The organism is Enhygromyxa salina (assembly GCF_002994635.1).
GTDB classification, from domain to species: Bacteria; Myxococcota_A; Polyangia; order Nannocystales; family Nannocystaceae; genus Plesiocystis; species Plesiocystis salina_B.
In genome coordinates this window covers 1-57,671 of record NZ_PVNL01000036.1, presented here as the reverse complement: position 1 = coordinate 57,671, position 57,671 = coordinate 1, and the positions used below count along the sequence as shown (strand labels likewise).

The 57,671-nt window shown below is 67.7% G+C and carries 47 protein-coding genes (1 of these 47 running past the window's edge); 20 read left to right on the top strand and 27 right to left on the bottom strand.

Features of this window, described 5'->3' with window-relative positions:
• Positions 1-128: the 3' end of a hypothetical protein gene (locus ENSA7_RS07880; protein WP_106088598.1), read on the top strand. 736 nt of this gene lie to the left of the window's left edge; the window shows 128 of its 864 coding nt (coding positions 737-864); its start codon lies beyond the left edge, outside the window; its stop codon occupies positions 126-128.
• Between the two features lie 36 nt (positions 129-164).
• Here ENSA7_RS07880 and ENSA7_RS07875 read toward each other — a convergent pair whose 3' ends face one another.
• Genes ENSA7_RS07875 through ENSA7_RS07865 form a run of 3 tightly spaced genes read right to left on the bottom strand, consistent with a single transcriptional unit; the run spans position 165 to position 1,882 of the window.
• Positions 165-1,013 carry an enoyl-CoA hydratase family protein gene (locus ENSA7_RS07875; protein ID WP_106088597.1) on the bottom strand — a complete coding sequence of 283 codons (849 nt, stop codon included), beginning with the start codon at positions 1,011-1,013 and terminating at the stop codon, positions 165-167.
• Complete coding sequence (locus ENSA7_RS07870) at positions 1,010-1,420, bottom strand: RidA family protein (protein WP_106088596.1); 411 nt, start codon at positions 1,418-1,420, stop codon at positions 1,010-1,012. Before ENSA7_RS07870 ends, ENSA7_RS07875 begins: the two co-directional genes overlap by 4 nt.
• A gap of 54 nt (positions 1,421-1,474) precedes the next feature.
• Positions 1,475-1,882: a hypothetical protein gene (locus ENSA7_RS07865; protein WP_106088595.1), complete on the bottom strand. Its 408-nt coding sequence runs from the start codon at positions 1,880-1,882 to the stop codon at positions 1,475-1,477.
• 56 nt (positions 1,883-1,938) lie between these two features.
• Between ENSA7_RS07865 and ENSA7_RS43335 the strand changes: the two genes are divergently transcribed.
• The 3 genes from ENSA7_RS43335 (at position 1,939) to ENSA7_RS07855 (ending at position 5,050) form a co-directional block, all read left to right on the top strand.
• Positions 1,939-2,082, top strand: coding sequence for a hypothetical protein (locus ENSA7_RS43335; RefSeq protein ID WP_181233420.1), 144 nt, complete (start codon positions 1,939-1,941; stop codon positions 2,080-2,082).
• Positions 2,083-2,631: 549 nt separating this feature from the next.
• Entirely contained in the window at positions 2,632-3,087 is a 456-nt protein-coding gene (locus tag ENSA7_RS07860) for a hypothetical protein (RefSeq protein WP_244923745.1), read from the top strand.
• A gap of 724 nt (positions 3,088-3,811) precedes the next feature.
• The gene (locus ENSA7_RS07855; protein ID WP_106088594.1) at positions 3,812-5,050 is read left to right on the top strand and encodes a DUF3800 domain-containing protein; all 1,239 of its coding nucleotides are present in this window, start codon (positions 3,812-3,814) and stop codon (positions 5,048-5,050) included.
• Between the two features lie 410 nt (positions 5,051-5,460).
• Here ENSA7_RS07855 and ENSA7_RS07850 read toward each other — a convergent pair whose 3' ends face one another.
• Genes ENSA7_RS07850 through pseC form a run of 4 tightly spaced genes read right to left on the bottom strand, consistent with a single transcriptional unit; the run spans position 5,461 to position 9,996 of the window.
• On the bottom strand, positions 5,461-5,964 hold the full coding sequence (locus ENSA7_RS07850) for a GNAT family N-acetyltransferase (protein WP_181233418.1): 504 nt from the start codon (positions 5,962-5,964) through the stop codon (positions 5,461-5,463).
• Positions 5,957-7,012 (bottom strand): N-acetylneuraminate synthase family protein, encoded by a 1,056-nt coding sequence (locus tag ENSA7_RS07845; RefSeq protein WP_106088608.1) that lies wholly within the window; start codon positions 7,010-7,012, stop codon positions 5,957-5,959. The genes ENSA7_RS07850 and ENSA7_RS07845 overlap by 8 nt, the downstream gene beginning before the upstream one ends.
• Positions 7,013-7,017: 5 nt before the next feature.
• Complete coding sequence (locus ENSA7_RS07840) at positions 7,018-8,835, bottom strand: cytidylyltransferase domain-containing protein (protein ID WP_106088592.1); 1,818 nt, start codon at positions 8,833-8,835, stop codon at positions 7,018-7,020.
• Positions 8,836-8,838: 3 nt separating this feature from the next.
• Positions 8,839-9,996 (bottom strand): UDP-4-amino-4,6-dideoxy-N-acetyl-beta-L-altrosamine transaminase, encoded by a 1,158-nt coding sequence (pseC, locus tag ENSA7_RS07835; RefSeq protein ID WP_106088591.1) that lies wholly within the window; start codon positions 9,994-9,996, stop codon positions 8,839-8,841.
• A 98-nt stretch (positions 9,997-10,094) separates the two neighbouring features.
• On the opposite strand from pseC, the gene ENSA7_RS07830 reads away from it, so the two are divergent.
• Complete coding sequence (locus tag ENSA7_RS07830; RefSeq protein ID WP_106088590.1) at positions 10,095-11,060, top strand: DsbA family protein; 966 nt, start codon at positions 10,095-10,097, stop codon at positions 11,058-11,060.
• 15 nt (positions 11,061-11,075) lie between these two features.
• Here the strand turns inward: ENSA7_RS07830 and ENSA7_RS07825 are convergent, their stop codons facing one another.
• A complete protein-coding gene (locus ENSA7_RS07825) occupies positions 11,076-12,386 on the bottom strand; it encodes a D-arabinono-1,4-lactone oxidase (protein WP_106088589.1) in 1,311 nt (436 codons plus the stop codon).
• A 280-nt stretch (positions 12,387-12,666) separates the two neighbouring features.
• Here ENSA7_RS07825 and ENSA7_RS07820 point away from each other — a divergent pair, with 280 nt between their 5' ends.
• The 3 genes from ENSA7_RS07820 (at position 12,667) to ENSA7_RS07810 (ending at position 17,571) form a co-directional block, all read left to right on the top strand.
• Positions 12,667-14,988, top strand: coding sequence for a Tex family protein (locus ENSA7_RS07820; protein ID WP_106088588.1), 2,322 nt, complete (start codon positions 12,667-12,669; stop codon positions 14,986-14,988).
• A gap of 76 nt (positions 14,989-15,064) precedes the next feature.
• Positions 15,065-16,219 (top strand): lipoprotein N-acyltransferase Lnb domain-containing protein, encoded by a 1,155-nt coding sequence (locus tag ENSA7_RS07815; RefSeq protein ID WP_106088587.1) that lies wholly within the window; start codon positions 15,065-15,067, stop codon positions 16,217-16,219.
• Between the two features lie 200 nt (positions 16,220-16,419).
• On the top strand, positions 16,420-17,571 hold the full coding sequence (locus tag ENSA7_RS07810; protein WP_106088586.1) for a DUF7802 domain-containing protein: 1,152 nt from the start codon (positions 16,420-16,422) through the stop codon (positions 17,569-17,571).
• A 218-nt stretch (positions 17,572-17,789) separates the two neighbouring features.
• On the opposite strand, the gene ENSA7_RS07805 is transcribed toward ENSA7_RS07810, so the two are convergent.
• The 4 genes from ENSA7_RS07805 to ENSA7_RS07790 form a co-directional block, all read right to left on the bottom strand.
• The gene (locus ENSA7_RS07805; RefSeq protein WP_106088585.1) at positions 17,790-18,368 is read right to left on the bottom strand and encodes a hypothetical protein; all 579 of its coding nucleotides are present in this window, start codon (positions 18,366-18,368) and stop codon (positions 17,790-17,792) included.
• Positions 18,369-18,950: 582 nt separating this feature from the next.
• A complete protein-coding gene (locus ENSA7_RS07800; protein ID WP_106088584.1) occupies positions 18,951-21,230 on the bottom strand; it encodes a tetratricopeptide repeat protein in 2,280 nt (759 codons plus the stop codon).
• The gene (locus ENSA7_RS07795) at positions 21,227-23,131 is read right to left on the bottom strand and encodes an ATP-binding protein (RefSeq protein WP_106088583.1); all 1,905 of its coding nucleotides are present in this window, start codon (positions 23,129-23,131) and stop codon (positions 21,227-21,229) included. The genes ENSA7_RS07800 and ENSA7_RS07795 overlap by 4 nt, the downstream gene beginning before the upstream one ends.
• 19 nt (positions 23,132-23,150) lie before the next feature.
• Positions 23,151-23,987, bottom strand: coding sequence for an ABC transporter ATP-binding protein (locus ENSA7_RS07790; RefSeq protein WP_106088582.1), 837 nt, complete (start codon positions 23,985-23,987; stop codon positions 23,151-23,153).
• Between the two features lie 115 nt (positions 23,988-24,102).
• Between ENSA7_RS07790 and ENSA7_RS07785 the strand changes: the two genes are divergently transcribed.
• Positions 24,103-24,687 carry a hypothetical protein gene (locus tag ENSA7_RS07785; protein WP_106088581.1) on the top strand — a complete coding sequence of 195 codons (585 nt, stop codon included), beginning with the start codon at positions 24,103-24,105 and terminating at the stop codon, positions 24,685-24,687.
• Positions 24,688-24,774: 87 nt separating this feature from the next.
• On the opposite strand, the gene htpG is transcribed toward ENSA7_RS07785, so the two are convergent.
• Positions 24,775-26,739 carry a molecular chaperone HtpG gene (gene htpG / locus ENSA7_RS07780; RefSeq protein ID WP_181233416.1) on the bottom strand — a complete coding sequence of 655 codons (1,965 nt, stop codon included), beginning with the start codon at positions 26,737-26,739 and terminating at the stop codon, positions 24,775-24,777.
• A gap of 287 nt (positions 26,740-27,026) precedes the next feature.
• Positions 27,027-27,911: a hypothetical protein gene (locus ENSA7_RS43330; RefSeq protein WP_181233414.1), complete on the bottom strand. Its 885-nt coding sequence runs from the start codon at positions 27,909-27,911 to the stop codon at positions 27,027-27,029.
• Positions 27,912-28,261: 350 nt separating this feature from the next.
• Between ENSA7_RS43330 and ENSA7_RS07775 the strand changes: the two genes are divergently transcribed.
• Together ENSA7_RS07775 and ENSA7_RS07770 are read left to right on the top strand one after the other, a co-directional pair.
• Entirely contained in the window at positions 28,262-29,665 is a 1,404-nt protein-coding gene (locus tag ENSA7_RS07775; protein WP_181233412.1) for an outer membrane protein assembly factor BamB, read from the top strand.
• A 119-nt stretch (positions 29,666-29,784) separates the two neighbouring features.
• Positions 29,785-31,764, top strand: a complete 1,980-nt coding sequence (locus ENSA7_RS07770; RefSeq protein WP_106088578.1) for a ribonuclease R family protein — start codon at positions 29,785-29,787, stop codon at positions 31,762-31,764.
• A 21-nt stretch (positions 31,765-31,785) separates the two neighbouring features.
• Here ENSA7_RS07770 and ENSA7_RS07765 read toward each other — a convergent pair whose 3' ends face one another.
• The 7 genes from ENSA7_RS07765 to ENSA7_RS07735 form a co-directional block, all read right to left on the bottom strand.
• Positions 31,786-33,105, bottom strand: a complete 1,320-nt coding sequence (locus ENSA7_RS07765; RefSeq protein WP_106088577.1) for a porin — start codon at positions 33,103-33,105, stop codon at positions 31,786-31,788.
• Positions 33,106-33,840: 735 nt separating this feature from the next.
• Entirely contained in the window at positions 33,841-35,106 is a 1,266-nt protein-coding gene (locus tag ENSA7_RS07760; RefSeq protein ID WP_106088576.1) for an FG-GAP repeat domain-containing protein, read from the bottom strand.
• Between the two features lie 12 nt (positions 35,107-35,118).
• Positions 35,119-35,712, bottom strand: coding sequence for an HAD family hydrolase (locus tag ENSA7_RS07755; protein WP_181233410.1), 594 nt, complete (start codon positions 35,710-35,712; stop codon positions 35,119-35,121).
• Positions 35,709-36,131 carry a hypothetical protein gene (locus ENSA7_RS07750; RefSeq protein WP_146157448.1) on the bottom strand — a complete coding sequence of 141 codons (423 nt, stop codon included), beginning with the start codon at positions 36,129-36,131 and terminating at the stop codon, positions 35,709-35,711. The genes ENSA7_RS07755 and ENSA7_RS07750 overlap by 4 nt, the downstream gene beginning before the upstream one ends.
• 184 nt (positions 36,132-36,315) lie before the next feature.
• Entirely contained in the window at positions 36,316-37,428 is a 1,113-nt protein-coding gene (locus ENSA7_RS07745) for an MXAN_2562 family outer membrane beta-barrel protein (protein WP_106088573.1), read from the bottom strand.
• Positions 37,425-38,825, bottom strand: a complete 1,401-nt coding sequence (locus ENSA7_RS07740) for a hypothetical protein (protein ID WP_106088572.1) — start codon at positions 38,823-38,825, stop codon at positions 37,425-37,427. The genes ENSA7_RS07745 and ENSA7_RS07740 overlap by 4 nt, the downstream gene beginning before the upstream one ends.
• 302 nt (positions 38,826-39,127) lie before the next feature.
• Positions 39,128-40,255 carry a phosphatidylethanolamine N-methyltransferase family domain-containing protein gene (locus ENSA7_RS07735; protein WP_181233408.1) on the bottom strand — a complete coding sequence of 376 codons (1,128 nt, stop codon included), beginning with the start codon at positions 40,253-40,255 and terminating at the stop codon, positions 39,128-39,130.
• Positions 40,256-40,414: 159 nt separating this feature from the next.
• Here ENSA7_RS07735 and ENSA7_RS07730 point away from each other — a divergent pair, with 159 nt between their 5' ends.
• Positions 40,415-42,079 carry a hypothetical protein gene (locus ENSA7_RS07730; RefSeq protein WP_181233406.1) on the top strand — a complete coding sequence of 555 codons (1,665 nt, stop codon included), beginning with the start codon at positions 40,415-40,417 and terminating at the stop codon, positions 42,077-42,079.
• A gap of 17 nt (positions 42,080-42,096) precedes the next feature.
• Here ENSA7_RS07730 and ENSA7_RS07725 read toward each other — a convergent pair whose 3' ends face one another.
• A complete protein-coding gene (locus ENSA7_RS07725) occupies positions 42,097-43,194 on the bottom strand; it encodes a VWA domain-containing protein (protein WP_181233405.1) in 1,098 nt (365 codons plus the stop codon).
• A gap of 87 nt (positions 43,195-43,281) precedes the next feature.
• A complete protein-coding gene (locus ENSA7_RS07720) occupies positions 43,282-43,866 on the bottom strand; it encodes a hypothetical protein (protein ID WP_146157446.1) in 585 nt (194 codons plus the stop codon).
• A gap of 98 nt (positions 43,867-43,964) precedes the next feature.
• On the opposite strand from ENSA7_RS07720, the gene ENSA7_RS07715 reads away from it, so the two are divergent.
• From ENSA7_RS07715 to ENSA7_RS07705, 3 genes are all read left to right on the top strand, one after another.
• Positions 43,965-45,062 carry an RluA family pseudouridine synthase gene (locus tag ENSA7_RS07715; protein ID WP_106088567.1) on the top strand — a complete coding sequence of 366 codons (1,098 nt, stop codon included), beginning with the start codon at positions 43,965-43,967 and terminating at the stop codon, positions 45,060-45,062.
• A gap of 299 nt (positions 45,063-45,361) precedes the next feature.
• Positions 45,362-46,579, top strand: coding sequence for an AAA family ATPase (locus tag ENSA7_RS07710; protein ID WP_181233403.1), 1,218 nt, complete (start codon positions 45,362-45,364; stop codon positions 46,577-46,579).
• A gap of 80 nt (positions 46,580-46,659) precedes the next feature.
• Positions 46,660-47,676: a hypothetical protein gene (locus ENSA7_RS07705; RefSeq protein WP_106088565.1), complete on the top strand. Its 1,017-nt coding sequence runs from the start codon at positions 46,660-46,662 to the stop codon at positions 47,674-47,676.
• 27 nt (positions 47,677-47,703) lie between these two features.
• Here ENSA7_RS07705 and greA read toward each other — a convergent pair whose 3' ends face one another.
• Positions 47,704-48,186, bottom strand: coding sequence for a transcription elongation factor GreA (greA, locus tag ENSA7_RS07700; RefSeq protein WP_106088564.1), 483 nt, complete (start codon positions 48,184-48,186; stop codon positions 47,704-47,706).
• A gap of 119 nt (positions 48,187-48,305) precedes the next feature.
• Entirely contained in the window at positions 48,306-50,186 is a 1,881-nt protein-coding gene (gene recN, locus ENSA7_RS07695) for a DNA repair protein RecN (protein WP_106088563.1), read from the bottom strand.
• 521 nt (positions 50,187-50,707) lie between these two features.
• On the opposite strand from recN, the gene ENSA7_RS07690 reads away from it, so the two are divergent.
• From ENSA7_RS07690 to ENSA7_RS07680, 3 genes are all read left to right on the top strand, one after another.
• Positions 50,708-51,454 (top strand): hypothetical protein, encoded by a 747-nt coding sequence (locus ENSA7_RS07690; RefSeq protein WP_146157445.1) that lies wholly within the window; start codon positions 50,708-50,710, stop codon positions 51,452-51,454.
• Between the two features lie 69 nt (positions 51,455-51,523).
• Positions 51,524-53,215: a protein kinase domain-containing protein gene (locus ENSA7_RS07685; RefSeq protein WP_106088561.1), complete on the top strand. Its 1,692-nt coding sequence runs from the start codon at positions 51,524-51,526 to the stop codon at positions 53,213-53,215.
• A gap of 132 nt (positions 53,216-53,347) precedes the next feature.
• On the top strand, positions 53,348-54,232 hold the full coding sequence (locus ENSA7_RS07680) for a PAS domain-containing protein (RefSeq protein ID WP_106088560.1): 885 nt from the start codon (positions 53,348-53,350) through the stop codon (positions 54,230-54,232).
• Positions 54,233-54,339: 107 nt separating this feature from the next.
• On the opposite strand, the gene ENSA7_RS07675 is transcribed toward ENSA7_RS07680, so the two are convergent.
• Together ENSA7_RS07675 and ENSA7_RS07670 are read right to left on the bottom strand one after the other, a co-directional pair.
• Entirely contained in the window at positions 54,340-55,260 is a 921-nt protein-coding gene (locus ENSA7_RS07675) for an NAD(+)/NADH kinase (RefSeq protein ID WP_106088559.1), read from the bottom strand.
• A 91-nt stretch (positions 55,261-55,351) separates the two neighbouring features.
• Entirely contained in the window at positions 55,352-56,353 is a 1,002-nt protein-coding gene (locus tag ENSA7_RS07670; protein ID WP_106088558.1) for a GGDEF domain-containing response regulator, read from the bottom strand.
• A gap of 361 nt (positions 56,354-56,714) precedes the next feature.
• Here ENSA7_RS07670 and rplM point away from each other — a divergent pair, with 361 nt between their 5' ends.
• Positions 56,715-57,143, top strand: coding sequence for a 50S ribosomal protein L13 (gene rplM, locus ENSA7_RS07665; RefSeq protein ID WP_106088557.1), 429 nt, complete (start codon positions 56,715-56,717; stop codon positions 57,141-57,143).
• A 40-nt stretch (positions 57,144-57,183) separates the two neighbouring features.
• Positions 57,184-57,567: a 30S ribosomal protein S9 gene (gene rpsI, locus ENSA7_RS07660; protein ID WP_106088556.1), complete on the top strand. Its 384-nt coding sequence runs from the start codon at positions 57,184-57,186 to the stop codon at positions 57,565-57,567.
• Positions 57,568-57,671 lie beyond the last annotated feature (104 nt).

Genomic DNA, 57,671 nt, shown 5'->3' with positions numbered 1-57,671 from the left:
CCGACTCCGAGGCCCACCCGCTGGGTTGGATGCGCACCGACACGTACCTCGAGACCGCCCACGCGGCGATGCAGAATCACGTGCTGGGGCCGCTGCGAGCCCGGTCGATCCCAGTGCGCTGGCTGTGACCCCGTGCGCTGGCTGTGACGCCCGGTCGTCCGGCGTCACTTCCACTGCGGATCACGCTTGGCCAGCCACGCGTCGTTCGCTTCTTTGAAGTCGGGGTGCTGCATGCAGATCGCCTGGGCCTGGGCCTCGGCCTCGATCGCGTCGGTGAAGCCCATGTCCTGCTCTTGCTGCAGCATGGTCTTGGTCATGCGCGTCGCAAAGTGGGGCTTTTGGGCGATCGCCAAGGCCAGCTCGAACGCGGCCTCGTCGACCTTGCCTGGATCATCGCTGTCGTCGATCACCCGGTTGGCCAGGCCGATCTGGGCGCAGCGCTCCGCGTAGACGCGATCGCCGAGCAGCAGGATCTCGCTGGCGTGGCCCAGCCCGACCACCCGCGGCAACAGCCAGCTCGCGCCCATGTCCGCGCCCGAGAGCCCGACCTGCGGAAACAAGAACGCGAAGAAGCTCTTGCTGCCCATGACCCGCAGATCGCAGGCCAGCGAGATCACGGCGCCCGCACCCGCGGCGACCTTCTTGATCGACGCCACGACCGGGGTCTTGCAGCGGCGGATCGCGTGGATCAGCTCGCCCGTCATCTGGGTGAAGCGCAGCAGCCCCTCCATGTCGCGGTTGAACAGCCGCGTGATGATGTCTTCCACGTCGCCGCCCGAGCAAAACGCCTTGCCCTCGCCGCGGATCACCAGCGCGCGCGCGCCCTCGGGGTCGAGGCTCCGGCGATCGATCACGGTGAACAGATCCGTGAGCTCGCGGTAGACGGCGAAGGTCAGCGCGTTGTAGCGATCGGGTCGATCGAGCGTGATGATGCCGACCCGCTCGCGCTCTTCGTAGCGGAAGCTGCTGGGTTGCGGGAGCGGCAGCGGGCGAAAGTCGGGGTCGTGGGTCATGGCGATTCTTCGGCGCTGGTGAGGACGGCCAGGCCCTGGATCTCGACGCGCGCGCGGTCTTCGAGCAGCTCGCTGACGCCGACCAGGGCCATGCTGGGAAAGTGCTTGCCGAGCAGCTCGCGGTAGATCTTGCCGACCTGGGTAATCTCGCTGACGTACTCGCGCTTGTCGGTCACGTAGATCGTCAAGCTGATGATGTCCGTGACGCGGCCGCCCGCGGCCTCGACGACCGCGACCACGTTGGCGAGGGCCTGGCGGAATTGATCCGAGAACCCGTCGGACTCGATCTGCTCGTTGCTGTTCCAGCCGATCTGGCCCGCGATCGCCAGCAGCTCGCCGCGCGCGGCCATGCCGTTGGCGTAGCCCCTGGGGCGCGGCCAACCTTCAGGGAGTACGGTGCGGGGCATGGGCGGAGTGTCTCAGGCGCGTGGCTGGTGGTCCAGCGGGCGGGGGGGAGAGCGTCACGAGCGAGCGCGCAGGAACGCCTCGATCGTCGCGTCGTCGGCGTAGAGGTCGATCACTTCGTCGGCGTCTTCGAGCGCGAGCGCGATCCGGGCAGCCGCCGCCGCGGGAGAGCCCGCCAGGCACGCCGCGACCGGTTCGATCAGCGTCGTGTGAGCGTGGTGATTCACGACCTCGAGCTCCTCACTGTCGATCAGGTGATTGATCAGCCTGGCCGCCAGCGCGTGATCGCCTTCGAACTGCGAACTGCCGCGGCGTCGCTGCGGGCCCGTGGGCGTCGACGGGCCCGACCGCGCGACCGGCTCGGCGTCGGACTCGACGCTCGCGTACCAGCGCACGTACTCGAACGCGACCTCCTGCATGACGCCGCCGCGGACAAAGCCCTCCTCATGAAGCTCGTCGTCCACCTGCGGCTGAGGTCGCGCTCGGTCGGTCGCCAGCGACGGCCACGGATCCTTCCGCTGTGGGTCTCCTCGAGCTTCGAATCGGCGTCGAGGTCGTTGCGCAGCTCGACCTCCCAGATCCAGGTCTCGAGCCGGGCCGCGAGCGGCTCGACGAAGCGCTCGACGTCGAGCATCGCCCATGCACCGCCAGCGCTGCTCAGTGACGTGAGCCGCGAGATGCCAAGCTCACGGGCCGCGTCGTCGATCGCGTCGTGGCTGGCGACGGGACCGACGAAGAAGCCGTGGTAGGAGCGCTCCATTCATGGATCTCTAGCTCAGGCCACACCACGAGGCGAGCCGCGCGCTACTGCTTGTGGGGGTGCACGAGCTCGCCGGTCTCGACGCGACGCGCGAGGGCGTCGAGGATCTCGTATCCAGCCCGATCAAACGCGCGCTGACTGGCGACTCAGTCACCCGACGCGTAGTAGCGCAGCCGCGCCAGTCTCGGCGTGAACGCGCGGCAAAATGAGCGCGTGGTCCCCAGCTGGACGGGCGTGGTATGCTGCGGACCGTGAAGGACGCGGATGACGCTGCGGCAGCACGTCGGGAGGCTCGGCGCCAAACGTGGACGTCGCAGTTGTTCCGTTCAGGCGATCCGCAACAGATGGAGGACGCTAGCCTGCAGTTCTGGCTACAAATTCCACCCGAGGATCGCCTCGCGGTGGTGTGGGAACTCAGCGTGGAGGTCTTTGGCCTCGGGAGTGACGAGCCGGTTGAACGACGACTTCCTCGATCTGCTTTTCGAGTTGTCCGACGCTGAGGCTCGCTTCTTGATCGTCGGTGGCTATGCCGTGGGCGCGCATGGATACCCGCGCGCGACCAAGGACCTCGACGTTTGGGTTGAAGCATCGCCAGACAATGCGACGCGGGTCATCGCTGCCCTCGAGGCGTTCAACGCTCCGATCGGGGACTTGGGCGCGGCGGATTTGGCCACGCCTGGGGTCGGCTTCATGATGGGCAGGCCACCGAGGCGGATCGACATCTTGACGAAGATCGCCGGGCTAGAGTTCGAGCGAGCGTGGCCGCGCCGCGTGACGATGACGTTTGGCCATGCTGCGTATCCCGTGATCTCGATCAGTGACTTGATCCTCAACAAGCGTGCAGCCGGGCGTGCTCAGGATCTGGCCGATGCCGAGGTGCTGGAGAAGATTCGGGATGGGCTGTCGTAGTTAGCGGGCGGTTCAGCTTCGACGCTCTCGAGAAATGACCCGGGTATGCTCGTCAAGAGTAACCCACCCCTACCCCGTGGAACCGTCGGCCTCAAGGGCAAGCTCGCTCCGCTCGTCGGTACCCGACCCTTGATCCCGACGGCTCCACGGGGTTACTCGCCGGTATGCGCTCGATGCCCGGGCATCGCCGCGTTGGCTCGGGCCAAGTCTCGAATTCCTGGTGGGTCATTTTTAGCGAGCACAAGTGGGTCTCTTTTGGCGAGCGCTGACGGGGGTGGTGGAATGTGGGCGCCGCGCCCGGACGCCAGGTAGTCGCCCGTGGGGTACTCCATCACGCCGCCTCGCTTGGCCTTTCGCCCGGGGCGGAAGTAAGCCTCGGCGACTCCAACCATGTGAGTTCCGCTTCCCCGCCAGACCTCTATACGCACTCTTGGTGAACCCAGTGGGTGGGCTCGTGCAAGTTGGCCGACGCCGGGACCCACGGATCCGACAGGTCCCGGCGCCCTAGGCGATGATCGATTGGCAGGTCAAAAATGGGCCGCTTTTGCTCACAGACTAGGCGAACACGCACGGCTCGGTGTGACCGGGATCAATCGGCGAGGCCACTATTCCCAAGAGAGGGTGGCCCAGCTCCCGATACCTCGCTGGCTCGCGCATGAGAATTAGTGACACGGTCCCCCCACCGCTAGTGTTTTAGGCGTCTCGCCGCCATCATGTACAGCTCATGGCGCACAGAACCAAGCAGGAGCGGCGTGCGGCGAAGCGGCGCCGGCACGTCAACGCGAAGAAGTCCAAGCAGCCGCCCCGAGAGCCGATGCCGAAGGAATTCACCCTTTACTGCGACGAGGCGGGTAACACCGGAATCAACTACCTCGATCCCGCGCAGCCCGTGCACGTGATCGCCGGATGGGTGGTGCCGAAGGAACGCGAACAGCAATGGGCCACGGAAATCGCGTCCCTCCGTGCACAGCAGAGGGCACCCGAACTGCATGGGGTGACACTGTTGAAGAGCAGCAAGGGCAGGAAACTGGCCGCGAAGATCCTCGAAGCCGGACTCCGCAACGGTTGTCTTCCCACATCGCTTGTGGCCTTCAAAGGACATTGCCTCAGTCTCCGCGCGGTTGAGACGTTCTTGGACCCAATGTTGAACCCAGGAGCCGTCTGGCTGCCGTCGGGTGCAAACGAGACGCGGCGCGGAATCGCTACGCTGCTCTGGCAGGAGGTCCCTGACGCCGTGCGCGAGTTTGGAGCCTGCTTCAAGACACCAGATCGAAGCACGTGGACCGCCGCGGTCACTGGCATCGCAAACGCCCTTGATGCCGCCAATGTCACCTCGCGGAATGGCACCCTCGTTTCGAATCTCGTGCGAAGCCTCCGGCAGGCCCTGGTGCCGGAGGTCATGGACGAGATTATCGACAGCGAGCGCAGGACCGTCTGGGGGACGGGGAAGCGCTACGAGGCGATGTCGCTGAACTTCCCCGTCTTCCTGAACTTTATGCGCAACCTTGACATGCTCATGCACGGGGCGGTCCTCGATGTGATCCACGACGAGACGCTCCAGTTCGAGGCCGTGTTTCGTCAGGGCGTCGAACTATTCGGGAAACTAGGCCGTATCGACGTCCGCGTCGAAGATGGGACTGCCTGGCGACTCAGCGCTGGCAGCTACCGGAGCTTCACGACACGCGACTCGAAGGATGTCATCGGCCTGCAAGCGGCCGACATCATGGCCGCCAGCGTCTTCAGGGTGGCGAAACGGGCCCACGACGACGAACCGCTCACCAACGAGGAAGAGCCCTTGGCGGCCCTCGCTCTGGGACACGAAGCCGCGCTCACGGTTACCGGCGACTTCCCCAGGGCACCAGGCATGGGAAGCGGGGCGGAGCTGACCCGGCTGCACCTGCGCGCGTTCCAGGCCGCTCAGCGGTACTACAAGACGGGCGCCCAGACCGGAGGGTCCTCTTGATGACGGCACCGGTGTTGCCAAGCCGTTTGAAGAGGCGATTGATCACGTTCATTGCTGACGATCCCGAGACCGATCAAAGCCCGGATGACCACAGCGACCACCGGCGCACCACCCTCATCAAGGTGTGACCCGCTGCCGCAGCTCGGCATCGTTGACGACTCGCACCGCGGCTGCTGGTCACCCTCGAGCACACGCTCGAGTAGTTCGCGGTAGACCATCGACTGCTTGCGGCGCGCCGCGGCTCGCAGGCGTGTCCGTCCGAGCAAGACGACTGGATACGAGCGCCGGCGCCTGGTCCCATGGTGCCGCCGTTGAGATCACGGGTGGCGCAATGCGTGGAGAATGCAGCGAGGCAGCCCGTTGTGCGTCGAAGCGGGAGGCTCGGCGGCTGCACCAGGCAAGCGAGTTCGTCAGTTGGCGCCCGATCCAGGCGGCCGACCGTCCCCGGTAACCTCCAGATACCGCAGCGCCGCTTCACCGTTGACCACAACCCCGGCCACCTGCTCGTATCCAGCCCGAGCAAACGCGCGCTGACTGGCAAGATTATCAGCCCGAATCAACGCCTCAATCTCCACAAACCCAAGCCCCGCCGCGATCGGCGTCGCGGCCCGGAGCACACCCACACCAAGCCCCCGCCCACGCGCCTCCGGGGCAACATTCACGCTGATCGTGCACACCCCCTCACTCGCCGCGCTCGCGTCCAGCCGCACAAACGCCACGCAATCCCCGTCAACCTCAACCACAAACAAATGCCGATCCCCCCGGCTCAGCTGCGCCGTAAACCACGCAACATGGTCCTCCCACTCAATCACCCGATTCGAGAACGAAGCCGCCCGCGTGACCGGATCATTCGCCCACCGATACACCAACGCCGCGTCGGCCAGCTCCGCGGCCCGAAACCGAACCTCACCCACTCGTGAAATCACCTTCGTGAACCGGTGTCTCAGCCGGCAGATCCCGCGTCGCAACCCCCGCGAGCAGCTCCTCGAGCCGCTTCGGCTCCAGCCCGCCCTCGAGCTTGCCCCGCCGCAGCACATCGACGTTATCGCGAGAAAACCGCTCCCCCTTGCCCACAGCCTTGGTCGTGATCAGCACTCGCCGCGCAAACGCCCGCAGCTCGTCCTCCACCCCATGCACGGTCTTGTCACCCGTGCCCACGACCCGCTCGACCGCCCGCACCCTCGCGACCAGCCGCGACAGCCCCTCGGGCTCGACCGCAAACGCATGATCAGGCCCCGGCAACCATTTGGACAGCGTGTAGTGCTTCTCCAGCAGCGCGGCCCCGAGCGCGGCGGCGGCCATCGGGGCGATCTCGGGATGCTCGGAGTGGTCGCTGAGCCCGCTGGGGATCCCAAAGGTCTCGCGCAGAGTCACGAGCGCGCGCACGTTCACGGCCTCGGGCGGGGTCGGGTACGCGGCCGTGCACTGCATAAGCGCGAGCCGGTTGCACCCGGCCGCCTCGAGCGTGGCCACGGCCTCACGCACCTCGTCCAGGTTGCTGGCGCCGGTCGACATGATCACCGGCTTGTCGCGCTTGGCGACCTCGCGCAGCAGCGGCGCGTGGGTCAGCTCGTAAGACGCGATCTTGAACGCGTCGACGAAGGGATCGAGCAGCGCCACGGCCTCCTCGTGAAACGGCGAGGCGATGAACGCGAGGTCGTGCTGATCAGCGCGGGCGCGCAGCCGCGGGAGCCAGTCCTCGGGCAGCTCCATGGCGGCGATGATGTCGAAGATGCTGCGCTCGTCGCCAAGGTAGTCGCTGCTGCCGGCCGCCTTGGGGTACAGGCGCTTGGCCTTGAACACCTGGAACTTGACGGCGTCGCAGCCGGCCTTGGCGGCGACGTCGATCAGCGCGAGGGCCTGCTCGAAGCTGCCGTTGTGGTTGCTGCCGGCCTCGCCAATGATGAAGCAGGGCCCGGTCAGGGCGAGGGTGCGTCCGCGGATCTCAAAGCTGGGCTGCATGGTGGTCACGACTGGTGCGGCTGGGCTGCGCGTCGATGGATCACGTCGAGCAGCGCGTCGAGGACACGGTACACGCCGCGGCCATCGACGGTCGCGCGGCCTTTGGTGGAGAGCTCGGCGAGCCGTGTGGGGTCGGCGAGCAGAGTCTGGATCGTGCGGGCGGCGGCGGCAAAGTTCAGCTCGCCGTGCCAGCCGAGGCTGATCCCGGCGTCACGGCGCTCGATGCCCGCGATCACGGGGCGCTGGTTGTCGGCCGCGGCCACGCACACGACGGGCACGCCGCTGGCCATCGCCTCCCAGACTGTCGTCCCAGCCGCGCACACGCACGCGCTGGCGCCCGCGAGCATGGTCGCCATCTCGCGGACGTCGACGTGGATCTCGAGCTGTTCGTGGGCGGCGGCGAGCGCCGCGAGCCGGGCCCGGGCCTGCGGATCCTGGCCCTCGCCAACGATCAGCTGCAGGCGCGCCGTCAGCCCTTCGGCGTTTAGCAGCGCGCGGACAAACGGCTCGCTGAGCTGCGCGGGGTCGGTGCCGCCAAAGGTCAGGACGATCCGCGGCGGGCCAGCGCTGATTGGCGCGGCGGCGGAGCGCTCGCGGAATTCTCGGCGCAGCAGCACGTAGGGATGACCGACCAGCAGCCGGGTCCACGCGGCGACCTCGTAGCGGTCGGGATCGAAGTCGAGGATCTGATTGACGACCACGTCGGCGAGCTGCTCGTGCGCGGCGAGGTCGTCGATCGCCAGCAGCGGTCGCTGGGGTTGCCAGCGGGCCTGATGCTCACGGCCGAACGCGTAGCCGTCGACGACCAGGGCGTCCGCCGCAGCCACGCGCGCGTCAAACTCGTCGTCGCCACCATCAATGAGCTCGACGCCACACGCCAGCAGCCGGGCCCGCACGGCTCCGACCACGCCGCGCCCGACCAGGGTCGCGTGGCCACCGAGGTCGACCCAGGCGTCGAGTACGGCGCCAACCCGCGTGACGTGGCCAAACCCGGTGGTCCCGCCCGCGTCGGCCCGCGCGAGCAAGCGCCGACCAAGCACCCGCGCGGCCCGAGCTTGCATGTCGGAGTCGATGCCCTTTTGGCGGACGTCAGCGTTGAGCGCGGCGACCTCGGGGTGCGCGGCCAGCCAGCTGGCGATCGCCTGGGTGCTGGCGTCGTCGCCGAGCGCCCGCACGACCGCGTCGACGAGCTCGAGATCCGCGGGGGTGTCGACGGTCAGGCGCAGGTGACCCAGATCGGGACCCGGCGGATCGCTGACGGCGGTCACAAAGCGGCCCGGCTCCCGATAAAAATACGGGGTCACGTGCTCGCGATCACCCGCCAAGCTGGCCTCGTGGGCGGCCCGCTCGAGCCCGGCGACCTCGAACACCTCGACGTCGAGCCCGCGGGGGATCCGGCGGCGCTCACCGGCCTGGTTGGTCAGGTACTCGACCGCGGCGTCGGTGCCCGCCCGGGTCATGAATTCCTCGACGAGACGATCGAGCTCGGCGGGATCGAGCAGCGGGCAGTCGCCGGTCACGCGCACGACGAGATCGTGCGGCGCGGCGTTCATCGCCTGGATCGCGGCGTGGTAGCGGCCGAGCACGTCATCGACGGAGCCGCGGTGAACCGCACAGCCGAGCGCCGTGGCGGCCGCGACCAGCGGCTCGTCGCCCGCATCGGTCGTGGTCGCAATGACCAGATCCGTGGCCGCGCGCGAGCGCCCGAGCCGATTAAGAAGGTGCTCGAGCAAGCTGCGATCCCCCGCGCGGCGCAGGACCTTGCCGGGCAGCCGCGACGAGCCCATGCGGGCCTGAGCGATCACGATGACCCGCCGCGACACGGATCAGCCCAACACCTGCGCGAGCGCTGCGACCACGCGATCGACGTCCTCGTCGCGCATGGCCGGGAACAGCGGCAGGCTCAAGATGCTCTCGTAGTAGGCCGTCGCGCCGGGGTACGCGAGCGGATCGGCGCCGCGATCGACGTAGTAGGGCTGGGTCGGGACCGGAATGTAGTGGACCTGGGTCAGCACGCCGAGCTCGCGCAGGCCGGCGACCACCTGCGCGCGGGTGCGATCGCTCGCCTGAAAGTCGACGTGGACGGCGTACAGGTGATAGGCGCTGAGCGTGTCTGCGGTGCCGATCGCGGCCGGCTCGACGCCCGCGAGCGTGGCCAGCAATTGGTCGTAGCGGGCCGCCAGCGCGCGCCGTCGGGCGAGAAAGCGATCGAGCTTGGTGAGCTGGCTGAGCCCCAGCGCGCACTGCAGATCCGTGAGCCGATAGTTGTACCCGAGCGTGTGTTGTTCGTAGTACCAGGGGCCCGGCGACGCGCCTCGCAATTGCTCGGGGTCGCGGACCATGCCGTGGCTGCGAAACACCTCGAGCGCGGCGGCGAGCTTGGGCTTGGCCGTGGTGATCGCCCCGCCCTCACCGGTGGTCACGTGCTTGACCGGGTGAAACGAGAAGATCGCCATGTCCGAGTAGCGGCAATCACCGATCCGCGTGTCGCCAGCGCGGGCCCCGAGCGCGTGGGCGGCGTCCTCGATCACGATCAGGTCGTGTTGATCCGCGAGGGCTCGGACCGCGGGCAGATCGACCGGCCGACCGTTGAGGTGAACCGGAATGATCGCGCGGGTCTGGGGGCCGACCATGCGCGCGGCGTGCTCGACGTCGATCAAGCCCGAGCGCGGGTCGACGTCCACGAACACCGGCTCGGCCCCGACGTAGCGCGCGCAGTTGGCCGTGGCCAGGAAGGTGAGGGCGGGGACCAGGACCTCGTCACCAGGCCCGAGCCCGGCGACGGCACACGCAGCGTGGAGCGCCGCGGTGCCGTTGCAGACCGCCACCGCATGATCGGCACCCAGCGCGTCGCACAGGGCGGCCTCGAAGCGCGCGACCGTCGGCCCGGTCGTGAGGTAGTCGCTGCGCAGGGCGGCGACGACGGCCGCGATGTCGTCCTCGTCGATCCACTGGCGTCCATAGGGCAGGATGTCGTTGGCCATGGCGGTAGGTCGAGAGCCTGGCGCAGACCCTTGCAATCGGGCTTGGGGCTGTCAAGCGGGCGTGTTGCGGCTGCGCCGGGGCTAAGTTAGCGTCCCCCGTGCTTCGTGCCGCCCGTGAGCTGCTGACCACCTGCGCTGTCCTCGTCGCCTGTGCCACGCTCGGCGCGTCCGGCTGTGACGCGAAGTCGGCCAAGGACGACCCCGCGAGCAAGACGGCGAGCAAGACCCCGGGCAAGGCTGGGGATCCGGTCGCCGCGGATCCAGGCAAGACCCCCGCGCCGCCAACGGCGGACATGATCCTCGAGGCGCCGGGCGTGGACCTGTCGAAGCTCAGCCCGCCCCAGCGCGAGAGCTTCTTTCAGGTCATCAACACGGAGTCCAGCGCCTGCGGTCAGGCCCACTCGCTGGCCATGTCCGTGCGCGACGACGGCGAGTGTCGTGACTCGATCCACGTCGCCCAGTTCATCGCCGATCGCCTGGCCAGCGGCGCGGCGGCGGGCGACATCAAGCTCGACATCGACACGGTGGTCAAGGCTCTGGCCCCGCGCGAGGTCCCGATCGAGGGCCGGCCCGTGTGGGGCAACGAGCGCGCGCCCGTGACCGTTGTCGTGTTCGCCGACTTTCAGTGTCCCATGTGCAAGCACGAGGCGCCGCAGCTGCGAGCAGCCGTCGAGGGCCAGCGCGGGCGGGCCAAGCTGGTGTTCAAGCACTTCCCGCTGACCGAGCACCACCCGCGCGCCGAGGCAGCGGGCGCCGCAGCCGAGGCCGCGCACCTGCAGGGCAAGTTCTGGGAGATGCACGATCTGCTGTTCGCCAACCAAGACGCGCTCGAGGACCCGGACCTGCTGGCCTACGCCAAGCAGATCCCTGGCCTCGATGTCGCGAAGTGGCAGGCCGATGTCGCGTCGGAGCCCGTCAAGCTGAAGGTCGCGGAGGATCGTGCCCACGGCGAGAAGCTGGACCTGCCCGGCACCCCCACGGTCTACGTCGACGGCCGCGAGCTGGTGCCGATGCTGTGGGGCGGCGAAGTCGACGCCTGGATCGAAGACGCCCTTCGCCGCTAGCGCTAGCGAGTGCCGCTAGTCCGGCGTCCGCGGGAACACGCGCGTCAGCAACCGGCCGTGAAAGACGCCGTCGGGGTCGAGTTCGCGCAGCTTGGCCGCGAACGCCTCGGCCTTTGGGTACATGCGCACGATGTCCTCGGGCGTCGCGCGAAACTCCTTACCCCAGTGCGGCCGGCCATCGAGCGCTCGCATGGCCGCCTCGAACGCCTCGAAGTAGCCGGCGAGCCCCGGGGCGGCCGCCATGTACGCGCCGAGCTGGCAGCTGTCGCGCCCGCTCGCCGGGCTCATCCACGCGTCGTCGCCCTTCACGAAGCGCAGCTCGGTGATGAAGTTGACGCGCACGCCCGAGCGCTCGATCAGCGCGCGGGTCTGGCGGAGCGCCTCGGCGGCGTGCTCGAGCGGCACGGCGTACTCGGTCTCGCGGTGACGAGGCGGCATCGCCAGGCTCAAGATCCGATCGGCCCGACCGACCCGGGGCGCGCGGTCGAGGTAGGTGCGCGCGACCAACCGATTACTCGGCGGGATCAGGCGTGGGATCACGCGCCCGAGCCCCAGCACCAACGGGAACACCAGCTTATTGATGATGATGCGATCGATCCACGCGAGCAGCTTCGACGGCTCGCCGGCCGCCTCGGTTCGCTCGCAGCGAAACACCATCACGGTGTCGGTGTGCGGCAGCCACCATAGCTTCACGTACTCGGCCGAGCGCGCGAGCGCCTGCATGTTCGCGAGCGCGGCCGCGAAGCTCACTGTCTGCGTGGTCTCGCGCAGCTGAAACCTCGGCTCGACCCGCACGCTGACCTGCGTGATGATCCCGAGCCCGCCCAGGCCAACCCGCGCAGCCGGGAGCAGCGGGTCGTGCTCTGCAATGTCGAGCACCTCACCAGTGCCCGTGATCACCCGCAGGCCCACGACGAAGCTGGGGATGTTGCCATGCACGAGGCTCGAGCCGTGGGTGCCCGTGCTCACCACCCCGGCGAGGCTCTGCTCGACCACGGAGCCGACGATCGACAGGGCCAAGCCACGCGTTGCCAGCTCGTCATTGAGTCGATGCAGCCGGATCCCCGCCTGGGCGCGCACGCGGCCGCGGGCGGGATCGACCTCGAGCAGCGCCTGCATGTTGTCGAGGCTGACGAGCACGCAGTCGGCAACGCACGGCATCGCAATGTCCGACCACGAGTGTCGGGCTCCGATCACCTTGATTTGCTTGTTGGCGCGGCGTGCCTCGCGAATAATCGCAACGAGCTCTTCTTCGCTGGAGGGCCGCTGGAAGCTCGCAGGCGTGCAGTGCTCGGTCCTGGCCCAATTGTAGAAGCGGCGCGTCATCTCATTTGGTCGACAGGGCGTCGGCCCCTACGATAACATTCGTTCGCGGTCGGAAGCTGCGATCTCATAATCAATCGAACTCGCCCGCGCGCTTGTATCAGCCACTTGCGCACGGACGCCGAATACCAATTGCAAGCTGCTGATCGCCGGCGATTGCAGGTCCGAGATCGGCGAGCCTCGTGACATGCAAGGGCAGGTCCCGCCGGGATCTGCCGCGGCGGCCACGCGTGCGGTTGTGCTTGCAATCTCGGGATCCAGGCCGTAGACACACCGCCCCGAGATGCCGTCGCCCAAACCGGAACCGACCTTCGATCCTGTCCCCGTGCTCGCGCTCGAGCTCGGCCTCGCGCACGCGGGGGTGCTCGCCGTCGTGAACCTGCTCGGCGAGGGCGCGACGGTCCCGTTCATCGCTCGCTACCGCAAGGAGGCCACCGGTGGTCTCGACGAGGTGCAGATCCGGGCGATCGAAGAGCGCCGCACCTACCTCGCCGAGCTCGAGAGTCGGCGTGAGGCGATCCTCGCCTCGGTCCGCGAGCAGGCCAAGCTGACGCCCGCGCTCGAGGCCAAGCTGCGCGAGGCCACGACCAAGCAGGCGCTCGAGGATCTCTACCTTCCGTTCAAGCCCAAGCGCCGCAGCAAGGCCCTGATCGCGCGCGAGCGTGGGCTGGGGCCGCTCGCCGATCGGATCCTCGCGCAGGTCCGCGACGGCTCGCCGGAGCAAGAGGCCGCGGCGCTGGTCAACCCCGCGCTCGAGGTGCCGGACGTCGCCGCCGTCCTGGCCGGGGCCCGCGAGATCGTGATCGAGGCCGTGGTCGAGCAACCGGAGATCCGGTCGAGCGTGCGCCAGCACTACGCCGAGCGCGGCGTGCTCGAGACCCGCGCGATGCCGGGCGTCGATCCCAACGTGCCCAGCAAGTTCGGCGACTGGTTCGACTGGTCGGAGCCAACCGCCAAGATCCCCTCGCACCGCTACCTGGCGATCCGTCGCGGCGAGAAAGAGGGCGTGCTGCGCTCGAAGATCAGCGTGGACCCTGCGTTCTTGCAGCCGCAGCTCGAGGCCACCATGCAGGTCGACGACGCCTCACCGTTCGCGCCCGAGCTGCGCACCGCGATCGACAAGGCCCTGCGCGGGCGCCTGGGCGTGGGCGTGGAGATGGACGTCCGCGTCGAGCTCAAGCATCGCGCGGATCGTGAGGCCGTCGAGGTGTTCGCCGACAACCTCGGCAACCTGCTGCTCGCGGCCCCGCTCGGGGGGGTCCCGGTGATCGGCATCGATCCGGGCCTGCGCACGGGCTGCAAGTGCGCGGCGGTCGACGCGACCGGGCAGTACCTCGAGACCGTGACGATCTACCCGGTCAAGGGCGAGGACAAGGCCGCCCGCGAGCTCGCCAAGTTCGTGCAAAAGCACAAGCCACGGGCGATCGCGGTCGGCAACGGCACGGGCGGGCGCGAGACCGAGGCGCTCGCCCGGCAGGTCGTCGCGCAGCTGGATCTCCCCACTGAGTCCCGGCCTGTGGTCGTCAGCGTCAGCGAAGCGGGCGCCAGCGTGTACTCGGCCTCCGAGGTCGCCCGCGAAGAGTTCCCGGATCTCGATCTCACGATCCGCGGGGCGATCTCGATCGCGCGTCGCTTGCAAGATCCGCTGGCCGAGCTCGTGAAGATCGATCCCAAGTCGATCGGCGTCGGGCAGTATCAGCACGACGTGCAGCAGACCTTGCTGCGCCGCAAGCTGCACGAGGTGATCGAGAGCTGCGTCAACCGGGTCGGCGTCGAGCTCAACACCGCCAGCGCGCCGCTGCTCAGCTACGTCGCCGGGATCGGCGAGGGCCTGGCCAAGCAGATCGTCGCGCACCGCGATCGCAACGGCGCGTTCGACAGCCGCGCCAGCTTGCTGGGCGTGAGCGGCCTCGGGCCCAAGACCTTCGAGCAGGCCGCGGGGTTCCTGCGTCTGCGCGAGAGCAAGGAGCCGCTCGATCGCTCGGCCGTGCACCCCGAGCGCTACGCCCTGGTCGAGCGCATGGCCGCGGATCTCGGGGTCTCGAGCCGGCAGCTGGTCGGCGACGCGCAGCTGGTCTCGCGCATCGAGATCTCGCGCTATGTGGACGGCGAGGTCGGTGAGCCGACCCTGCGCGACATCGTGACCGAGCTCGCCAAGCCCGGCCGAGATCCTCGCGCCCAGTTTGAGGCCCCGCAGTTTCGTGACGACGTGCACGCGGTCAGCGATCTGCAGATCGGCATGCAGCTCGAGGGCGTGGTCACCAACGTCACGAACTTCGGCGCGTTCGTGGATGTCGGCGTGCACCAGGACGGCCTCGTGCACGTCAGCGAGCTGAGCGACAAGTGGGTCGACGATCCGCGCAAGGTCGTCAAGGTCGGCGATCGCTTGAAGGTGCGGGTGCTGACCGTGGATCTCGAGCGCCAGCGGATCGCGCTGTCGGCCAAGCGCGAGCCAGGCAAGCAGGCCTCGGGCAGCACCGAGCGCGGTGCTCAGCGCAGCACCGAGCGCGGCGCCGCGGGGCCTGCCAAGCAACCGCAAGCCAGGCCCAAAGCTGAGCGCGACGCCGGCTTCGCCAACAACCCGTTCGCCAAGCTGCGTCGCTGAGCACGGCAACCCGCGGCGGGTCAGTTGGCGAGCACGCGGCCGGTTCGCCCGTCGACGTGCGCGCTCCCCGGGACCCATGCCCGGCGTCCACGGGCTATTGTGTGACGTGATGTTCATGTTCGCGGTCACTGCGGCTGCGGTCCTCGCCGCCCAGCCAGCTCCGACGATCGACGTCTACACAATGGGCAGCGGCGACGCGCTGTTTCACCGGTTCGGTCACGCCGCGATCTGCACGATCTACCCGGACAACTCGAGTCAGTCCAAGTGCTTCAACTACGGCACGACCGACTTCGGCTCGCCCCCCACCGAGCTCGGCTGGAGCTTCATCCGCGGGCGCTCGCCGTTTTGGGTCTCGGTCTGGCCGGTAGCGCGCATGATCGACGTGTACGTCGACGACGACCGCTCGGTGTGGCGGCAACGCATCGCGTTGGCACCCGAGCAAGCGCGGGCGGTCGCGACCAAGCTCGAGGCCGACGCGGCGCGCTTTGATGGTCGCGGCCCCGAAGGTTCCTACGCCTATCACCACTTCGCGGACAATTGCACGACCCGGATCCGCGACATCCTGGACGACGCCAGCGGTGGCGTGCTGAGCACGGAATCCGACGAGTCGCTCGGCGTCAGCTTCCGCGAGCTCGGTCAGCAGGGGCTCGCGGACATCACGGCGGTCTCCGTGCTCGCCCACGTGTTCGTGGGCCGGGCCGCCGATCGCGAGGTGAGCGAGTGGGACGCGATGTTCCTTCCGCGGGCGCTGCGGGGGTCGATCGAGGCTCGCTTTGCCGCGAGCCCGGAGCTCATCCACGAGCGCCTGGGGCCTCCGCCCGTGACCGGCGGAACCTCCGGCGTGGGCTGGCTATGGCTGTTCGCGCTGGCCACGCTCGCGCCGACGGCTCTCGCGTTCGCGTGGCGGCGTGGGCTGCGAGTTGCCCTCGTCGTCACCGGTGTGATGCTGTCGATCATCGGCGCGATGGTCTGGTCGTTGAGCATCGTCAGCGAGATGCCGGAGCTCCGCTACAACGAGGCGCTGCTGGTGTTCTGGCCGACAGACTGGCTGATCGCGCTCGCAAACCCGACGCGGCGCAGGACCTACGCACGCGTTCGCGTTGGGGTGCTGCTCGCGGTCGCTGTGGGCCTGGCCGTGGGGGTCGTTCACCAGCCTCTCGCCGTGGTCTTGCTGATCCCGCTGGCGCCGATGCTGCTGATCGCCTGGCGGCCTGAGGGGCGCCGAGGGTGACTTCGCGTGGGCGGCCGAGGCCCGCGCGCCCGACGGGGTCGAAGCCGAGATCGAGCGCCTCGGCGTGGGACCATACGATCGTCGGCGAGGTCGGACCCAAGCCCCTGACCCAAGCTCCTGACCCAAGCTCCTGACCTGGTTCGAGACCCACTCGCAGCGATGACTACGAGCGAGGCCCGAGCTGGCATACTGTGTCGCGCATGATCGGCTCGCTCCCGCTCGCCATGGCCCCCGAGCTCCCCTGGCACCACTTCACCAGTCCGCTCGAGAAGTGGGCGGTGCAGCCCTCGTTCGTGCTTGGCGAGTACCTGTTCATGATCTGCGCGGTGGTGGCCCTGGTCCACGCGTGGCGCGAGGGTCGGGATCACATCCTGGTGTGGGTCGCCGCGTTGATCGCCGGCACCGCCAATGATCTGATCTTCATGGCCCTGCCGCTGGTCGACAATTTTTGGCAGGCCCAGGCGCAGATCATGATCACCATGCGGCTGCCGCTGTACATCCCCTGCGTGTACGTGTGCTTCATGTACTACCCCACGGTCGCCGTCCGGCGCCTGGGGCTGCAGCCAGTCGCCCAGGCCGCGCTCACGGGCATCCTGGCGTGCGTGTTCTATGCCCCCTACGACATTGTTGGGGCCAAGTTCTCATGGTGGACCTGGCACGACACCGACGCGCCGATCGGCGTTCGGCTGCTGGGTGCGCCGGTTGGCAGCAGCCTGTGGGTGCTGACCTTCGTCGCCTGTTTCTCGTGGCTGCTCGACCGCGCGCTGGCCCGCAGCGAAGCGGTCACAGCCAAGACCTTCGCGCTGGGCCTGGGCCTGGTCGCGGGGTGCACGTCGATCATGATGGTGCTGCAGATGACGGTGCTGCAGCAGCTCGACGGCGGGACGCCCGGGTACGTCGCGTTCGCCGTCTGCCTGATCGCCTACGCGACCCTCGTGGGCGTGTGGCGCAAGACCGCCAAGCCCGAGCCGCCGCGAGCGGGCGATCGGCTGCTGCTCGGTGCCGCGATCTTCTACTTTGTGTCCCTGATCGGGATCATGGCGGCCTTCGATCCGGCGACCCACGTCAACACGGGCGTGCACCAGACCGTGGGCGAGTGCTACGTCGAGGCCACCGACATCACCGGGGCCACGCGCTACGAATTCTTGTGCACCAGCGACTTCGACGAGGACTTCTCGTTCGAGTGCGTGGACGAGCCGCCCGCAGAGGGCTCGCAGTGGTACACGGTGTGCGGCCGGCCGCACTCGAACTTCGCCGCGTGGATGACGGGCGTGTCCGTACTCGGCGCGATCGGCTGCGGGATGTTCTTGTTCCTGCTGGGCGACGGGCGCCAGCGCTTGCGCCAGAACTAGCTAATTTTTTCCGCACGTCGTGCGCCCATGGACACGGGAAAATGTCTTCAGAGCCAGACGCGCCAGCGGCTGCAGTCGGCGAAGTCCAAGGTCCATGTGGGCGTCATATCGAGCCCCCTTCAGGGGGCCACACATGCGGTCGCAAACAGCCAGCCCGATCGGAGCGGGCGAAGCGAGTGACCGCGAGGTGCGAAGCCACCTGTGGGGGTCATGAACCGCTAGGACATGCTCGCCGTTGCCGACTGCTCGTCGATGCGCAGCGCGCCCGCGAGCCCCGGACCGTTGACGATCGAGCGGGCCGCCGCGTAGGGCTGCTGAACGCTGTCGCTCGCGGGGGTGTGCCACTGCACCTCGCGCTCGAGGAACAGCTCGCGCTGGGTGGCCCAGGCTTCGTCGTTGCTGCCGTAGACATACAGACGCACGAAACCAGGCACCCGCAGCCAGCCGTCGCCCGGGCTCGCACCCGATGGCACCCACCGGAGCACGCGCTTGCTGTCGACCATTTGACCCTGCCACGCGCGCCACGGGTTGGGCATGCGCTCGCGGAACCGCCGACGGTGGTCGAACTCGGCCCAGTGCAGCTCGAACTCTTCCGAGGTGATCTCTTCGGCGTCGGGGTGCTTGGCCATGTAGCTGACGCTGACCGGGCGACGCAGCAGAATGTCTTCGGGAGAGAAGCGAACGCCGTCTGCGTGGACCTGAAGCTGGCGGTGAACCCATCCGTCCGCGTCGATCTCGTAGAGGGTGACGCCAGGAGCGCCGTCTTCACTGCCCTTGTACATCCTGATGTAGCGCATGGGGGATATCCGGTATATCCAATCGGAAGCACGCAAGTGTGTCGATAGGACTAGGCCAACTGATCCACACGAATGTGAGTGCCAACATTGTGCCGAGGCCGAGGGCAACTCACCGCTTGTGCCTCTACATGTTTACACGGGACTGGGGCATTTTTCAACACTGCAAATAGAAAAGTTCAGCTGGGCTGAATTCTTGGGATGCAGTGCCAGCGGACGAGCGATAACGAGCATGTCGTCCGCGCGCTGTGCCCCCGCGGCTGGACCGCATACCTACTGCTGTCTATTCTGGCCATAATCTGCGGTTGTAAGACCTGGTGGCAGAATTCGCGAGATGTGTGGCCGAGCAAGCACGGCCGTCTGGCCGGTCCGCTGTGAAGCGCGATATCGCCCTGATGCGGATCTCGATTCCAACCTGGCTGAAATAGCGTGGTGTGCGCTAATGGTGTCAAATCGCGCCTCGACGCTCGCATCGGGCAGCTAAATCGACACCCTATACAGCCAACACTGGGGCCAAATGACCACACTCCATAGACTGGTTCACCGTGGGTAGCGGGCTGGTTTCAGCTCGGGTGCGAAGCATGTTCACGGTCGCCATCGTTGCAGCATCGCCGTCGCTCGCTCCGACGCTTCCATTGCGCCCGCGGCCTCGTCGAGCGCGGGTGCGAGCAATGGTAGCTCCCACCCGGCCGTGGTCACCCGCAGGAGCTCGCGGAGCTCGGCTGGGTCGGTGGCATTGGGGATCGCTATCAGCACCGCGACGGTCGGGAGCTGGGGCGGCTCTGGATCCGCGTTGGCATCCACGCGCGGGTCAGCGGCGGTTCGGCCTGCGCTGGTGATCCGCTCAAACCCGTAGTCGCGGTCACGCAGCTGCTCGCGGAGCTGCTCGAACGCCGCCGGGCCGGGGTCGTGGCCGCGGAGCAAGAACGCACGCGTGTCACCAGGTTCGGTGATCGCCACGACCTCGAAACATGGGCAATGGTCGTCTTGCGCTTGTTCGCGCAGGTGCGCGTCGAGATCGCTGGGCTCGAACACGACCTGGTCACGAAAGTGCTGGGGATCCGTGGGCAGCGAGATCTCGATGACCCGCGCGCCACAGGGTGACGTGCGAACGGCCCAGCAGCGCTGACGCTCGCCGTCTGGCTCGATGAACTCGCAACGAATGGCACCAAGGCGCGCAGTGATCGGCGCGTCGGGTTCGCCGCCGGGGATCTCGAGCCCGAGCCGGGCCATCGCCGCGCGGACGCTGGCCCAGCGACCGAGCACCGTGGCGGCGGTGATGCGATCCCAGTCGACGGTGCCGGGCGGCACCGAGGGCGCGGCCAGCTCGAGCGCATCGAGGGCGGTCGCCCAGTCGCCGTGGGCTCGGGCGGCCTCCGCGAGCCGCAGGCGGATCGGGTAGGCCTCGGGCACGCGCGCGAGCGTGGCCCGGTCCAGGTCGATCGCGCGCTCGAGCAGTCCACGCTCGCGCAGGCTCTGGCCCAGCACCCACCGCAGTGACAGCCAATGTAGGTCGTCGTCGTGGGCCTCGTCGACGAACAGCTGGTCGAGCGCGGCGTGGTCGTGCGCGGCGAGCAGGGTCCGGGCGAGCTCGAGCCGAACCTCACCGTGAGCAGCACTGGTGGCCTCGAGCAGGGTTCGAGCCAGGTCCGCGCGGCCGATCTCGCGCAGCGCGGCGGCGCGGGCGAGCAGGTGATCGGCCGGGTCTGGGTCTTGGGTATCGGCGTGCGCGAGGCGGTCGAGCTCGCGCTCGGGATCATCGCTGGGCTCAATCGAGATCGGGTCGCGCTCGAGCGTCGCCAAGCTGGCCTCGACCTCGCGTCGGCCGGCCGCCAGCAGCTCGGGTCGGCGCAGCTGACCCCGCGCCGCGTCGACCTCGTCGAGCAGCAAGCGCGTGACCACCCGAGCGCCGCGGGCCGCAGCCAGACGCGCGCCGGTCAACGCGGTGCGGGCCGTGTCCCAGTACGCGCTGCTGGCGAAGAACTGGCGCTGAATCACGAGCAGATCGCGGCCGAGCTGCGCCGTGTTGGCGACCGCCCCCACATCGATCAGCCCCGCGACATTGTCGACCCAGTCGCGCAGGTGGCCGCCGGTGTCGATGATCGCCGACAGCGGCGGGTGCAGGGCCAGGGCCTCGTCGACCCGACCGAGCTTCAACAAGATCGCCACGCGGCACTGACGGTGGGCCATCTGTCGGCTGCGGCCGTAGTGGGCGGGATCGCGGATGCCGTCGACGATCTCGAGCGCCTGCGCGGCCTGGTCGAGCAGGGTCAGCGCCCGGGCCCGGTTGAGCCGGCTGTTGAAGCCCGGCTCGAGCTCACCATGCTCGGCCGCGATCTTGGCTTGCCGATCAATGAACGCCAGCGCCTGCTCCGGCTTGTCGTCGTCGAGCAAGGCCGACACGTACTCGGCGCTGATGCAGTCGAAGCAGCCCCAGCTTGGATCGATCCGTGTGAGCGTCTCCTGGGCGACCGCCAGGCGCTCGGGCACGTACCCCGGGCCATCGCGGATCGCGTAGCAGACCGCGAGGTCCTGCACGGCGCACACGCTCTGCGGGCAGGCTTGGGTCTGGGTGCCGCTGGCGAAGTCGAGCAGCGACACGGCCTCGCGCAATTCATCGCCGGCGCTGCGTCGGTGCAGCACGCGGCTCTGCAGGTTCCAGTGGCGGACGAACAGCTGGACCCACGGCTCGTCGAGCTCGCGGGCGAGCGCGAGCGCCTCGGGGACCATGCTGTCGACCCGCTCGTGGGCCTCGTTGACCGCGGCCGTGGGCAGCTCGTCGATCAGCTGCGCGAGCCGCTGGGCGTTGGGCTCGCCGCGTCGCAGCCTCGCGTTGGTCTCGCGGACCCAGGCCCAGATGTTCATGGGGCGCTCGCCACCAGTCGCTCGGCGAGCTCGCAGATCTGGGTGAGCGCGGCCTCGCTGCTCATGTAGCGCTGCTGTTCGTCAGTCTGGGAGAGCAGGGCGACCAGCGGCCGGAGCAGGCCCAGCGCACCTGCAGCTGCGGTCGCGCGCTCGGGGGTGCCGAGCCGCTCGCCGAGCTGCGCGATCACCCGACAGTCCAGGTTCAGGTGCAGGCGCACGGGCGGCCCGGCGGCGATCGTCTGGGTGAACAGGCGAGCCAAACCCAGCGCCGCCGTGCTGATCCGGCGGTCGGCGTCGTCGGCCTCGATCCGCTGCTTGAGCTCGACCTCGCGATCGGGGACCAGCACGAAGGGCAGGTGCGCAGGCGCGAATCGACTGAGCACGACCTCGACCTCGCCGCCATCTTCGGCCGCGAACGCCCGGCGCAGGCCCTCGGCCGCGCCAGACTCGAGCTCGTGATCCTCGACCCTGCGAAACAGCGCCTGCTCGCCCCGCTCGGTCCCCAGCATGACCAGCGGCACGCCGCGCTGCTCCGCCCAGCGCCGGGTGATCGCGAGCGCGCCATAGCGGCGAGCTTGAACCACCGGGACCGAAAGCGCGCGAAACAATAATTCTTCGAACCCGCCCCGCTGGGCCTGGCTCACGTAGATCTTGCCCTGTGAGCGCTCGAGCACCCGGGTCAGGTTGAGGTCACCCTGCGAGGTGGGGATCGTGGCCTGCTCGGCGATCAACGCGAACAGCCGCGCGTCGCAGATCGCCGCGCCGAGCAGGGCCTCGTTGTGTCGGTACAAGATCCGCCGCCAGGTCGCCGGCTGCTCGCTGGCGATCTGCCCGAGCCCCTCGACCAGCGCGTCGAGCAGCTGGGCGGCGGCGCGATCGTAGGCGCCGTCGCGCTGCAGATCCTCGCGGCTGGCCGTGGGCGTGAGGCCCAGGCCCTCGATCGCCGCGCCGACGAACCCGGCCCAGCGCGGGAGCAGCTCGCGCGCGTCGTCGGTGATCATCATGCCGCGCACAAACACCCAGACCCGGCGGTTGTCGGAGCTACCGTAGGTGGTGGCGTCCTGGATCCACAGCAGGCCGCGGACCTCGGGCTGGTCACTCGCATCGCCGATCGGGATCGTGCACAGCGGCTCGAAGTCGGACTCGAACCGGCCCGCGAACTCGAGCGCGAGCTTGCGACGGCGCAGCGGCGCCAGCTCGCGATCGTCGCGCCACGGCGGCGGCTCGGCGTTGACGGCGTCGCCCTCGGCCAGCCCCAGCCCCGACGCCACCATGCTGACATCGAGCGGGCAGAAGATCGGGTGGCGCAGCAGGCAGGCGTAGCGGATCAGCAGCCGCCGCACCGCCAGCGGGTTGGCCAGCGCCCGGTGAGCCTCGCGCAGGTGCAAGGTCACGCGGGTGCCGACCGGACGAGGGCTGCCGGTCTCCAGCGTGTAGGTCTGGCCATCGCGCGAGACAAACCGCCACGCCAGCTCCGGTTGCTGGTACGAGCAGGTCCACACCTCGGTCCGCTCGGCGACCACGAACGCCGACAAGAAGCCCAGTCCGAAGTAGCCGATCAGACTGTTGGAGCCGACCTCGGGCTCGGCCTCGCGCTGCCGAAGCGTGCGCGTGTAGCCGGCCCCGACCGTGGCGAGGTAGCGACGGATCTCGTCGTCGGTCAGGCCCGCGCCCGTGTCTTCGATCGTCAGGGTGTGGGCGCTGGGATCGGCCAGCACGATGATCCGGGGCTCGAACCCGGCGCCAGACTCGATCCGGCGGCGCTCGCACGAGTCGTGGGCGTTCTGCACCAGCTCGCGCACGGCGACCATTGGCGTCGAGTAAAGATGATCGCCGAGCACCTTCATGAGGCCCTCGAGGTCGACGCGGGTCTTGTGCAGGGTCGTCGAGTGTTCAGCCATGAGCGTCTCTCTGGCCCCGCTAGTAACGAACCGCGCGGCCCTCGGGGTCCCGCACGAACTCGATCACTTCGGGCGCGTCGCACTCGCGGAAATAGTCGGGTGTGCCGAGGTGCGCGATGTGGCCCCTGTGCAGCAGGGCGACTCGGTCGGCCACGCGGAACACGATCTTCATGTCGCCGCTGACCATCACCGAGGTCAGGTGCAGCTCGGCCTGCAGGTGCTCGATCATGTCGCCGATCCGCGTGACGCTGATCGGATCCAGACCGCCGGTCGGGTCGTCGTACAAGATCGTGTTGGGCTCGGTCGCGACCGCGCGGGCCAGACCCACCCGCTTTTGCATGCCACCCGACAGCTGGGCGGGCATCCGCATCAGCACCTCTTCGCCGAGCCCGACCCAGGCCAAGCACTCGGTCACGCGAGCGCGGATCTGCGCGTCGCTCATCTTGGTGTGCTCCAGCAGGCCATAGCCCACGTTCTCCAGCACGTTGATCGAGTCGAACAGCGCGTTGCTCTGGAACACGTGCGACATCGACTTGCGCATCTCGACCAGGGCTTGGTCGTCCATCTCGCTGAGGTCACGCCCGCGGTAGAACACCTCCCCCTGGTCTGGCTCGAGCAGCCCGCTGAGCAGCTTGAGCAGCACGCTCTTGCCCGAGCCCGAGAACCCGATGATCACGAGCACCTCGCCCTCGTAGACCTTCAGGTTGAGGCCCTTGAAGATCTGCTTGGGGCCAAACGCCATGTCGAGGTCGCGCGCTTCGAGCACGACCTCGCGACCGGCCGCGAGGTCGATGGCGTCGCCCCGGGTTGGAAGCCGGGGTAGCTGCTCACGTTTGCGGACGGCGGCATCGGCCACGGGGGTACGGTATCAGAGCTATCGCTATCGGCGCGATGCCGTGCAGCTGCGCGAGTGAGACATGGACCTAGCGCCGTTGTCCCCGGAGCGCTTGGGGCGTGATAGCTTCCCGCGCATGTCAGCGCTCGATCGTATCCGCCACCTCATTCCTTCGCTCGTGCTCGTGCTCGGCCTGGCCATGGGCGCCATGGCCTGCGTCCCCTGGACCGTGATCACCAGCTCTGGACCGCCGTCGGCGTTGGTTGGGGTCACCGCGATGTCGATCCAGTACGACTATTCGAACATCCGGATCAGCGACAAGGGCCTGAGCGAAGAAGAGTGGCTCGCCTCGCGCGAGAAGGACGAGCACCGCGCGACCTACCTGGAGACCAAGGACTCGGCCAACATCGGCATCATCGAGGGCTTGACCAAGAACCTGCCCAACGTGCAGATCGTCCCCGGCCAGGCCCAACCTGGCGCTATCCAGATCACCGTCAGCTACACGGCCTGGGAAGAGGGCATGTACGCGGGCGTGGTCGCGTGGCCCTCGAAGATCACCGCGCGCATCATCTTCAGCCGCGATGGCCAGACCCTCGACGAGATCAGCGTCAACACGGCCGAGGACGCGAGCCTGTTCACGCCCGCGCCGCAGCAGCGGCTCCACACCTGCGGCCAGCGGCTCGGTCAGTTCGCCGCCCAGTACGTCAAGAAGGCGAGCTAGGACGAGCTCAGACTCTCACAGATCCCAGACGCAATTCGGGGTCACTCGCGTACGCGAGTGACCCCGAATTGCGTCTGGGGGATCTGACTACCCAGCGACGAGGTTGTTGAGCACCTTGGTGAAGCGCTTGGCCGCGCCCGCGGGGTCGGGAACGGTGCCCTCGGCCAGGGCTGCGATGTCGTGGAGGATCTCGACCCACTCGGCCAGCCGCGGGTCGTCCTTGTTGGTCTCGCTGATCTTGCTGGCCGCGGTGACGAAGGGGTGATCCGGGTTGAGCTCGAGGATCCGCGGGCTGGCGCCCAGCTTGGTGCCGGGCTGGGCCATGCGAAGGATCCGCTCCATGTTGCGGCTGAGCCCGCCCGCGGCGTCGACCAGACACGAGGGTGACTCGGTCAGGCGCTTGCTGGCACGGACGTCGCGGACCCGGTCACCGAGCACGACCTTGGCGAGGTTGAGCAGCGGGTCGATCGGCGACGGCTCACGCTTGTCCTTGGCCTTGGCCTCGTCGTCCTTGTCGTCGCTGTCGTCGTCCTTGTCGTCGATGTCCTCGTCCTCGGCGGGCTCGTCGAGCTCACCTTGGGTGACGCTGCGGAACGACTTGCCCTCGTACTCGGACAGGCTCTGCAGCACCCACTCGTCGACGGGGTCGCTCATCAGCAGCACGTCCTCACCCTTGGCGCGGACCGCCTCGAGGTGCGGGCTGTTGCGGAGCGCGGCCTCGTTGGGGCCGGCCACGTACCAGATGTACTTCTGGTCCTCGCCCATGCCCGCGACGTAGTCCTTGAGCGAGACCAGGCCGTCGTCGGTGTCCGCGACGTGGCGGTAGCGCAGCAGCTCGGTCAGCTCGGCGCGCTGACCACCGTCGGTGTGCAGGCCCTCCTTGATGACGGAGCCGAACTCGTTCCACATCTTCGCGTACTTGTCGGCGCTCTCCTCCGCGAGCTCGGCGAGCAGCTTGAGGGTCTTGCGGGTCAGCTGACGGCGGATCGCGGCGAGCGACTTGTGCTCTTGCAGCATCTCGCGCGAGACGTTGAGCGGCAGGTCCTGCGAGTCGACCACGCCACGGACGAAGCGGAGGTACTGGGGCAGCAGCGTGTCGCAGTTCTCCACCACCAGCACGCGGCGGGCGTAGAGCTGCAGCGCCTTGCGATCTTCTTGAAACAGATCAGCGGGCGCCCGGCCCGGCACGAACAACAGGGCGTGAAACTGGATCGGGGCGTCGGCCGTGAAGTGCAGCCGGGCGAATGGCTCGTCGCCGGGCATCACGAACCCGCCCATGACGTGCTTGTAGAACTCGGTGTAGTCGCTGTCCTCGAGCTCGCTGGAGCTGCGCGCCCAGATCGCCGAGGCGGCGTTGATCTGGCGGGGCTCGGGATCTTTGTCCTCGCCCTGCTCGTCGATGACCCGCAGGCGGATCGGGTGCATGACGTAGTTGCTGTAGCGCTTGACCAGGGCCTCGATCCGCCAGCGATCCAGGAACTCCTTGGCCTCGGTCTTGAGCGTCAGCACGATCGTGGTGCCGCGCTGCGAGCGGCTGCCCGGCTCGACCTGATAGCTGCCGTCGCCGCGACTGCGCCACACGACCGCCTCGCTGCCGGGCTTGCCGGACAAGGTGGTGACCACGACCTCGTCGGCGACCATGAACGCGCTGTAGAAGCCGACGCCGAATTGCCCGATCAGGTTGGGCTCGACCGCGCCGCTCGACTCGCCAGCGGCGCGCGCCCGCTGCATCTCCTCGAGGTAGCGGAGCGTGCCCGAGTGGGCGATCGTGCCCAGGTTCTGCGCGGTCTCCTCGCGCGTCATGCCGATCCCGGTGTCCTCGATCGTGAGGGTGCCGGCCTGCTTGTCGACGGTGATCAGGATCTGCGACTCGAGCTCCTGGCCGTCGAGCGAGGTGTCGACCAGAGCCTGAAAGCGGGCCTTGTCGAGCGCGTCGGCGGCGTTGGAGATCAGCTCGCGGAGGAAGATCTCGCTGTTGGTATAGAGCGAGTTGGTGACCAAATTGAGGAGGGCGGCCACCTCCGCCTTGAATTCATGGGTTTCGCTGCTCACGTTGGGGATCCTTGGGCTAGATGTGATCGAAAAAGGCTCGACCCGCGCAGGGGGCCGCAACCTAAACCGGTGAGACTCGTGGTCAACCACCAACCACCCGTGAGTTGCCCAACGAACGCACGAAGGCCCACGCTCAGAAGAACGTGGGCCGCGAAGTGCCAAACCTGCGTGGGGGATCGAGCAGCCTCTTCTGGGGGGCCACACATGCCCCCGCGGACAGCCAGCCCGTTGGGAGCGAGCGAAGCGAGTGACCGCGAAGGGGCCAAATCCCCCGTGGGGGTCAAAGATTATATGAAGCTGGCGAGCTTGGGCGACGAGCCGGGGATCAGCCGTCGGTGCCACAGCTGGGTGCCGACGAAGCCGTCCTCGCGGACCAGGTGATCCGTGAGGCGTGCGTTGACCTTGAACGCCAGGTTTGCGTAGATCTGCTGGGTTGGCCCCCAGTCGACCGCGGTCAGCGAGAACACGCTGGCGGTCTCGCGGCGCTGAAGCTCGTCGAGCAGGGCCTGCAACAGGAACTCGAGGATCGCGGGGTCGGCCTCTTTGTTGGGCCGCGGCGGGGTCAAGATGTCGATCTTGGCGTGGCCGAAGGACGAGTCGGTCTCGGCGCCGATCCAATAGTCGCGCTTGCCGACCTTGCCGTGGACGGCGATGTCGGGGTGGAACACCGCGCGACGGAAGGGCGCGTAGAGGGCCGCCTCGCCCAGATCCTCCGCGACCCGCGCGAGCTTGGGGGTCTCGGACACGAACTCGACGCTGAGCCCGCGCGGCTTGGTGACGTTTGGATCTTTGGCCGCGATGTTGGGCGCGGTCAGCTTGGGGGCGCCGCCCTGGATCGGGTCGCCGTCGTCGGTGTAGACCCGGCTCATCACGTAGGCGTCGGCGGTCCGGAAGTAGCCCGGAATCGCGCCCTCGCGCGAGAACCCAACGCTGCGCCAGGACTTGGAGTCCTGCTTCTCGACCACGGTGAAGACCTTCTTGAGGCCCTCGGAGCGCGCGATGCGATCAAAAAAGTCGCGCTTTTGTTGGTAGTTACCGACGCGGTAGTCAAACACGCGCAGGTTGAGGTGAGTGCGGTTCAGGAGGAAGCAGAAGTCGATGTCGCCACGACGGTAGTAGTGCTCCTCGACCGGACCTGTAGGCTCTGATGCCTGAATGGCCTGATTTGCCATGGTTGCTCCGTTGCTTTGGGCGCGGGCCCGCGTGGGATCCACGCCAGTAGTGTTCTTCTCGACCAAATTATCGCCTTGTTGTCAAGCGCAACTTGCAGAACCAAATGGCTTGGATGCGACGTCAAAACGGCGCAATCGCGCGTCGAATTGGGCCGCTGGGGTCCTGGAATTTTGCAATTGAGTCAAGAATTTCGGGGATTTGCGGCGATTGGCCGCCCGAGAACTTAGCACTACCATTGGGGATTTACGAACACAAGGCATGTGTGGGAACTTTGGCCGCCCCGCCACCCGGGGAGGGCGCGAACTCCGATCCCCCCAGCTGGGTAGTGCGCACGAGACCCGGAACAGCGATGCAGGAGCACGACACGACAACCGATGTGAGGATTGCGGAGGTTCGTCGCCCCTGGGGGCCCGCGTGTCTGGTCCTGATGCTGAGCGGATGTCCGGCTAGCCATCCACCCAGTGAAGCCGGCTGTGGCAAAGACAGCGACTGCAAGACCGATCGCATCTGCGTCGAAGCGGTCTGCGTCGCGCCGACTTCGGCGGACCCTGCCGCGGGCGAAGCCGCGAGTCCAGCGGTCGTGGCCAAGCCGAGCGCGGGCCAGGGCGAGCGCTGGTTTCGAGATGGTCCAGGTCACGCTGGAGCCACCACCGCGGTCGGTCCAACAACGGAGCCACAGCCGCGCTGGGTCGTCGAGCTCGGGGCCGTGGTGTTCGCAACGCCGACGCTGGCGGTCGGTCCGCACGGCCTCACGGCCTACGTTGGAACCCACGCGGGCCGGTTCGTCGGCGTCGTGGTCGAGGGCGAGCGGTCCGGCAGCGTGGCGCTCGACATTGATCTCGGCGGGCGGATCTGGGCGACGGCGGCGGCGAGCGGCGAAGGTGACAGCCTGCGCCTGTACGTCGGCAACGACGACGACACCCTGTTCGCAATCGCGCCAGCGGCCAAGGGCGACGCACGGATCGCGTGGCGCAAGCGACTCGGCAATTGCGAAGACACCCGCTCGCCTGGGCCCGAGGGCGCCCGCTGCGATGTCGACGGGGGCCCGACCATTGGGCCCGATGGTGACCTGTACGTCGGTGCGGACGGCGTCTATCGGCTGTCGCCCGAGGGCGAGATCCGCTGGCACTGGCCCAGCGCCGAGCAAGAGGAGCGACCCAAGCACGTGTTCAGCACGCCCGTGCTCGCCGAGGGTCGCGTCTATGTCGGCGGGCAAGACGGGTTCGTGACCGCGCTCGCCGCCGAGACTGGTGAGCAACAATGGCAATACACGGTCCGCGCCGACGTCGACGGGTCGGGCGTGATCGGGGCCGACGGCGCGCTGTTCATTGGCGCCGACGATGGTCGAATTTACTCGATCCGATCCGACGGCAGCCTGCGGTGGAGCTTCGTCGCGCAGCGGGACATCCGCTCGAGCTTGGGCATCGCCCCCGACGGCACGGTCTACGCGACCAGCTTCGACGCCAACCTGTACTCGCTCGCGCCCAGCGGCGAGGTCAATTGGGTGCTCCCGACCGGCGGGGTCGTCCACGGCTCGCCCGTCGTCGACCCCAGCGGCACCGTGTTCTTTGGCTCGCAGGACGACCACCTCTACGCCGTCTCGGCCAAGGGCAAGGTCCTGTGGGCGATCGATCTGGGCGCCGACGTCGACAGCTCGGTTGCGATCACGCCGTCGGGCACGCTGATCGTCGGCTGCGATGACGGCACCCTGCGTGCATTTGGGGCCGCACCGGAGCCCGCGCCGCCGGGCTGAGGCCGGGCCCCTTGCCCGGGGGCCGCAGGCGTGCCACGGTCCGCGCCGCCACGGGACTCGCTCGGAGGCCGGCCAAGCGGCTGAGCGCGAGTGAGCCCCGAAGGTGTGAAGAAAGTCTCATGGCCCAGCGCTCTCAAACCCGAGCCGTCCTCCACGTCAACCCCGGCGGCTACGGCTTCGCCCAACCATTGTCGGCCGAGGAGACCCGCGGCGTGTTCATCCCGCCGGGCTACCTGCGTGGGGCCCTCGACGGCGACGAGCTCGAGGTCGTGTACTGGGAGAGCGAAAAGGGCCTCGAGGGCCGGATCGAGCAGATCATCAAGCGCAAGCGCAAGCGCGTGGTCGGGCTGCTGACTCGCGCGGGCAACAAGGCGTGGGTGCTCGAGGTCGAAGACCCGCGGCTGATCTGGCCGGTGAAGTGCGTCGGCGGACCTGGCGACGGTCAGCCCGGCATGATCGTCGTGGGCTTGATCGTCGAGTACCCCGACGGGCCCAACCCCGAGCTGACCGTGCGGGTCGAGCGGACCGTCGGAAAGCCCGGCGCGCTCGAGACCGAGATCCAGAAGATCCTGATCGAGCAGCAGATCGACGACGTGTTCACCGACGCGGCCCACAATGAGGCCAAGAGCGTCCCGACCACCGTGCTCGACCACGAGCTCGAGCAGCGCGCGGACCTGCGTGGGCTCCCGTTCATGACGATCGACCCGCCAGACGCCCGCGATTTTGACGACGCGGTCTGCGTCGAGCTGCTCGGCGAGAACACCCAGGTCGCCGACTACCGGCTGCACGTCGCGATCGCCGACGTCTCGCACTACGTCCGCGAGGGCACCGGGATCGACGCCGAGGCCCGCGAGCGCTGCTTCTCCGCGTACTTGCCCGATCGTGCGATCCCGATGCTGCCGCACCAGCTCAGCTCGCACATGTGCTCGCTGGTGCCCAAGCAAGATCGGCTGGCGATGGTGGTGAGCATGCGGGTGAGCGCGGCGGGGGAGACGAGCGAGTGGGTCGTCCGCGCGTCGATCATTCACTCGCGCCGACGCATGACCTACGCCGAGGTTGCGACCGCGCTCGACGGCGCAGACAACCTGGGCAAGAAGGCGCGCAGCCGCGTGTTTGCGCTGCGAGAGTGCGCCGACCGGCTGCGTCGGGCCCGGCTGCGCCGCGGCGCGATCGAGCTCGACCTGCCCGAGGCCAAGGTCGTGCTCGAAGAGGACGACCGCACCCGGATCCTCGACGTGGTCAAGAGCCGCTCGACCAAGTCGATGACGCGGGCCTACAACCTGGTCGAAGAGCTGATGATCGCGGCCAACGAGGGCGTGGGTGAGCTCGCGGTCGAGCATAATTTGCCTGTCGTGTTTCGGGTCCACGACAAGCCGAATGTCGAGAAGCTCGAGAACCTGACCGCGGCCGCGTTTGCGCTGGGGACCAAGGCCGATCCCGAGAAGCTGCAGAAGCCTCGGGGCGCCCAAAAGTTTCTCTCGCAGCTCGAGGGCCAGTCGTTCGCGCCCGCGCTCAACATGCTGATGTTGCGGGCGATGTCGCAGGCGCAGTACGCGATCGGCAACGTCGGTCACTTCGCGCTGGCCTCGAAGGCGTACGTGCACTTCACCAGCCCGATTCGGCGCTACCCGGACTTGATCTCGCACCGCGTGATGAAGGCCTGGGTCGCCAAGCAAGGTGGGGACTGCGGGCCAGACCCAGTCCCACGCATGCCCAAGCCGAGCGAGAGCGAGGACCTGGCCGTGCGCTGCAGCGATCGTGAGCGGGAGATCGTCGCGGCCGAGCGCGCCACGCAGAGCTTGTTCGCCGCCGTGTTCATGCTCGATCGCATCGGTGATCGGTTTGAGGGCGCGATCACGGGGCTGTCACAAAATGGCGTGTTCGTGCAGATCGACGCGCCCTTCGTCGATGGCATGATCAAGGTCTCGGATCTCGAGAAAGAGCGGGGCGAGCCCTACTACCGGGATGAGACCGGGGTCCGACTGGTCGGCGAGCGGAGCGGGAAGACCTTGACGATCGGGGATCGGGTGACCGTCGAGGTCGTCGACGCCTCGGTGCCGCGGCGGCAGATCGACCTGGTGTTGATCTCGCCGATGTGAACGGTGCGGGGGTAGGGGCTCCTAAAACCCGGCCGAGATCTGCACGCGTATCTCGTGGCCGCCGGCCCGAAAGTCGCGGTCGTTCCAGATCCAAAAGTAGTCGGCCTGTAGCTTGAGGTCATGGCCGAACAGGTACCAGCTCGGGCCCCCGCCCAGCTCGTCTTGCTCTGTGATTGAACTCGTCGCAGTGGTCCGGCGCAGCTGGCTGTAGCGGCCCGCGACGCCGACGGGGACCCGAGGCACGATGTAGCCAGCCTGCACGAACCAGCCCAGTCCGTCGCGCGGCGACTCGCGCGGGGCCAGGACTTCGTTGCCCATGTCGTCGGTGATCGTTGCGGTGCCGAAGTCCCGCTGACCGCGACGCCAGGCGAACTCGCCCATCAGCGACGCGCCGCGAAACTGCAGGACCGCGTCGGCCGTGAGCACGTGAAAGTCGGTGGTCCCGCCATCGCTCGGGGGCGAGCCCATGACGCCCTGATCGTTCACCGCCCGATCTTGGTAGGCGTAGGCGCCGCCAAGTGAGAGCCGGGGTACGTGGACGCGGTCGTGGTCGCCCTCTTCGTAGTCCCAGCGCGAGTCGGCGTCGCCCAGCGGCAGGACCTCGACGCGAGCGACGTAGAGCAGGCCGCCGTCGTGGCCCGTGAACGCGTCGCGACCCTCACCCATGAACACGCCCGCCAGATACCGGAGTCGGCCCAGCCCGGCGACGTCGTTGGAGCCGACCTGGATGCCGATGTCACGATCGAGCTGGAACTCGGCCTGGGCGATCGAGCGATCGACCAGCTCGAAGTCGCCCGAGGACACGATCCGCTGGCGGCTGAACGGGACCATGAACTGGCCCAGCGACACCGTGAAGTCGCGCAGATAGTCGAACGAGATGATCGCGTCGAGCACTGGCGATCGCTCGGCCCCCGTTGGGCCAAAGTTCATGTCACGCGGCGAGAGGGCGAGCTGGAGCTTGTATTTGTTGTGCTCCCCAAACAGGTGCCCGGCGACCTGAAAGCGGGCCCGCCGGACCATGAACACATGCTCGAACGGCGGGGCTGCCCCGGGCTCGTGGGTGGCCTCGTAGCGTAGCTGTATGCGCGAACGGAGGGCGATCGAGAACTTGCCGTCGCGGCTGTCGGCGATCAGGCCGGTGCCTGGCTCGAAGCGGACTCGGTTGACGCTGAGGTCGTCGGCGGGGGCTGCTGGGGTCGCGTCTGGCCCGGGCTCGATCGGTGCTGGCGCGGGGACCGGAGTCGGCGCGGGCTGTGACGTGGCTGGCGCTGGCGGCTCCTCTGGCGGCGTCTCCGCGATGATCTGTAGGGCGTCGTCCTCGCTGGTCGCAGCTGGCGACATCGCCTCATCCCGGCCGTCGGGGGCGGGTTCTGGAGACGGCGGGGCGAGGAAAGCAATGACGAGCGGGAATGACAACACCGGCTGCATCTGCGGGAGGCTCGTAGCAGGGTTCGTGGGGGGAGGATGTTACAAGCATGTGCCGGCTGCGTTCGTCCAGGAACATCGTGGCACGCGCTGATCTGCTCGTGGGGCGCCGCCAGTTGGGATTTAGGAGCAACCTTGCTGTACCGCTGGCGTCGAGTTCGGCGCTGGTGGGCGACCGAGGGAGCTTGCGCACGAGACCGAAGCGCGCTGTTCTGGCACTCCGATGTGACAGCTTTGAAACATGGCCTCCGATGCCCGCTGTTGGCGCAGTGTGATGAATCGTCGGTGAAGAAGTGGAGGGACGGACTGAGCGAGAACCGGGATCGGCTCAACTAGTGCGCTACCGACCCTGTGTCCGAAGCGGAGACGACTTTGGCCAAACGTGGAGCGCACAAAAGGCCGGATGAGGTCCCAGCCCGAACGTTCTGGCGCGGCGGAAAGCCACAGCGGAGTACAAGCCGTCCCGAAGTCATCGCTGATCCCCAAGGAGTAGGCCGACGATCTTCAGCCAATCTTCTGGCTGGGACCTCATCCAGCCCGTGCGCGCTGCACCGTCGCAGACGCGGGCCCACGCGAACGAACTCGAAGCCGTGCTGTACCTCCGGCTTTCAATGCAACATCAGGGGTCACGCCCAATCTCAGCCCGCCGCCTCACAAGTCATCGGTAAATCGCACTTCAATCGAGGGGCTGCCAGCCGCGTAGGGCTGCGGCGGCGGACCAGCGTTGAGCAACACGAGGTCGTGGCGGCCTTCATTCCGAGCGACGTCAGCAGCGAACATCGCGGTGACATAGTCGCCAGCGCCAAGGCTCGATTTACTCGAATTCGGATACCCACTGAGGATGTGGACCTGGCCCTGGATATAGCTACAGGTCGCCAAATCAGGCGCGAGCGTGCCCGTGAGGTCGGCGATCAGAAGCGGGCCATCGCTGGCAACGGACAGCAGCTGAGTCTCGCGGACGCCCAGGGGATCTTCGACGATCGTGATCCCAGCAGATCCGGTCGCCACCACCTCGAGCTCACCGTCGCCATCGAGATCGGCGATCTCGACTCGGCTGATCGCGGCGACCGAGATTCCCTCGGGCTTGGCGAAGCCGCCACCATCGCCGCGGTACAGCCACAGCGACGCACCAGCGGTGTCGTAGTTATCCGCGCTGACCGGAAACCCTGCGCCCGTGGCCGTGACGAGGTCGAGATCACCGTCGGCATCCAAGTCCGCGAGCGCAACGTCAAACGGGTCGCGGGCGCTGGACAGCCGCCGGCCAGCGGTAAAGTTGCGGTTGCCGTCACCCTCGAGAATACGCAGCGAGTCCCACAGCGGGACGACGGCGTCGAGATCACCGTCGGCGTCGAGATCCGCGATCGCAGCGTGGCGCAGCTCGCCGCCGTCGCGACCCGGAATCACGTGGGCAGAGCCGAGCTCGAACCTGCCAGAACCAAGATTGTTAGCGACCCGATACGCCGGCTTCCCGCCAGCGTCGAGGATCAGCGCGTCGAGATCGCCATCGCTGTCGAAGTCAGCCAGCCCCACGCCGCTGCCACCAAACTCACCCTCGAGCTCGAGCGGTGTCCCCTCGCTAAAGCTCCCATCGCCGGCACCGGTCAGGACCACGAGCCCGGTCGCGTTGCCAACCAGATACGCGATCACGACCACGTCGGCCTGGCCGTCGCCGGTCACGTCGCCGATCGCCCCGGTCAGCGGCTTGTACTTCAACGAGGTGGTGCGGCCGAGATCCGTCCAGGCTTCTGGAACCTCGGGCTCGGTCGGCAGCGAGGGGGAGATCAGCGAGGGGTCGAGCTCACGCGCCGGATCGGGGGCGGCGACAGCAGCTCGAGGAGCATCCCGCTCGTGATGGCTCGTGCACCCGATCAGCAAGAGCGAGGAGAACCAGACACCACTGACGACAAACCGTGACATCGACCGCTGCCCTTACGATACATCCAGATCAAAGTCCTCGTCCTCAAACTGCTCCCGCCAGCGCCGCTTGTCCGCCTGACGCACATCGTCGAGGGGACCGAGCTGCTCGAGGTAGCGGCGCAGCATCGGGAGCTCGAGATCTTCGGGGTCGCCCTCGAACGGACGCACGGGGATCAGGTTGGCGTGGCTGCACTCGAGCCCCTTGGGCTTGTCGTCCACGACCAAGATGCTGCCGGGACCAAACCCAAACCCGTGCAGCTCGGCGATGTCCTTGCGCCAGTAGGTCTGTTCACGCTCCGCGTCCCACACCTGCGTGCAGCGATCGCGGGCAAAAATGAAGCGGAGCCGGCGACGATCGACGAGCCGGTCGAGCATCGCGGTCGCGTACTCGGTCGACGCCGAGGTCCAGATGCCGACCCCCACGAACCGCTGCAGCGCGCTCGACATGAACTCGCGCACGCCCGGGCGCAGGTGCACGTGATACCGGGCGACCTGGCGCTGGGCGGGCCATGGCAGCGGCGGTTCGTCGCGGTCGCGGGCGTGGATCAGCGTCTCGTCGAGATCGAGCACGAGCAGCTTGGCGAACGGGCGCTCGGCCGCGCTCACTGGCCCCACGCGGCGGCGGTGGCTGGCCCATCGAATGGGACTGGACGGATCGGCGCGGGCGCGGGCGCGGGCTCGCTCGTCGGCGGGGGTTGGAGCTGGGCGTCGACTTCGGCGTCAGCTTCGAGGGTCTCGAGCCCGTCGAGGTCGAGCACGCAGCAGCGACCACCGTCGCACTCGCGCGGATCCGCCACGCCGCACATGATCGGGCCACGCACCCAGACTTCCTCGTTGGCCCGGCAGTGGTTGCTGACGCGGCAGCCCGAGAAGCTCACGTTGTCGGGGCTGGCGGCGCGGCAGCACAGCTCGCGATGTCCCTCGACAGGCACGGTCGGATCTCCGACGCGGCAGCCCACACCCAGCAGCATCCACACCAGCATCACGCCGCGCGCGACGAGCCAGGGCCTTGGGCGGGGTGCCATCGCCACGATGTTAACCCACCACGCGGCCCAGAAAACCCGCAGAGTGCGCAGGTGCACCGGATGCAACAAACGAAGCGGCGCTGGTCTCTGGCGGCTCCAGCGATCGGGTTCGCGCTCGCGTCGTTGGTCGCGACCGAGGCCGACGCGCGCGGGCTCATGCTCGCCAACACCGGCGAAGCGCGGCTCAGAACTCGAAGGCGAGGCCGAGCAAGAAGGTGTCGTCGCCGATCGCCATGGCGGTGTCGCTGCCGAACCCGTCGAGGTGGGAGAACTGCCACTCGCCAAAGATGTACGTGTGGTTGATGCCGGTCAGGCGATCGAGATCGATGGCCGTGCCCCGCTCGATGAAGTCGAGGCGCAGCATCAGACCAAGGTTGGCCTGCCAGCCCCAGCTGCCGCCGCGAGCCTTCTGACCGGCGGCATTGACCGCGAGCTGGCTGCCCTTGCGCTCCCACCAGAACCCGTACGCGACGCCGCCGCGGGCGTAGGGCACCAGCGGCACGCGGAACCGATCCGCGAGGAGCTCGAACCGGTAGCCCAGCAGCAGGGTCACGGGGACCACGCTGAACCGGGTCTTGTCGGCTTGCGAGCGCAGGCTCTCGCCGTCGGCGACGGGCTCGGCGATCAGGGCGTCGGCGCGGTCTCGAAACAAGCCCACCGTGGTCCCGACCGAGAACGGGCCGCCAAAGTGGACGAACTGCCACTCGAAGCTGACGACCGAGAACAGGCCCTTGGCGGGCTGCCTGGTCGTCATCCCGAGGTCGTCGGTGCGGCCGTAGATGTTCGCGTAGGGCCCGAAGCCCTCCCCGGTGTAGCGGCGATCCACGTCGGGCAGGTAGGGCCCAAACTTGATCTCGACAGCAAAGCGTTGCGGCGACTCGACGCGACCCTGGAACTGCGCCTTGCCGAGATCGTTTTGCTGGTCGGACTCGCGCGCGAGCGCCGAGTCGGCGGGCGAGGGGCGCTGGCGAGTCTGATCGTACTCGATCTCGGGATCGGGCGGCGTCTGGTCGGCGTACTCGAGCTCGGGCGGCGGGGGAGTCTCGTCGGCGTACTCGAACTCGGGCTGATCCTCGGCGTCGCCGTAGGGCAGGATCGGGTCGTAGCGCTCGTCGAGCGGGACGTCGGGTGCGGGTGTGGGTGCGGGTGCGGGTGCGGGTGCGGGCTCGGCTTCGGGCGCCGGCTCGGGTGGCAGCTCGTCTTCGGCTGGGTCCGCGACGTCGTCGTCACCGCTGGGTGGCGGTGGCGGCGGGGCAGCGAAGGCAAAGACCAGGCTCGCTAACAACACGGCGCTCACGCGCGCCTCCGTTGGTGGCGGCGTCGGCGTGTCAGCCCTGCGCCGAGCCCCGCGAACCCGAGCAGGCCGAGCAGGCCGAGCCCGCCCGCGAGGCGCCCGCGCGGCTGATCGGTGACGCTGCAGCTCCAGCCCTCACCGCAGATGTTGCCCTGCAGCTCGCACTGCTCCCACAGCCCGCTGGTGTCGACGGGACTGGCGGTGATCGACTCGGTGCTGGCCACGTAGTTGCCGGCGTAGTCGTAGGCCACGACCACGAACTGGTAGTTCTTGCCGTTCTCGAGCCCGGTGATGCGCGCCTCGTTGGTGTTGAGCGGCAGGTGGTCGCTGCACACGTAGGACCAGTCGAGCGTGTTGATGCCGGTCGCGGGGGCCACACAGTAGTTGTTGGTGCACTCGTTGGGCGCGTCGCACAGGCCCTCGGCCGTGCACACGCAGCCAACCTCGCCGGGCGTGCAGCCGATCGACTCGCAGATGCCGTCTGGGTTGCACGACAGCGAGCCTTCGCACTCGTCGTCGGGCAAGCAGGTGCATCCGTCCGTACCCTCGACGCACTCGCCGTCACCGTCACCATCGCCGTCGCCGTCGCCGTCGCCGTCCCCATCACCGTCCCCACCGTAGTCCGGGCCGAACTCGCCGTTGGGGCACAGGTTGTCCTTGGTGTAGTAGATCGTGCCGTTGATCAACGAGGTCGGGGTGGGCGGCGTGAACGAGATGCCGTTGTCGATCGGGGCGCCGTTCTCGTCCGCGCACAGGACCCTGTAGCCAGACTGCGGCACCGCGGTGACCTTCCAGCTGATCAACACCGAGGAGTCCCCCGCGCTGACCTGGAAGTCTGATGGGGGATTGAGCGGTGGTTGGTAGTCGTAGCTGATGCCCGAGCCCGGCACGTTGTTGTTGGTCGAGCCCTCCATGAAGAACTCGCCCATTTGACAGCTGCTGGCGCTCGAGCACATCCACACGCCGCCCTGGCCCTCGAGTCCGCTGCAGGTCCCGTCGGGCACGGCGTTGGCGATGCCCTGATCATCCTGGACCCCGTAGGCCAAGAACAGCGGCGAGAAGCCGTACTCGAACCCGGTCTGCAGCGCCTGTGGGGTGCCCGAGGCGAGCAGGGCACACGGCGCGAACTGACCGATGCCGCCGTTTTTTTGGGCCGTCGCGCAGTTCTGCCCCACGTAGGTGTTGAGCTGATCCTGATCGACGTTGCTGCCCTGAAACGTGATCCGCGAGATGATGTTCTGTCGGCACTCGCAGCGGGCCTGGTTGACGAAGCCGGTCATGTCGAGCGCGGACATCCTTCGGTCGCGATCGCCGTTCTCGTCGGTGATGTAGTAGAAGATCTGAAAGTCCTCGGCCGTCGGCGGGGCCGCGAGCGCGGGGCGGGAGCCCGACAGCGCCACGGCTACGAGCGCGGTCGCGCTTGCCAGCGCGAGGCTGCGAACTCGGTGCGTACGAGGAGCCGATCGCTGCATCGTCGGGCCAGTATGCAACGTCAGTGCCACGGCGCCTAGACCAGCGAGGTGCGCGGTGCGATCCGACACTGCACCAACCCATGGGCGCGCAGCGCTAGTTGGAGCGATGGGAGCCGCTCGTGCGCCGCGTTCAGCGGCGAGCGCGGGGGCGGGCGGTTGACAATCTGGCAAGCCAAGCTCGACGCGGTGACGGGCCGTCCGGCGATGTCCGGCGATGTCCGGGGAGATCGTCAGTACAAGAACGGGATCATCCGAAATTTGGCGATCTGCGTGTACTCGACCCAGACCTCGCCGTACTTGGCCGCGCAGCGCTGCTCGTCGCGCCAGGCCCGGTGCGGGAGCAGCACGCACAGCCACAGCGGCAGCAAGTAGGGGATGATCGAGCTGAACCCGGTGCACAGCGCGAACGAGGTGTAGACCATGATCTCGCCGGTGTAGTTGATCTTGCGGCCGATCCCCCACCACCCCGAGACCAGCAGCCGTCCGCCCACGGTGCGGGCCGGCTTGCCCCAGATCTTGGCGCTGGGATCGAGCTTGAAGCGATTTTTCTGCGAGTTCGACTCGCGGAAGATCCACAGCCCCGTGACGTGCAGGGCGACGATCGCCAGCACCCGCCACAGCGGCATCGGCTCGGGGTCGTTGACCAGCCACCAGCCGCCGATGCAGTAGAAGAACGGCACCAGCACCAGGTCGCCCCACAGCAACATCAAGCCGAAGCGCTCGGCGATCACGTCCCACATCGACAGCACGTTGTCTTCGATCCAGTAGTGGGAGAACAGGTAGGCCCACCAAAACAGCTGGTAGGCCAGCATCTGCGGGGTCAGGTGGCCGAGCTGTTCGTACTGCGCCCACGCGAACGCGACGTTGAGCACGCCAAGCCCGATCAGCGAGGGCTGGTAGGCGAAGGTCTTGAGGTCGACGCCGAGGAACACGGGGTTGAGCTCGATGCCGTACCACAGCCGCCCGATCAGGCTGTGCTTGGGGTCGTCCGTGGTCGCCTCGCCGCGCTCTTCGGCCTTGCGCAGGCGGGCCCGACTGCCCCGGTTCATGAGCACCAGCCACACGATCGTGATGATGTTGGCGGCGACCAGCAGCGACCAAAAATTATCGAGCAGCGGCGTCAACGACAGGTCCAAGAACCATGCCCCGACGAAGATCAGCATGTGGACCGCGACGAACAGGGCCATGCCGTTGACCTTGTAGGTCAGCCGCTTGCCGCTCCCGGGCAGCGGCTGGCCGAGGACCATCTGCCCGGGCAGCAGCTTGGTCAGCGCGAACAGGACGACGATGAACAGGCCGTAGGTCGCAAGACCGAACAGCACGCCCTCGAGGGAGACGACTTGGCGGAGCCCTTCCACGGCCCAGATGATGCTCCTAGAGCCGAGGCGACCCAAGTGACGTGGCCCCGAGACTGGTCTCACGTCCAGCCGGGGCCGGAGCGGCCGCGGGTTTGGTGGTGCGGAAGCGGCCGCTGTCGGCGTGGTCGAGGATATCTGTCGGGGTCTATACTCGCCCACGTGCGCTTTCACAGCTTGAACTCGATTGGTCTGGTGGCGGTGTTCGCTGCCGGGTGTGGGCCCGACCGACCACCGGGCCTCGAGGGGTTTGGCGACATCGGCGAGACCGACGGCGATCCGACCGGCGACGGAGATCCGACCGGCGACGGCGATCCGACCGGCGACGGTGACGGCGACGACGACTGCATCGACATCGACCTGGGCAAGGAGCCCGAGGTCTACTGGGGGGCGGTCGTCGAGCCTGCGCTCGGGAGCGACCACGATGGCGAGTGTGGTCCGAGCCCGGGTCCAGACTTCTCGGCGTCCTGGATCGCACCGCTCACCGCAAACTATCAGGCCACCATCTGGACCGAGGTGCCGATGTACCTGTCCGTCCTGCGTGGCGGCTGCGGTGGGGCGCTCGAGGGCTGCGCGGCGTTCGACTTTCCGAACACGGTCAACTTCAGCGCGCTCGCGGGCCAGCGCTACACCTTCGTGTGGGACACAGAAGTCGACTTTGGGCCCGCCTACGTGGAATTTTCGTTGCTCCCGCTCGGCGACACCCCGAGCGACTGCCCCGTGGGCCTGCTGTCCGGGACCCAAGATGGCGTGTTCGGTTCGACCTTCGACACCTCAGACGACTTCGGCTCGCAGTGCGGGGGTGAGGGCGCTCCGGATCATGGCTACCTGTTCGTGCCGCCCGTGACGGGGGTCTACGAGATCGACACATTCAACTCGGACTACGACACGGTCCTGCACGTGGTTCAGGGCGAGTGTGGCGGGCCGGTCGTGACCTGTAACGACGACGCCTTCGATGGGATGACCATCGAGTCCCTGGTCGCCGTCGAGCTGTTCGCGGGCCAGCCCTACACGATCGTGGCCGATGGCTTCGGCGACTCCGCTGGCAACTACGAGATCCACGTCAGGCTGATCGACGGCCAGCCTGATCTGTGCGACGGCGCCGAGGTGCTGCAGCCGATCGTCCCGGTTGCGACCGAGTGGCCGGTCGAGCTCGACGCGGACAACCTGTACTTCGGCTGCAGCTTCGCCAGCTTCGAGCGGCGCTTCGTGTGGACCGCCCCGGCGACCGGCCTGTACCGCGCGAGCCAGGATGGCTCACCGAACTTCTCGGCGCTCTCGGTCCTGCTCGACGGGTGCGCCGACGAAGAGGGGCTGTGCGCCAGCTCGATCCCGGGGGAAGAGCCGACGCTGCTGTTCGAGGCCGACGCCGGACAACAGATCGTGTTCGTCAGCGAGTGGGAGCCCGAGGCGCCGGGGCTGATGAGCTTGATGATCGCGGCGGAGGGCGGTGGGTCCGGCTGCGGCGAGGATCTGGGCAGCGAGCTGCCAGCGTTGGCGATGGGCAGCACGCTCGGCGCTGGCGATGACCACGACGGCACCTGCAGCTTCGACGGCGCGCCCGAGGCCGAGCTGTCGTGGACCGCCCCCGCCACCGGGACCTACCTGTTCTCGCTCGAGGGCTCGAACTACGACACCTTGATGTACATCCGCGACGGCGGCTGCGACGGCCCCGAGCTGGGCTGCAACGACGACACGATCACCGATCAGATGGTCGACCTGTGGTCGTCGATCCCGCTCAACCTGACGGCGGGTCAGACGATCTCGATCTTCATCGACGGCTACAACAGCCCGGGCAGCTACCAGCTCTCGATCACCGAGGTGTAGCCGAACCTCACAGGCGACTACTTGGCAGACGCCGAGGCAGACGCCTTGGCCTTGCCCTTGCCGCCGCCGCCGCTGTCGTCGGCGGCCATGTCACCCTTGGTGATGTCGAACTTGGGCTTGGTGTTGGGGTCGCAGCCCTTGTCGAAGCCCTCGGCGTCGAACTCGGTCTCGAGCTTGCCGGTGGTCTCGTTCTTCTTGCCCTCGGGCGTGTGCTTGCCCTTGATCGTCACCGTGTGCTCGCCGGCCCGGGCGGGCGAGCAGTAGCTGAGCAGGTAGTAGCTCTGGGTCAGCTGCTCGATGCGCTTGCCGATCGTCTCGAACGCGGTCTGGATCTCGGAGCTGTCCTTGGCCAGCGCGGTCCCGCTCTTGCCGATCTGCTGCAGGTCCTTCTCGCTGAGCTCGGCGCCCAGGCCGATCGCGAACACCTCGTAGGGCGTGCCGTTGACCGCGTCGAGCATCTCGCTCTCGGGCACGCGCGAGGCCCGATCGGTGCCGTCGGTGAACACGACCAGGGTCCCGATCCGCAGCGGGTTGTCAGCCTTCTCGAGCCCCTCGTCGAGGACCTCGAGCCCCTGCACGATCGCGCCGTTGAGGTTGGTGCTCGGGTCTTGCGGTTTGAACCCGCTGAGCGAGTTGGCGCGGGCCTGGGCACCGCCGGCCGAGCCGGTGAAGTCGGTGATCTTGTGGATCTCGGCCGAGCCGTCGAACGCGTAGATCGCGACCTGGTTGTTCTTCTCGACCTGGCTGGTGAACAGCGTCGCGGCCTCGCTGATCTTGGGGAAGTCCTCCGAGTCCGCGACCGAGCCGCTCATGTCGACGAGCAGCAGCGTGTAGTGCGAGGCGGCGACCTCGGGGTTGAGGATGGTCTGCTTGCTCTCGTAGACCGAGACCAGCTCGTTGTCCTCGTAGATCTCGAACTGCTCGGCCGTCATCCCGCCGACCGGCTCGCCCTTGCCGTCCTCGACCTTGAAGTAGACCGCGACGTTGCTGGGCTTGTCGGCCGCGGTCTGGATCCGCGTGATCGTCAGCCCGCAACCGCTCACGGTCAGGAGCACCGCGATCAGCGGAAGCAGCAGGCTGGTAAAGACACGAGAGCGGAGGCGCTTGGCCGACATCGGGCCCAGCATAGCCAAAGCCTGCGACCAAGGAAGCTCCGGGACACGCGCGCGATGTCAGCGTTGCCTATCCCACGAAAAAACCGGCTAACGAAGTGCTTCGAGCTTGAGCTGGACCTCTTCGACGCGAGCTTGGGCGCGCTCGAGGTTGTCGGCGACCACGATCTTGCGCTGCTGGAACTCGGCGAGATCCCCTGGAGTGCCGTTCTCGCGGATCTTCTCTTCTTGCTTGGGGACGTGCTCGGTGGCGCGCTCGCGGATCTCGAGCATCCGGTTGGCCTCGCGCAGCTGATCTTCCCAGTAGACGATCTCTTCCTCGCGCGAGCCCCAGCTGGTCGGCTCGGGCTTCTTGTTGGGGACCGGGGCCATGCCCTCGGTCACGATCGCGTTGGCGATGCGGGGGTTGAGCCGCGGCGTGGGCCGCCCGCTCTTGGTGGCTGCGTCGGCTTGTCGGGCCGCGACGCCGCCCTTGGCGTTGCTGCCGGCCTGGTTGCTGGCCGAGTGAGCAGCCTGGCCGTCCTTGTTCTGCGTCGCGTCGGAGGTCTTGTCGTCGTCGCCACCGAAGATGAACAGGGCGGCGACGGCGAGGATACCGGCACCCGCGAGCAGAGCCGGCAGCATCCCGCCGCCAGCCGGCTCGGGGGTCTGTGCCTTGGGGTCGGGAGAAGTCATGCGCCGACTATAGCACCCGTCGTGAAAATGCCAGCAATGTTAGCTTGTGGAATCTCCGCGCCGTGCGATCTGGACGGCACGGCTATGATCCGGGCCGCATGAGCCAGCCACGCGAGGGCCAGGCCGAGTCTGGCGTCGACCCCGTGGTGCTCGCGGACAGCGCGGCGCCCGAAGAAGGAGACGACGCCGAGGTCTACGACGACATCGTCTACGACGAGCACGGCCAGCCGTACATCGAGTTCGAGCTCGCGGTCGGGCCCGGCAGTGAGGGCCAGCGCCTCGATCGGTTCTTGTCGCAGCGATTCACTCGGCTGTCTCGCAACCGCGTGCACAAGATGCTCGCGGGTGGCGGCGTACGCTGTCGCAGCAGCGGCGAGTCGATGCGCAAGAACTCGCTGCGGGTTCGGGCCGGGCAGGTGTTGATCATTCGGCGCCCCGCACCGACCGAGCCGCCGGTCGTGCTGGACTACGCGATCTTGCATCGAGATCGGCACCTGCTGGTCCTCGACAAGCCCGCCAACTTGCCGGTCCACCCCTCGGCTCGCTACCACCGCCACACCCTGACCGCGCTCATGCGACGCCGACTCGGCCCCGGACACGGCTGGGAGATGGCGCATCGGCTCGATCGTGAGACCTCGGGCGTGATGGTGTTTGGTCGGCGCCACGGCTCGGGGCCAGTGCTCAAGGGCAGCTTCTTTCGGCGCGAGGTCGACAAGCAGTACCTCGCGCTGGTCACTGGCCACTTCGAGGGCACCCAGACGATCGACGTCCCGCTGGGCTCGGCCAAGGGCTCGCGGATCCTGATCAAGATCGGCCGGCGAGAGCTCGACGACGGCGGCCAGCTCGCGCGGACCGACGTCGAGTCGCTGCGTCACGGCCAGCACCGCGGCCAGCCGATCACGCTGGTGAGGTGCTGGCCGCGGACCGGGCGGACCCACCAGATCCGCGTGCACCTGGCCTCGATCGGACACCCGCTGATCGGCGACAAGCTGTACACGGCGAGCGAGCAAGAGTTTCTCGACGTGGTCGAGGGCGGCCGCCCAGTCGCCGAGCTCGAGGCTCGGCTGGGGCTGTGGCGCCACGCCCTGCACGCGAGCTCGCTGAGCTTGCCGCACCCGCACACGGGCGAGCGGGTCGAGTTCACGGCGGCGTGGCCACCCGAGCTCGCGCAGCTGCTCGCGTGGCCGGGGTCGTGACAAAGGTCCCGCTGTGTCCGAGGTCGAGCCGCGAGCACGCGGAGACCGGATCGATAGGCGCTGGTCCTCGACACTGAAGCCGACCGTGACCGCTCGGCGAAACCTGCGCCAACGTGTATGGTTGCGTGTTCTGGGTGACTTGGCGCAGAGTCGAGCGGAACTCGGCCATGTACGTTCGGGAATTGCACGTCAAGAACCTCAAGCTCATGCGAGATTTTCGCCTGAGCTTCTGCGATTCAACGGGAGAGCCCCGTCGCTGGACGGTCCTGGTTGGGCGGAACGCACGGGGAAAGACCACCATGCTGCAGGCCATCGCGCTGGCCGCTGCTGGGCCGACGCTCGCCAACAGCCTCGCGCGCTCGACCCTGGCCTCGTTCTTTGATCGCAGGCCGGCGTCCCCGAGGAAAGTGAAGATCGCCGCCGAATTTTCGCTGCCGCCACTGAGCGCGGTTGGAAAGCGACCCCATCCAACTCGTCAGCTGCCCGTAGCCGGTCGTCGTCGCCCCACTCGCGTGAGCTCCGAGCTCACGCTTGGGCCGGGCCAGCTGGTCATCCGCGGGCGATCTTGGTACGGCGACCTCGATTCGAAGCCCGCGGGGCCTACCGATGATCCGCTCGAGCACGTGCGAGCATCGAACTGCCCGTGGTGGTTCGTGGCTGGCTACGGCGTGGATCGCCGGCTGACTCTCGAGTCTGGGAAGGTTGCTCGTCCGGCCGAGGAACGGCTGCGTTCGCTGTTTGAGCCGACGCCCCCGACCGGGCTCGGGTTTTCCGATCAACAGAGCTACGGCAAGGTCTTCGCAAGCGCGTTCAACAAGCTACTGAGGAAGGTGCTCGTCGCGCAGGCCCACACGGTGCCGCAGATCACCGACCTCGAGCTACGCGGTGCTGGCGGAGTCTCGCTCCGAGATCTCGCTGAGAAGGACAAATTTCAGTTCGAGATCGCGGGTAAGCCCTACAAGATGCCCGCGACCTATCTCTCGCATGGCTATCAGTCCACGCTGTCATGGATCGCCGATCTCGTCGGGCAGTTCCTGCTCGACTTCGAGGGTGTGGGCGTCACCGATCCGCGCAACCTCAGTGGCCTCGTGTTGGTTGATGAACTCGACCTCTTCTTGCATCCAGACTGGCAGGCAGACTTCATTGATGCGCTCTCGCAGACGTTCCCCAACCTTCAGTTTGTCGCCACGACCCACTCGCCGCTGTTGATCTCTCGGTTGCGACCGGAGCAAGTGGTGTTGCTCGACTGGGATGAAGAGGGCGACATCATCGCGCAACAATTCGAGGATGACCCTCGGTTGATGACGGCGACCGATCTCTACCGGCGGTTGTTCGGGATCGAGAATCCTCCACCGACCGATCTCGCACGGGTCCTGAGTCGCTATAAATTCCTCGCCGCAGATCCTGAGCGCGACAATCGTGAGGACAAAGAACTGGGTGAACTCCGCAGTCAGCTGGACACGGCAGGGATACACGCGCCAGCTCCAACGCGACGATCACGAAAGCCGCGGTCGTGATCCGCATTCATCGAGGTGCAGAGCCACCGGCGCTGACCGAAGAACGCAGTCGCCGTTTGGCACGATTGGCGCTCGAGTGGATGAGCGCAGATCTCGACCCGGGGGATCCACAGCAGGTGGTCAGCTTCATCGGCAGCCGTGAGAAACAAATTGACGCGGGCTATGACGTGGTCCGCGAGCCGCTGCGAGCGGCGTGTCATCGGAAGTGTGCGTACTGCGAGCGGGAGGTTGAGCGCAGCGCCCATATCGATCACTTTCGCCCTCGTCGTCCACACAAGGGCAGCGCGCGGAGCGACGCGCACCCTGGCTACTGGTGGCTGACCTGGAGCTGGAGCAACCTGCTGTCCGCGTGTCTGGAGTGTAGCCTGAGGAAGGGCGGAGTCTTTGACGTCGAAGGCCGCAGGATGTGTCCGTGGAGCACGGCCGTCGCTGGTGAGCAACCCAGGCTCCTCGATCCATCGGTCGTCGATCCTCAGGCACACCTCGAGTGTGCGGTCGACGATGGTGGGACATCCGAGCGGTGGACCGTGCAAGGTCGTACGCCGGAGGGAATGTCGACGGCCAGGGCTCTCGCGCTCGACACGCCGAGCGATCGCTACGACACGCACCTCGGGCTGTTGAGGGATGTCGTCGAGGATCTCCGGCTCGAAGCGAGTCGAGGACCCTCGGCCGTTCGGGAGAAGTGGCGGCGGAAGATCCGGATCTTGGTCGGGCGAGAATCAGCGCCCTATCGAACGCTCTCGCGCGCGTATCTGGCCCACCACTTGGGAGCGATGATGCGGGAGTACGATCTAGCGCTTCCTCCGTTGCACGACAGCAGCCCGCCGGCGCCGCCTGAGCCGATGTTTGCCGATGACGAGCGATTTGCCGAGTTGGACGAGAACCTCGAGCTGCGGGTGCGCGCGCTGGGTAAACGGCCAGCTAGCCACGAGACTCGGGACCTGATCCTGACTCTCGTGAAGCTCCACCCACGAACGGTCGACGAGCTCGCGGGTCTGCTCCCGCAGACCCGCCAGGCGCTGAGGCGGCACCTGCAGGAGCTCAAATCCAACGGGCAGCTGCGGTTTGACGGAACCCGCGCGACGGCGATGTCGTGATCTTCAGACCGCCTCGGTCGATCGGATCTACAGGGGCTTGTACTCGATCTTGACGACCTCGTACTCGCGGTCGCCCTTGGGCAGCTGCACGGTGACGTCGTCGCCCTCGCGCTTGCCGAGCATCGCGCGGGCGATCGGTGCGGCGATCGAGATTCGACCAGCTTTGACGTCGCTCTCCGTCTCGCCGACGAGCACGTAGACGACCTCTTCGTCGGTGTCCATGTCGGTCAGCGTCACGGTCGCGCCGAAGCCAATGGAGTCGGACTCGATGCTGGCGGGATCGATGACCTGGGCGTGGCCGATCCGGCCTTCGAGGTAGGCCATGCGCGCGGCCAGCTCGGCCTGGCGATCTTTGGCGGCGTGATACTCGGCGTTCTCACGCAGGTCGCCGTGGCCGAGCGCGGTCTCGATGTCCTTGACGTTCTGCGGCCGATCGACCTCTTTGATTTGCTTGAGCTCGCTGCGGAGCTGCTGGAGACCGGCCGGGGTCATGGGGAAGCGTTGGGCCATGTTGATGCACCTCTGAACCTTTGAACCCCTGAGGGTTCGCGCCGTTGGCGAGAGCTGATGTTACTCCCGGAACCACATTACGTCGAGCCGAGCACTTGCCCCGCGACGCGAGGACTTGCTCAGCCAGCGCTCGCGCGACGCGGCTTGGACTTTGTGCCGGACTTGCCGGCCTTGCCGGCCTTGCCAGACTTTGCCGATCGCGGCTTGGCGGCGGACGGCGTGGGCACGAGGGCTTGGTCGAGCAGCGCGCGCGCGTGCTCGCGTGCGCTCTGGGTCACTCGCTTGCCGCCGAGCATGCGCGCGAGCTCCTCGACCCGCTCGTCGGCGTCGAGGCGCTCGACCCGTGTCACGGTGCGACCATCGACGACGAGCTTGCGAACGCGAAAGTGTGCCTGGGCGTAGGCCGCGATCTGCGGGAGATGGGTGATGCACAAGATCTGATGGTTGCTCGCGGCCTTGCGCAGGCGCAGGCCGATCGCCTCGGCCACGGCCCCGCCGACGCCCGCGTCAACCTCGTCGAACACGTAGGTTGCGACCCGCGCTCGAGTCGACAGCACGCTCTTGACCGCGAGCAGCACGCGCGAGAGCTCGCCGCCAGACGCGACCTTGTTGAGGGGCGCGAGCGGCTCGCCGGGGTTGGCGGAGAACCGCAGCTCGGCGCGGTCACGGCCGCGAGGTCCGATCGCGTCGCGGACGATCGGCTCGGCCGTGTCGTCGTCGTCTGCTTCTTCTTCAGATCCAGATCCAGATCCCGAGGACGAGCTGGGCTCGAGCGGACGCAGCTCGACGCTCAGCTTCGCGTTGGGAATGTGGAGGGCGTCGAGCTCGGCTTCGATCGCGCGGGCGAGGCCGCTGGCGGCGGCGACTCGCGCGGCGTGCAAGCTGTCCGCGTGGCGCTCGACCTGCGCCCACTGCTTGGCCTCGAGCTGCTCGAGCTGCGCGAGTTCGTCTTCGGCGGAGTCGAGCGCGAGCAGCTCTTCGTGCATCGACTGGGCACGCTCGATCAGCTCGTCGACCTCGCAGCCGTGCTTGCGACGCAGCCGCTCGAGCTCGTGGAGCCGCTCTTGCGTGCGCTCGAGCTCGTTGGGCCCGACTTCGATCTCGTCGGCGAGCCGCGCGGCCGCGGCCGCGGCCTCTTCACAGGCGATCTGGGCGGCCTCGAGTTGCTCGGTGATCTCGGCGAGGGCGGCGAGGCCCTCGGGCAGGCGGCGCGCTCGCTCGAGCAGGACCGCGAGCAGCGAGGCCACCGCGTCGTCGTCTTCGTAGAGCTGCGACTGGGCCTGGTTGGCGAAGCTGGCCAGCTCATGCGAGCTGCGCAGCACGCCGAGCCGCGCGCGCAGCTGCTCGTGCTCGCCGGGCTCGAGCTCGACCCGCTCGAGCTCGTCGATCTGAAACCGCAGGTAGTCTGCCCGCGACAGCCGCTCGGCCTCCTGCTCGCGGATCTCGGCGATGCGCTCGCTCAGGGTCCGCCAGCTCCGGTAGTGGGCAGCGTAGTCGGCGAGGGGACCGTCGGGGCCGTCGAGCTTCGCGTAGGCGTCGAGCAGCTCGAGGTGGTGGGCCACGTGGGTCAGCGAGTGATGCTCGTGCTGACTGCAGATCTCGATCAGCTCGCTGCCGATCTCGGTGATCGCCGCGAGCGTCGAGAGGTTCGACTGGATCGCCACGCGCCCGCGCCCGGACCGGCGGATCCGCCGCTCGAGGACCAGGGCCTCGTCCTCGAGCGCGAGCCCGAACTGGTCGAGGAGCTCGCCGAGCCCCAAGCTCACGCCACCCGCGTCGACCCGCCCGCGGACCGCGAACTGGGCCTCGACCCGGGCGGTCTCGTCGCCCTCGCGGACCAGCTCGGCGCGGCCGCGACCCCCCCGCAAGAGCGTGAGCGCGTCGACGATGATCGACTTGCCGGCGCCGGTCTCGCCGGTCAGCACGTTCATGCCCGGCTCGAATTCCAGGGCCACGTCATCGAGCAGAGCCAGGCCCCGGATGCGCAGGTAGTCCAGCACGGGACGCTCCTAGCACAGCCGCCTGCCGCGAGGGAGTGGTCGTCCCACACATGGTCCAGACGGGATCACATGTACCCATTTTGAGGCGTGAGTGGGGCCATTGGGATCCGATTGATTGGGAACACAAATTGGTGGGGTTGCGTCTCTCACGCGCAGGTCGGCGCGTGTCGCACGAGTTTACTGTAGGTGAATTTTCTGAAGCGATCACCGCACCAAATACCGACGCCAGTACACATGTAGGTAACCCGTCGATCCCCATCTAGCGCCAAATTTGGCCACTTATGACCGTTTGGACAGCAGTCGTCGGGCTACAACTCTACTGGATTTTTCTGATATTGTTGTTGCATTCGAACCCAGTGATCGGTACAAAGCTTAGGAACCGGCGCGCCGAATCGCCCCGCAGCGCCGACCGAACTGGTAGGAATCCAGTTCAAAACACCCCACTCGAGGTCTGGCCCCTCCCAGGCTGTCTAGACGCTGTGCGCGCCCAGTTGGGCAGCCACTCGGGGGCGCTGTGTGCCATGTCTTCGCCGCTCGACACCTACCAAGACCGCCTCTCGGGCGCCCGCCAGGGTCTAAAAGATCGGCAGGAGCTGCGGATCTTAATGGCGGCCGAGGTCAGCCCGGCGCTGCTGCATGCATTCTTGATTCAGTGGGCCGCGCTCACCATGCAGCTGCAGGAGCCGGCCGAGCGGTTCCTGGTCGAGGCCAGTCGTCGCTGCGCCGAGGTGGGTGAGCACAAGCTGTCGCTCTCGCTCCTGCAGATCGCGGGCGAGGCGATCGAGCGCTACCGGCTCGTGGCCGACGACACCCGTCGACTCGCGCAGCTGTGGAACGCGCGACGCCTGCCGCACATCAACCTGACCGATCTTCTGACCCAGTCGGCGACGGCTTCCATGAAGCGGTTCCACGAGAGCCAGCAGGCCCAGGTCGATGGTCCGCGCCCGTGGACCCAGCTCGCCGCGGTGTACGAGGCCGACGCGACCCTGGGATCGCTCGCCGGGCGGGTGACCGCGCAGGCGGAGTGCTTGCTCGGCGCGGACGTTCGCGGCTGTCTGCGCAGCCTCGACGCGCTCGCAAATTTCGGGGACCGCGGATCTCTGAGTCGGACCATGCTCGAGTTTCTGGACGCCAACCCCGAGCGTGTCGATCGCATGGCCGAGACCGGCGAGCGCACGCTGGACCTGTACATGGACTTTCTTCGCGAGTGTTGCATCGCGGCGGCCAACCTCTCGCTCCACCATGATCGCCACGAGGCGGTCGGTTGACCGGGGGCTAGCGCCCACAGATTGGTCCGGCCGGGAGACTTGGTACAACCCCGCCGATGAGAGGCTTCAATGACGGGTAACCGCGTCGACGTTCAGGCCGACGACGTCGACGCGCTGATCGCTTCGGTGTTGCCCGAGCACGCCGAACGACTCGACGTGCAAGGCGAGATCGCCCGCGGCGGCATGGCCTCGATCCGCATCGGCGTCGATCGTGCGCTGCGGCGGCGAGTCGCGATGAAGCAGCTGCTCGAGGGCCACACGGACTCGCTGCTCGCGGTCCGCAGCCTCGTGCGCGAGGCCCAGATCACCGGTCAGCTCGACCACCCGAACATCGTCCCGGTCCACGAGCTGGGGGTCGACGAACATGGCCGGCTGTTCTTCACCATGAAGCTGGTCGAGGGCCGCACGCTCCGCGAGCTGATCGACGCGCTGCGATCGACCCACGACCGCACCGATCAGTCGGGGCTCAGGATCGCCACTGCGGTCGCGCACGACGATCTGCTGCGGCTGCTCGACGTGTTCTTCAAGGTCCTCGACGCCGTCGCGTTTGCCCACAGTCGCGGCGTGGTCCACTGCGATCTCAAGCCCGACAACGTGATGGTCGGCGACTACGGGCAGGTCTACGTGATGGACTGGGGCATCGCCAAGGTGATGCCGCCGCCTGTCGGTGGTGATCCGCTGGCTCGCAGCCGGCGGGTCAGCGATCCGCTGATGTTGGTGGCCGCGAACGCCAACATCATCATGGGCACGCCCGCGTACATGAGCCCCGAGCAGGCGCGCGGCGACCAGCGACAGATCCACCCCCGCTCCGACGTGTTCGCGCTCGGGGCCATGTTGTTCGAGATCCTCACGGGCCACCCTCCCTATCAGGGTCGCAACGCCGTGGACGTGCTCCTCCAGGCCGAGGCAGGGGGCGCCAAGCTGCCCAAGGAGCTGGCGATCCCCCGCGAGCTGCGGCGCATCGTCAGCGTGGCGATGGCGACCACGACCGTCGATCGCTACGAGCGTGTCGAGGACATGCAGGCGGATCTGCAGGGCTTCATGCGCGGCGGCGGCAACTTCCCGCGCCAGACCTTTGCCGCCAACGAGTGGATCATCCGCGAGCACGAGGTCGGGGACGCCGCTTACATCTTGATCTCCGGTCGCTGCGAAGTGTTCAAGCAGATCGACGGCAAGCAAGAGTCGCTGCGCACGCTCGGTCCCGGCGACGTGTTCGGCGAGACCGCGATCTTGGCCTCGACGCCGCGCACCGCCAGCGTGGTGACGCTGACCGACGTGGTCGCCATGAAGGTCACGGCCAGCGTGCTCGAGCGCGAAGTCGACGCGATGAAGCCATGGATGGGCGCGTTCATCCGCGCCCTCGCCCAGCGCTTCTCGGAGGTCACGGCGCGGCCCCACGCATCGGCGAGCGGCGCCGAGCTGTCCCGCTCGGTCGCCACCACTTCGCAAGTCGGTCGAACGCCCCGGCAGCTGCGCGCGGCCGAGCCAACTCAGGGGTCGCTCAGCGAGCCCGCGCAGGTCGCCAACCAGGCCATGATGTTGCTGAAGACCTGGGGGAAGTGGGACCGGGATCTCGGCAACACGATGAGCCTGCAGCGGGCACGCTCGGCGCTCGCGACGATCTGTGGACTCGGCGAGCACGAGGTGTTGGCGCGGCTGCAGTCGTTCAAGCAATTCGTGATCGAGCCCAAGCACGACTCGATCTCACTGCGTGACGATCGTGCGCTGTCCGACGAGCTGCGACGCGTGCTGAAGATCTGAGCTGGCGGCGTCGCTGCGCAAAGCCGAGGATGCCGAAAATGCCGACGATCACCGGTGGACGGGAGGTGCGCCAGGAGCCTGTACACGTGGCGCAAACCAGGCTAGGCTGCAAGGTGCGGGAATTGGCAGCACGTGACCGAATCTGGACCTCCCCAAGACAACTCCTCCGAGTTCGCTGGGCTCCGGGCCCGGGTCGCCGAGCTCGAGGCGGAGATCGCCGTATTGCGGCGATCCGAGGCCGAGCTACGGGCAATGTTTCGGGCAATGACCGATGTTGTCCTGGTCATGGACCGCGAGGGCCGCTACCTCGAGATCGCCGAGACCGCGCCTGATCTCCTGTACCGGCCGTCAACCGAGCTCCTCGGCAAGCACATGCACGAGGTCATGTCCGCCGAAGCAGCCGACTTCTTCCTCACTCACATCCACCAGGCGCTCGAGCGGCAGCGCGTGGTCTCCATGGACTATAGCCTCCCGATCGAGGACCAGGAACTATGGTTCTCCGCCAACATCTCGCCCATGTCGGACGACACCGTGATCCTCGTCTGCCGCAACATCACCGAGCGCAAGCGCCACGAACAGCTCCTCGAAGACAACCTGCGCCAGGAGGAACTCCTGCGTATCCATGAGTCCGCGCTGATTCAGCTGTCGACTCCGCTGATCCCGATCAGTGATTCAATCGTCGTCATGCCGCTGGTCGGCCAGCTCGACCCGGTTCGCGCCGAGCAAATCATGAGCACGATGTTGCAGGGTATCGAGCGCTCACGCGCGAGGTTCGCGATCCTCGACGTGACAGGAATTCCCTCCGCCGACGAGGTCACGGCCGACACGCTGGTGCGGGCTACGCGGGTCGCCCAACTCCTGGGTGCGCGCGTCATCCTCACCGGCATCCGCCCCGACGTGGCGCTCGCGCTGATGAACCTGCGCGCCGACCTGAGCGGTGTCATCGTACGCGGAACCCTGCAAGACGGCATTCGCTACGCCCACGCATCTGAATCGGCGCGCGAGAGCGAGAGCTAGAGCACCGACCAGCTCGCTTGCGAACAATCGATCCTCAGGAGCGACGCGACCAGACGCGCCAGCGGCTGCAATCGACAAAGTCAGGGTTCATGTGGGGGTCATTGACGTCAGGCCAGGCCCGAGCCGGACCAGCCCATCTTCGCGCCGAGCACCTCGAACACGCTGGCTTTGGCGGGGACCAGGCGCAGCGGCTTGGCGGCGGCGCGCATCTTGATCTCGTCGCCGAGCTGCAAGGTGATCTTCCACGCGCCGTCGGCCGTCAGGTAGCCGTCGCTCACGCCCTGGGTCGGCCCCTCCCAGGTCACGGTCACGCCGTCGTGGGCCGAGACGACGACGGGCCGCAGCGTCAGGCTGTGCGGACAGATCGGCGTGATCGTGAACACCTCGGTGCCGGGGGCGACGATCGGTCCGCCGGCCGCGAGGTTGTAGGCGGTCGATCCCAGCGGGGTCGAGACGATCAGGCCGTCGGCCTTGTAGCTGGCGAGCTCGTGATCGCCGACCCGCGTTGCGAGCCGCAGCAGCCGGGGAATCTGCCCGTGCTTGATGTAGACGTCGTTGACCGCGGTCTCGGTGGCGAACAGCTCGCCGTCCCGGCGGACCTCGACGCCCATGCGCAAGCGCGGCTCCCAGTTGAGTCGGCCCTCGATCGCGTCGCGCAGCACGTCGACCAGCTGCTCACGGCCGTAGGCGGACAGGAACCCGAGATCGCCCAGGTTGACGCCGACGACCGGCACGCCCATGTCGGCGACCCAGCGACTGGCGCGGAGCAGGGTGCCATCACCACCGAGCGCGACCATGAGATCGACGTCGCTAGGGATCTGGTCGAGCGGCACGCCGACCGTGGCAGCCGGGAGCTCGAGCCCGTTGGTGCCGGAGCGAGCGTGGACGCGTTGATCGACGACGACCCCGACGCCACGTTCATGTAGCCACATCGCAGCCTGGGTCGCGGCACCGTACGCGGCGGGCCCATCTTCGCGCGGATACAACATGACCCGCTTCGGCGGGGCGATCGGCTGGCGAGGGATCATCGGGGGCTATGTTAGACCCCCACAGACGGTTTCGCACTTTGCCATGCCGGGCGCGCAGGGCATGGCATGGCGCGGTCGCTGGGGGCGATGGTCAGCCGGCTTCGGGGGCGTAGAGGTAGCCCTGGTGCTGGAACAGGCAGATCTTTCCACCGCCCTCGCTGCGCGCGCGATCCAGGGCGGCGCCGACGAGGTCGAGGAGATCTTGGACGGAGTGGGTGTCCTTGTTGGGGAAGAACGAGACGCCGACGCTGACCGTACAGCGGTAGTCGGGGGCCGCGTCGACGCGGATCTTGGCGCTGTCCAGGCAGATCCGCTCGGCGACCGCGAGCGCGCCGGGGAAGTGGGTGTTGGGCAGCAGCAGGATGTAGCCGCGCGGGTCGAGCCGGAACACGAGATCGATCTTGCGAACGCTGGCCTCGATCACGTCGCGCAGGCCCCGGACCAGGCCGGCCACGGCGTCGCTCGAGTGGCGCTTGACCAGGCCGTCGTAGTCGTCGAGCTCGACGCGCAGACACGCGAGCGGATCGCTGTACCGCTCGGCTCGATCAAACTCTTCTTCGGCGCGGCGCTTGAACGCCTCGTTGGAGTGGCGGGTCGAGGCGGGCGTCGGTGGCTCGGACTCGCTCCCGCCGTCGCCGGATCCACCGCCGGCCGAACCCGTGGAGCCGGCGCTGCCCGGCTCACCGTCGGTCGCGGCTCGCTCGGCAATGACCTTGCGGGTGCGAAGCAACGCCTCTACGCGGGCGCGCAGCTCCTCCGCGTCGTAGGGCTTGCCAAGGTAGTCGTCGGCGCCGCTGCGAAGCCCCTCGACCCGCGCGTTCACGGAGTTCCGGGTGCTGACCATGATCACGGGCAAGTAGTTGCCGCCGGCCTTGGCCTTGAGGATTCGACAGGTCTCGAGGCCGGTCAGGCGCGGCATCACGACGTCGAGCATCACGAGGTCGGGGCGATCACGGGCGAACACCTCGAGCGCTTGTTGGCCGTCGACCGCCTCCATCACGGCGTAGCCGGCGTCTTCGAGCGCTGTTCGCGCGGCGGCGCGTTCTACCGATGAATCGTCGGCGACGAGAATCTTCGCGCGGGGCGTACTCATGGGCGACTCGAAGAAGTATCACCCTTCTGCCCAGGTGGGCATAGGGGCGTGGGCGCATTGGGGCGGCGCGGCGGCGAGATCCCGGCTGCGCTGGGGTGCCGCCTGTGGACTCACGGGCCTGCGTTGGCGTCGCGCCCGCTGAAACCACCGCGCGATCGCGCAAATTCGACGTGCATGTCCGGGCGGATCCACACGAGCGGCGGCTCCTGGATTGGATGGCTGCGGCTCGCGTGGTAGAAGTCCGCCCCGCGGGGCATGCAGGCGTGGCAGGTCCGGCCTCAGCCGGCCGCGGGCGACCGCTCGACGGCCCGACAGCGGCCGCTTGACACCTCTGAGCCCCTCCTCTAGATCTCTGCGTCCCATGGGCACCCACATTCCGAACCCGGCCGAGATCAAGCGCGACTGGCTGCTGATCGACCTCGAAGGTCAGACCGTCGGTCGGGCCGCGTCGAAGATCGCGGGCCTGCTCCGCGGCAAGCACAAGGTCGAGTTCACCCCGCACCTCGACGCTGGCGACTTCGTGGTCTGCATCAACGCAGACAAGGTCAAGTTCACGGGCGCCAAGCTCGACCAGCAGACCTACAACAAGTTCACGGGCTACCTCGGGCACATGAAGACCCGCACCGCCCGAGAGATGCTCGCCAAGAAGCCCGAGCTGGTGATCAGCAGCGCGATCAAGCGCATGCTGCCCAAGGGCGTGCTGGGCCGTCAGACCTTCAAGAAGCTCAAGGTCTACGCCGGCACCGAGCATCCCCACCAAGCCCAGAACCCGCAGCCTCACCAGCTCTAATTTCAGCGCTGGCTCCACACCCCGTTACGGCACCGAAATCATGAAGTACTACGCGACCGGCCGGCGCAAGACCGCCATCGCCCGTGTCTGGCTCATGCCGGGCGAAGGCAAGATCAGCATCAACCGACGTGAGGCTGAGCAATACCTGACCCGCCCGACCAACATGAAGTTCGTCGAGCAACCGCTGGTCGAGACCGACACGCGCGAGCAGTACGACGTGTGGGCGACCGCGCGTGGCGGCGGGCTCTCGGGTCAAGCTGGGGCCGTGCGCCTCGGGATCGCTCGCGCGCTGCTGCGGGTCAACGGTGAATTCCGTGGCGCGCTCAAGTCCGCCGGGCACCTGACCCGCGACCCCCGCAAGAAAGAGCGCAAGAAGTACGGCCGCCGCGGCGCCCGTGCGCGCTTCCAGTTCAGCAAGCGCTGAGCTGGTCTCGGCTCTGGCCAGGTCTCTCTGGCGTATGGAACGCTCCGCCCCTGTGGCGGAGCGCTCTGCGTTGGTTGGCTGTGGGACGGTGGGGGTGGCCGGGA

Excerpts from the sequence above, each read along its gene's own strand:
- ENSA7_RS07705 (WP_106088565.1), top strand. The coding sequence starts at position 46,660 with ATGAGCGCAGATCTCGACCCGGGGGATCCACAGCAGGTGGTCAGCTTC.
- ENSA7_RS07815 (WP_106088587.1), top strand. The coding sequence starts at position 15,065 with ATGCCCGGCGTCCACGGGCTATTGTGTGACGTGATGTTCATGTTCGCG.
- pseC (WP_106088591.1), bottom strand. The coding sequence starts at position 9,996 with ATGGCCAACGACATCCTGCCCTATGGACGCCAGTGGATCGACGAGGAC.
- ENSA7_RS07750 (WP_146157448.1), bottom strand. The coding sequence starts at position 36,131 with ATGGCACCCCGCCCAAGGCCCTGGCTCGTCGCGCGCGGCGTGATGCTG.
- ENSA7_RS07760 (WP_106088576.1), bottom strand. The coding sequence starts at position 35,106 with ATGTCACGGTTTGTCGTCAGTGGTGTCTGGTTCTCCTCGCTCTTGCTG.
- ENSA7_RS07825 (WP_106088589.1), bottom strand. The coding sequence starts at position 12,386 with ATGACGCGCCGCTTCTACAATTGGGCCAGGACCGAGCACTGCACGCCT.
- ENSA7_RS07715 (WP_106088567.1), top strand. The coding sequence starts at position 43,965 with ATGAGCCAGCCACGCGAGGGCCAGGCCGAGTCTGGCGTCGACCCCGTG.
- ENSA7_RS07710 (WP_181233403.1), top strand. The coding sequence starts at position 45,362 with ATGCTGCAGGCCATCGCGCTGGCCGCTGCTGGGCCGACGCTCGCCAAC.
- ENSA7_RS07810 (WP_106088586.1), top strand. The coding sequence starts at position 16,420 with ATGATCGGCTCGCTCCCGCTCGCCATGGCCCCCGAGCTCCCCTGGCAC.
- ENSA7_RS07765 (WP_106088577.1), bottom strand. The coding sequence starts at position 33,105 with ATGTCGCCAGCTGCGACCAGCGAGGACGACGCCCTACAGATCATCGCG.
- ENSA7_RS07725 (WP_181233405.1), bottom strand. The coding sequence starts at position 43,194 with ATGTCGGCCAAGCGCCTCCGCTCTCGTGTCTTTACCAGCCTGCTGCTT.
- ENSA7_RS07785 (WP_106088581.1), top strand. The coding sequence starts at position 24,103 with ATGTCAGCGCTCGATCGTATCCGCCACCTCATTCCTTCGCTCGTGCTC.
- ENSA7_RS07675 (WP_106088559.1), bottom strand. The coding sequence starts at position 55,260 with ATGATCCCTCGCCAGCCGATCGCCCCGCCGAAGCGGGTCATGTTGTAT.
- ENSA7_RS07720 (WP_146157446.1), bottom strand. The coding sequence starts at position 43,866 with ATGACTTCTCCCGACCCCAAGGCACAGACCCCCGAGCCGGCTGGCGGC.
- ENSA7_RS07855 (WP_106088594.1), top strand. The coding sequence starts at position 3,812 with ATGGCGCACAGAACCAAGCAGGAGCGGCGTGCGGCGAAGCGGCGCCGG.
- ENSA7_RS07875 (WP_106088597.1), bottom strand. The coding sequence starts at position 1,013 with ATGACCCACGACCCCGACTTTCGCCCGCTGCCGCTCCCGCAACCCAGC.
- ENSA7_RS07775 (WP_181233412.1), top strand. The coding sequence starts at position 28,262 with ATGCAGGAGCACGACACGACAACCGATGTGAGGATTGCGGAGGTTCGT.
- rpsI (WP_106088556.1), top strand. The coding sequence starts at position 57,184 with ATGAAGTACTACGCGACCGGCCGGCGCAAGACCGCCATCGCCCGTGTC.
- greA (WP_106088564.1), bottom strand. The coding sequence starts at position 48,186 with ATGGCCCAACGCTTCCCCATGACCCCGGCCGGTCTCCAGCAGCTCCGC.
- ENSA7_RS07670 (WP_106088558.1), bottom strand. The coding sequence starts at position 56,353 with ATGAGTACGCCCCGCGCGAAGATTCTCGTCGCCGACGATTCATCGGTA.
- ENSA7_RS07795 (WP_106088583.1), bottom strand. The coding sequence starts at position 23,131 with ATGGCTGAACACTCGACGACCCTGCACAAGACCCGCGTCGACCTCGAG.
- ENSA7_RS07845 (WP_106088608.1), bottom strand. The coding sequence starts at position 7,012 with ATGCAGCCCAGCTTTGAGATCCGCGGACGCACCCTCGCCCTGACCGGG.
- ENSA7_RS07805 (WP_106088585.1), bottom strand. The coding sequence starts at position 18,368 with ATGCGCTACATCAGGATGTACAAGGGCAGTGAAGACGGCGCTCCTGGC.
- ENSA7_RS07800 (WP_106088584.1), bottom strand. The coding sequence starts at position 21,230 with ATGAACATCTGGGCCTGGGTCCGCGAGACCAACGCGAGGCTGCGACGC.
- ENSA7_RS07770 (WP_106088578.1), top strand. The coding sequence starts at position 29,785 with ATGGCCCAGCGCTCTCAAACCCGAGCCGTCCTCCACGTCAACCCCGGC.
- ENSA7_RS07820 (WP_106088588.1), top strand. The coding sequence starts at position 12,667 with ATGCCGTCGCCCAAACCGGAACCGACCTTCGATCCTGTCCCCGTGCTC.
- ENSA7_RS07685 (WP_106088561.1), top strand. The coding sequence starts at position 51,524 with ATGACGGGTAACCGCGTCGACGTTCAGGCCGACGACGTCGACGCGCTG.
- ENSA7_RS07870 (WP_106088596.1), bottom strand. The coding sequence starts at position 1,420 with ATGCCCCGCACCGTACTCCCTGAAGGTTGGCCGCGCCCCAGGGGCTAC.
- ENSA7_RS43330 (WP_181233414.1), bottom strand. The coding sequence starts at position 27,911 with ATGGCAAATCAGGCCATTCAGGCATCAGAGCCTACAGGTCCGGTCGAG.
- ENSA7_RS07690 (WP_146157445.1), top strand. The coding sequence starts at position 50,708 with ATGTCTTCGCCGCTCGACACCTACCAAGACCGCCTCTCGGGCGCCCGC.
- rplM (WP_106088557.1), top strand. The coding sequence starts at position 56,715 with ATGGGCACCCACATTCCGAACCCGGCCGAGATCAAGCGCGACTGGCTG.